Source organism: Caballeronia sp. GAWG1-1 (genome assembly GCF_023631465.1).
Lineage (GTDB): Bacteria > Pseudomonadota > Gammaproteobacteria > Burkholderiales > Burkholderiaceae > Caballeronia.
Window position 1 is genome coordinate 109,498 of the sequence record NZ_JALQDB010000008.1, and the last position, 57,671, is coordinate 167,168.

Here is a 57,671-nt window from a genome sequence, read left to right on the forward strand (position 1 = left end):
AATTTTATCGGCTCTTCAGCCCAATATCGTCGATGAGAACGTCGTGGCACTCGGAGGTGAGCGAGTACGCTTTCGCGAGCTCACGGGCGCGGCGCGCGACGCGCTTTACGACAGCGTTAAAGATCGCGCTGGAAACAGCGCATTTGAAGCGACGCTGATCGCCGCCACCGTGGTTGATGAAGGAGGTGAGCCGCTGTTCAGCGGAGACGACATTGAAGCGCTTCGTGCGGGGCGCAAGCCGCTCCTCGAAGAACTCGCGCAGATCGCGATGCGGCTGAACGGTCTCGGTAACCGCGCCCAGGAGGAAGCCACAAAAAACTGAAAGCCAGCCCGCGGAAACTGATGTGGATGCGCATTGCTATGGCATTGGGCATGTCGGTGCGGCGCGCCAAGCTCGAGGTGTTCAGTGCCGAATATTCGGATTGGGTGGCGCTGTTCGAACTCGAACCATGGGGCGGCCACATTGAAGATCTGCGGGCCGGCACACTTATGAGTCTGTTGTACAACATCCATCGTGGCAAGGAAGCACCGCTCGCGTCGGCGGCGGAGTTTACGCCTTGGTCTGGTTGGAGCCGCGAGCATTCAAAGCCTAGTGGGCGCAGCGCCGAGGAGATTGTGGCCGACACGTTTGGTGTCAATCTGGACGCAGCCAAACGCTCTGGCGCAAAGCGCCTCGTCGTGCGCAACGGGGAGGTGCTCGAGGGTGAGTAAAAACTATCGTGTTGAGAATCTTGAGGCGTTGACTGACATGTTCGCTAAGCTCGATGACGCGGTAAGTGAAAGCACGCTCCGCCAGGCGGCGGTGTGCGGCGCTCGCGTGATTCATGAAGAAGCGAAACGGCGCGCGCCAGTAGGCGATCGCATCGGCAAGCGTTTCGGCCGACCCCATTCGCCTGGATTCCTGCGAGACCATCTTCTTATTGCATACGATCAAGAGGAATCAGTGCCCGGCAAGCTTGCCTCCTACATCGTCACCTGGAGCGCGGACGCCTTTTATGGGCGTTTTGTGGAACTGGGCAAGCGAAACGCAGTGCCGTTGACGAAGCGCACAGTCGCGCGCGGCATTCACGACATCGAGTTTGGTAGTTCGCGAACGCCTGCGCAGCCGTTCATGCGTCCCGCGTTCGACGCCAAGAAGTCAGAGGCGGCTCGAAAGATGGCGGAGGTCGTTGAGCAGAAGTTGAAGGAGGCAGGCTGTGGCTAATGAGGTCGTCACTCGTATCAGCGCCGATGCGTCTGGTTTCGAAGCAGGCATGGAGCGAGTGAAACGCGCGAGCAAGGGTTTCGTCGCTGATCAACAAGCAAGCGCGCGAACCTTCGAGGCTTGTCAGAAAGACATGGCCGTGAGCAGCTCGGTGGTTGCGCGTGCGTTAGAAGAGGCGGCCAGTAACGGCGCTGCGGCGAGCGTGCGTCAGGTCAACGCTGCGGTGAAGGGCTTTCAAAAGGTGGCCGAGACCGCGGGCAAGACGCGTTTCGATTTAATGCGATTGAAGGCAGCAAACCTTGGCATTGCTGCGTCTGCGGAGCCATTGATTGCGAAGGCTGAAGCTGCCTCGCGCGCCATGCATCATCTGGGAGCCGGGTCGGCCGCCGCTCGGCGCGAATTGTTTGTGCTTGGGCACGAAGCCATGCAAGGCACTTGGAAGAATTTCATGGGCTCGCTCATGGTGCTCGGCGAGCGCATCGATGTCTTGCCGATGCTGTGTGGGCCGGCTGGCATCGCCTTAGGCGCCCTGGGTGCAAGCGCGTACGTTGCCTATCATGCCATTCACGCACTGAGCGAGCAGCAAGAGAAGCTCGATCATGCGATGGTTCTTTCTGGCAACTATGCAGCGCTCACCCAGGGCAAGTTACTGGTCTACTCCGACACCCTCTCGAGTCGTGTAGGTGTTTCGACGAACGACGCGCGCCAGGCGTTGATGAGTCTCGCGCAATCCGGGCGCGTCGCTGCGGCAGATCTCTTGCAAGTTGCCGAGGGTGTGGCGGCCTATGCAAAGGTCTCGGGGCACTCGACAGAGGACGTAGTGCGTCAATTCGAGCAGTCGTATGGACATGCTGCTCAAGCCGCGCGGAATTGGGCTGACACGCACCACGACCTGAGCCAGGCGCAGATCGAGCAGATCCGTACAGTCGAACAATCCGGCGACAAAGCGGGCGCATGGGCGCAGTTCGTACAAGCGGCGAGCCAACGCGCGCGAGAAGCCGTCGTGTCCGACAACAAGGCAATGACGGATAGCTACGAGACGCTTGGCCAACGGTGGGAGCGTTTTTGGCGGGGCGTCACAGGCAAGGTAGATGAGCTCGCGAAGTTGCAGGATGCGATTGCTTCCCAGCGAGGCATGCTGTATGACGCCGACGCTAATCCGTTCGGGACGAACACGGAGGCGATCGAAAGGGAGATCGCGGCGCTTGAGCGCCGCAAACATGCTCTGCTTGACCAAGCATCTAAAGCAGACTCGCACAAGAAGAGTGTCGACACGTTGGCATCCATGATGGCGCATCACGACGAAGAGATGAAGTCAGTGCGCTCGTGGAAGGAAAAGCTTGACGATGCGAACGCCAGCGCACGCGCAGCCAAAGATGCGATCCTGGGCGTCGCCAGAGCGGCCGGCAAGAGTCATCAGGAGCTTCGCGAGCTTGGGGCACGGCTCGATGCAGATCTGAAGAAGACGATTGCTCACAATGAGTCGCTCTACCATGCGCCAAAGGCCCAGGTCCGGGCGTCGCACACAGATGATGCCGCAAGGCGTTATCTCGACCGGCTTCGTGAGCAGGCTGCTGCGCTTCGGGCGCAGATGTCGACGACCGACAAGCTTAGCGACGCGCAAAAGGAGCTGGCGCGATTCAACGAGAAGATGGCCGCATTAAAGACGCACGCCGCGAATAGGGAAGAACAAAGTCTCGGGCACGCCCAATCAGCGATTCGATTACAGCTCGAGCGGAATATCGGCATGGAGAAAGAATTGAAGCTGCGCGAGGCGACAGCGAAGATCGCCGTGCAGGCGCTGCATGCGCGTGAGAGCCTGCGCGAGTACGGTGAGGAGCAAGCTGGCCGTTACGCGCGCGCGCTCATCGGGCGCGACGCGGATCCATTGCGCCGAGACGAGCAAGCTGATCTGAACGAAATCACGCGCAAGCACCAACGCGAGCTTGATGAGTTGCGAATGAGCGCAAGCTCAGAGGTATTAAACAGCGATGGGTATAGACGAGCGGTGGCTGATGTTCAAGCGAGTCTCGTCGAATCGATCGCGAACCATGACCGGTATTACGCGGAGCTCAGGGGTCGCCAAACCGATTGGCTCGAAGGTGCAAGCCGCGGCATGGCGGAGTTCTTCAAGGACACGCAAGCTCACGCGGAAACTGCACGCCACGCGGTGGTCAACGTCATGAGCCGGATGGAAGACGCGGTGACGAAGTTCGTGACAACGGGCAAGCTCGGTGTGAGAGAGTTTGTCGCCAGTGCGCTCGCCGATCTCTCGAAGCTTGCATTGCACCAGGCAATGGGTGGAATTATTGCAAGTCTCATAGATCGGTCACCGACCACAGAGGTGATTGCGCAGCTTCTGAAGCTACTGCCCCACCGCGCACAGGGCGGATCCATCTCCGGGCCGGGCACGGGCACAAGCGACAGCATTCCTGCGATGTTGTCCGACGGAGAGTACGTGGTGAACGCCGCCTCGGCACGTCAGCATCATGCGCTGCTCGAGGCAATCAATTCCAATCACTTGGCGCATTTCTCCTCGGGCGGCCTCGCGGGTGGGTCGAGCGCGGTCGCGGCACGATCGGAGGGCGCACAGGTTCACCTGGCTGTTCACCATCATGGAGGCTCGAGTCTAAGCGATCACGACCTTCGTGCGCTGCAGGAATGGGTGGGGGTGTTCTTCGACCAGAAGCTTGCGCGCAAGATGGGCGGCCAGGGCGGAGTCGGTTATTTGATGTCGCAGGGGTTGCTCGCGTGAGAGTCTCAGCTATGCATCGCACCTTTACCTGGTCACCTTCTGTTGATGCGGAGGGAACCACGCACATTCGAGTGCGCACGGTGCAGTTCGGCGACGGCTACAGCCAGGCGGTGGCCGACGGCGTGCGTAACGTCACGGAGTCGTGGCCGCTTCGGTTTGTTGGTGACGGGCAAGAAATCGGCGCAATCCGCGCGTTTCTCAATGCCACGCGCGGTACCGAAGCCTTTTACTGGACACCGCCATTAAGCACGCGTGGTCTGTTCAGGGTCGACGCTCAGCAGGGCGTGCAAACGCGCGCGCTCGCCGGCGATCTTTACGCATTGAGCGTGACATTCAAGGAGGTCTTTGACGCATGAGTGAAGTGATCAATGCGGCACGTGCGGACGTGCAGCGGCTGGAGCCGGGTGCGCTAATCAATTTATTCGAGCTCGATCTGACAAGCCGAGGCGGTGAAGTTCTGCGGTTTCACGCGCATCAGCACGGTGGCCTAATTAAATGGCAAGGGCAGCAGTATCACGCATTTCCCGTGCAGATTATGGGCTTTGGACGAACGGGTGACGCCGCACAACCCACGCCTACGCTGAGCGTCGCCAATCTCGACGGCGCGATTTCCAGACTATGCGAGCGATTTGCCGATCTCGTGGGCGCGCCGGTGCGGCGGCGCAGAACGCTTGCGCAGTATCTTGACGATAGCGCGCAAGCCGACCCGCATGCCGAGATGCCCGTCGAGGTGTGGCTAATTGAGCAAAAGACGCTTGAAACGGCGGCGGTGGTCGAATTCTCTTTGAGTTCACCCTTGGATCTGTCGGGGCGCAAACTGCCTGCACGCCAGATTATCAGTGCGGTGTGCCAATGGCAGTATCGCGGTGCTGAATGCGGGTACACGGGACCACCTTACTTCACGCGCAACAACATCGAGACGAAGAAGCCGGAAGAGGATATGTGCGGTGGGCGATTGTCGTGCTGCCGTGCGCGCTTCAAGAAAAACCCGCTGCCTTTTGGTGGCTTTCCGGCTGCAGGCGTGGATGGCGCGCTCACGCGCGGCGGATAAGTGATGCTTGCTGATCGGACGCGTGCGGCGATTCAGGAGCACGCGCTCGCGTGTTATCCGAACGAATCGTGCGGGCTAATCGTGAACGGCGATTACCTGCCGTGCGCCAATGTTTCAAATCTTCCGTCCGAGCACTTCTCCATTTCAGCGGCCGAGTACGCTTGCGCAGAAGACTTGGGATGCGCGCAGGCCATCGTTCATTCGCATCCTGATGCGAGTGCTCTGCCAAGCCTTGATGACCTGTTTGCATGTGGGACGTCAGGCGTTCCGGTGTGGCTCATCCAAAGCGTTGAACGCGGCGAGGGCGGCGCCGCTCAGGCAGGCCGCCTTCACCAATTTACGGCGCAAGCAATCGCTCAAGCGACTGCCACCGCGCCGCTCATCGGTGCGCGCTTCGTGCACGGCACACATGATTGTTATGGCGTCGTGCGACGTTATTACCGCGCAGCGCTCGACCTTGATCTGCCGGACTTCGAACGCTCCGGGAAGTGGTGGATCGATCCCGCCCGCTCGCTGTACCTGGACAACTACGAAGCGGCGGGCTTCGCGAACATTGAGCTCAGTGCAAGCTTGCATACGGGCGACGTCCTACTTATGGCGATTGCGAGCCGATACGGCGTGCCCAACCACGCCGCAGTCTATCTTGGGAACGACGAGATACTGCATCACCTTTGGGGTCAGCTCTCGCGACGTGAGCCGCTGCCCCGTTACCGCAAACACGTGACGCATGTGCTGCGTCACCGGGAGACGATTAATTGGAAGATGTAGTCCGCCCAATCAGGCTCTATGGGAGTCTGGGGGCCAAGTTCGGTCGCGACCACGCCTATGTCGTGCGTTCTCCTCGCGATGCCGTGCGAGCGCTCAGCACGATGGTTCCCGGATTCTGGCAGGAGCTCGTCAAAAGCGGTCAGCGGGGCGTGCGTTATGCGGTGTTCGTGGGCCAGCGCAATGTGGATAAGACGCAGCTCGATTGGCCCTCGGGTGGCGAGCCGATCCGCATCGCTCCGGTGATTGCGGGCAGTAAGGCCGGCGGGATATTCCAGACGATCGCAGGCGTGGCGCTTGCCGCCGCCGGGGCCGCCTCGATGTGGCTCATCCCGAGCAATAAATTCGGCATCGACATGATGCTCATGGGCGGCTCCTTGGCGCTGGGGGGAATTGCGCAGATGCTCTCGCCGCAGACGCCGACTCCGAGCCCGGTAAGTCAACACGGGATGCCAGGCATCCAGAACGTCGTCGCTCAAGGTGGTCCGGTGCCTTTGCTATACGGGCGCATGCGCGTTGGATCAACAGTGATCAGTGCGGACATCCAGGCCATCGATGCTCCGGCGCGTGCGGCCGAGCAGGACATTGCGCCGGTCGCGACGCAGACGTCAGGCGGCATTGAAGGGCAAGAGAAGACGGTTATCAACAGTCGCCTTTGCTGCACCATTGTCGATCTTATTTCGGAAGGAGAGATAGAGGGATTGGCCAACAACGTTGGACCATTTCCCGCTAAAGCTGTTCAGCGTCGCTCTGTGTATCTGGACGGCGTTCGAGTCGAAAATGACGACGGGAGCTTGAATTTCGAAGTTGAAAAATTTGATTTTGTCGAGGGGAAGGCTCAGCAGGACGCCATCAAGTGGGTCACGGCGGCCTCAAGTGAGGTGCAAGTGGGCGTCGAGCTTCAACGTCGTCTGGCCGACGCTTTTAAGGACGGAAAGAAAATCAAGGTCACGCAATTCACGCCCTGTAAGATCGAGGTCGCAGAGCCGGACGTGGATGAGGTGGATGTTACTGTCCAGGTGAATGATCTGTGGTGGGATTCGAATAAGGGGCACACCAACGCGACGATCAAACTTCAGTTTGCACCGTCGTACGATCCGGCACGCAAGAACGTTCCGGCACCCAAAGTTGAGACTAAAGAGATCACGGGGATCTGCCAGAGCTATAGCAAGACATTTACGTTTCCAGTAGAGCTGGTCGGAGGTGCGCGCTTTGTGCTGGAGATCTCGCGTGCGGACGAGATCGATCAAGATAAAAGTGTCGGCAAGAAGCACGGTACGGCACATGTAGTGAGCTACACAAAAAAGCGAACCGGCGAGTTCAAATATCCCGCTAGCGCAGTGGCGGCGATGCGCATCACCTCCGATAAATTCGACCGAATTCCAGTCCGCTCATACGACGTGAAGGGGTTGCTGGTTGAAGTACCGGACAACTACGATCCGGTCGGCCGCAAGTACGGCAAGGAGTGGACCGGGAAGTTTAAGCGCGCGTGGACAGACAATCCGGCATGGATCTTTCGAGATCTCCTTCTCAATGGCCGCTACGGCGCTGGTGCCTGGCTGCGGGATTCCCATGTCGATCGCTTCGCGTTATATGCGATTGCGAAGTACTGCGACGAGGAGGTTCCAAGTAGTGGCGGCGGCACAGAGCCGCGGTTCACCTGCAATTGCTACATCACGACACGTTCGCACGCGTTCGCCTTGTTGCAACAGCTTGCGAGCGTATTTCGCGGCATTGCCTACTGGAGCGCGGGCAGTGTGCTGACGTCGGCCGACATGCCGTGCGATCCGGCATATATTTACAACCCGAGCAATGTCGTGGAAGGGGTGTTCAAGTACACCGGGAGCGCGCTGAAGTCACGTTACACGGCGGTGATGGTCACATGGTGTGACCCGAACAACGGATTTCAGCGGGCCGTTGAAAGCGTCGAGGACCTTGATGGCATCGCTCTATACGGTTACAACACGGCAGAAATCACAGCGTTTGGCTGTACCAGCCGATCGCAGGCGCAACGGGCTGGGCATTGGCTTCTTGAGACCTCGCGCTTGGAGACCGACACCGTGACATTCGGTGTCGGTCTGGATGGAGCGCTTGCGCTTCCAGGACAGGTGATCGAGATTGCCGATCCGTTGCGCTCGCAGCGTTCGATAGGTGGGCGAATTAAGGCTGTGACGGATACAGGCCGTGTGATCCTGGACCGGGAGGTCGAGGCCCTTCCTGGGAGTTACCTTACGTTGATGATGCCGGATGCGAGCATTCATCGCGTGGGGATTGAGAGCGTACACGGTACCGAGGTAATGCCTAGCGGGCCGCTTCCAAAGACGCCTGTTCGGGGTGCGGCTTGGACGATTCAGCCGGCAGCCGAGGTACGGCAGTTGTATCGCGTGGTCGGTGTATCCGAATCGCATGACGGAACGTCTTTCACGATCACGGCGACGCGGCATGCGCCAGAAAAGTTCGCGCTCGTCGACAATGCGGCGGCGACTGACAAGACCGATCAAGCTTATGTGCCGATTGCCGCGCCAAGCGCCCTACGCCTTGAAGCATTCGCGGACTACGGTGCCAGAATGTCGGCCAAGATATCGTGGGGCGCGGTGGCCAGCGCCAAGCAGCATCTGATTGAATGGCATGAGTCGGGTCACGAAGTAAAGAAAGAGCGGCTTGCAAACACGAAGTGCGAGTGGGTCGTGCACGACTTAAAGCCCGGCAACTACACAGCGCGCGTTCAGGCCGAGGTGTGGGACGGTCGCTTGTCGGAGGTGGCTGAGGTGAGCCGGACGCTCAATGGATTGGTCTCAATCAAGGACCTGCGCCTGGGCCGTGATCGTAGAGCGTTGATAATCGACTGCGAGCTCGAAGGCGCAACCAACACACTGCAATGGCGTGTTGAGGTTCGCCTAGGTGAGACGGACAAGTTCGCTGACGCCAGGGGCAACCTATACGGCGAAATTGGCTCCGCACGGATGCGGGTAGCCGAGCGCCGTTCAGGATATTGCTGGGTCCGGGCGATCTATGCGATCCCCTCGCCATCTGGCGACTTCAATAGCCGTCATTCAAGCGCCTGGTTTCCGAGTGAAGCCGGGCCTGGCATGCGATACGAAAAGGATTGACGCGGATGCAAGCGAACGAGACCAAGTGGGGACTTCTACCTTGGAACAAAGGTTTCGACTATAAGAATCGCCGAACGGGCGAACTGGTCCTCACGCAAACCGACGATAAATTCCGAGATTCGCTGCGTGAGGCTGTTTCCAAAAAGCGTGATCTCAGCCATATCGACCTGGGTAAAACAACAATATTTAGTGGCGCTCCGCTATCAGATTCGCAGTTGCGCGCAGCGCGCCTGGCCGACGCAAATCTGGTGGGGGCGAATCTGGAACGAGCTACGATTGAACAAGCCGATATGCGCAGTGCCGATCTAGAGGAGGCAGTGCTCGTTGGCGCGCAATTGAGCGGTGCCGTTCTGTGCGGCGCTAATTTGGTCAATGCCAAGATGGCTGGGGCTGTATTGCGTGGCGCGGATTTGATGGGCGCTAACTTGTACGGAGCTGACTTGAAAGGGGCTGATTTGCGCGATTGCAACCTGAGCGGCGCGATGCTTGAGGGCGCGAACCTCGACGGCGCAATTCGCAGCGACACGTCATGGAAGCGTGGCACTGAGATCAAAAACCGTCATACCGGCGCGGTGATTCTAACCACGCAGAGCGACAACCTTGCTGACGATCTCAGTCAAGCCGCGAACAGGAATTTAAGTCACGCAGATCTTGGCGGCGAGCATCGGGGCAGTGCGCCGCTCGTGAATGTGAAGCTCGCGAACGCCTCGCTTTGCGATGTCGACTTCACTGGAGCAAAGCTCACATGCGCGGACCTGCGTGAGGCTGATTTGCGGGGTGCGATTCTTGTGCGAGCTGCGCTTGAGGGCGCGAATCTGAGTGGAGCATGTCTGCGCAGCGCGGATCTGTCCGATGCTGACTTGCGCGGAGCTGACCTAAGCGGCGCGGACCTGGATGGCGCGTGTCTTTACAAGGCAAATCTTCAGGGTGCCGATCTGGCAGGCACGAATTTGCGTGCTACGTGCTTCAACCGGATTTAGCGATAGCAAAGCTATCGCGTGTGATCGGTCGGCTGTCTGCTGTGTGGCGTGCAAGCTCAGAATTCGTACGCGTCACATTGTTCAAGGAGCACAACACGCTTAAAGTGATAGCGCTCCGCACGTATTGGTAACGGCGTTGCTCGTCCGAATGGACGGGCAATTGCGGAGTAGTTTGTGATCCTCGACCCTGAGGGCCATTTTCAAGCCCTCTTTAAGCCGCCTCGTGCGGCTTTTTTTTCGTCCATTCACGCGCGCCAGGAAGTGGCTAGCGCGATTGAGGAGCAATTAAGCCTCTGCGAAAGGATCGCACATCAAAGCACGCAGACGACACTTATGTGGTGATTAGTGGAGATGCAATGAAAGACGATGTAACCGCAAGCGCGGCAAAAGCGATGCCCGTCATTGGTGGAAACTTTTGGCTGTGGCTGAATAATCACGATATCAATTGGTGGGTAGCGGTGGCGACGCTTGCCTACATTGGCGCTAGTTTCGTGTTCGCCTGGAGAAAAGATCGGCGCGACCAACGCGCGCGCGAACGCGAGTCGGCTCACGCCTGATTCGCATAAATATGAACGGAGCCCCGCTTGCCATCGGCAGTCGGGGCTTTGTTGTTTCTGGAGATCATTGAATGGCAAACCTTGGGAGAGCAGCGCTCGCGGGCATAGCCGGCACCGTGGCCGCGACGACGCTGTATTGCATCGTGCCTCGCTTTGAAGGGGTTGTGCATCGCGGTTACCTCGATCCTGTGGGTATCGCGACGAAATGCAGCGGCGACACGCACAACGTCGTTGTCGGTCAGTCGTACAGTTCGGCCGAGTGCTGGGAGTCGTTGAACCGCCAACTCATGAAGCATGCCGATAATGTGCTTCGGTGTACGCCAGAATTGAAGGACCATCCGAATCAACTCGCAGCCGCGGTCAGCTTTGCCTACAACATAGGCGGCACAGCCTACTGCAAAAGCACAACCGCGAAACGATTCAATGAGCGTGACTGGAGGGGCGCTTGCCGGGCGATGAATGAATCAGACGACGGGCGCGCTCAATGGGTGAGTTCAAGAGGCCGGGTGCTTCCTGGCCTTGTAAAACGGCGCGCTGAGGAGCGTGCACTTTGTGAAAAGGAACTGTAAATGAGGAGTCTGAATCGAATCCGGTCGATAGTGCGCACGTTGCGGCGAGGCCTTCCAACGTCGAGGATGCCCAGACCTTCCGCCGATCGCTCCGGCGAGGCGCGCAGTATTGCTTTGATGATCATGCGCTGGCTCGGTCTTGCGTTCGTCAGCCTGTGCGTTGTATTAATAGCGTGCCTTATGGCACCCGTGCTACCGTTATTTGCCCTCGGTAGTAATACTTTGCCGCGTTGGTTGCGATGGTTCCAGACACCTGATAATTCCTTAGACGGCGACGAAAATTTTAAGAAAAACCTTGCCCCCTTTCCTGGGCCACAGCGGGGCTGGCGGCAGTATGTTAACCGGGTTGTTTGGCTGTGGCGCAATCCTTCTTACGGGTTCGACCTTGAAGTTCTTGGGTTCACCGCGACAGAAGACGCGACTCTGTCCACGTTCGGCACGCTGCCGATGAACGTTGCTCCGCCGCGTACGGGATGGTACTTCGCGGTGGCGGGAAATCTTGACGGTACAACCGCGTGGCAGTTTTATGCCGTAAAGCGTTGGGGAGCGTGGGCGTCGCGCGTGAACTTTGGCTGGAAGCTGTGGAGCGTACCTGGCAGGTGCCAGTTTGTAGTGACGATACAGCCTTACCTTTCGATATCGACGCAATAGCTGGCGCGTCGTACACAAAAGACGCGTGATGTAACCGCTGATTGCCGCGTCCGATCGGCGGATGCAGCTATCGCTTGAACTTCACTGACGCGAGCTTCTCTGTTGGAGCCCGTCAGTCGATATCGCATTGAAATTCTTAAGCGAGGAAAGGACTCGTGTCCTCAACTTTCAGCGACGTAACTCTCCGTCTGGTCTTTGGCGTCGTAATCGGTGCGACGGCGATGCACGCGTTCGACAACGCTCAACTCGTTCTCGAGCAGGCTGCGCATGCACGCGATAACGAAGCGAATGCGCAAAAGCTCAGTGCGGTATCTGATGTTGCGGCCAAGGCCGCAAGCGAATCGATCGCCGCGCATAACGCAGCGGCCGCGCAAATCGCAGCACTCGACAAACGTTTCTCTAAGGAGCTTGCATCTCATGAAGATGATAACGCCAAAAATCGCGATGCTGTTGCTGACGGCACTCGTCGGTTGCGCATCGCAATCGCGGACGCAGAACGCCGTAGCAGTGCCGCAAATTCAAGCAGTGCCGCCGGCGGCGTGGGCGATGGAACGCGTCGCTACGCCGAGTTATCACCAGCGGTTGGAACGGCTCTTTTCGGAATAGTTGACGATGCGGACAACGACGCACGTAGAAAAGCCGAATACCTCCAGCGATACATCTGCGCGCTTCAGAAACAGGGCGTGATCGCGGGCAGATGTTCCGATCGGAGCCGCGGGCGCGAGCTTCCAACGGGCGCTTCTTGATACGGCGAATATTCGACGTAATGATTTGGCGCGAGAAAATCAACGCATAGGCTTCGACGAACTTTCAGCGTCAGCAAAGCAATTACATGAATTGTTGGGAATACCTTTGTGTCAGACAAGGCTGAAATTCGTACGAGTCCAATTGTCCGCCAAGCAGAATATTCATAAAGTAGTATCCGCTTCGCGTCTGTATCAACAGCATGCCTGATCTGAACGGTCAAGCAATTGCGGAGCAGTTTGTGATCCCCGACCTTGAGGGCGAAGCAAGCCCTCCTTAAGCCGCCTTGGGCGGCTTTTTTTTGACCACTGGTTGAGTTCAAGCAAAGAGCGCGACCGGCGTGGTGGATATCCGACGAAGAACAGGCGAGCGTCGGAAGACCACGATGGATTACTTCTCACGGTAGAAAACTCGACGGTCTGGTGACGCGTTGGGCCACGGAGCGCCCGCTTTGCGAGTAAGCTTTTTGACGCAAGTGTGTGTATCTGCAATTCGAACTGACTTCATAAATCGGCGGCGACAGTTCGCCTAAGAGTTCTCTCAGTCCAAATCTGTGTGCTTTACCGGCATTGCATATTGGGCATGCGGGGGGCCTTTGCGGGTTTCTGGTTGAATAAGAACCAACTCGGTTCGTAAGCCGGCGGTTGTATTTTTTAGGCGCATTGACTCACCCGCATTTATGTAGGGCTTCGGTAGTACAACTATCCGTCTACTTGGAAGTAGCACAATGAATGGAGCCATCCTCACTGGGTAGTCGGTTGGATTCGTAATCGTCAAGGTGCTGCCTAACTCTTGAAATTGCAACTTGGTCCATGGTTCGATGTTTTGCCTCAACTCCGCTGGCCCAGAAAAAATCCTCATTGACGCTATTCCCGCGCTTGACCAGAGTGTGGAACTGATTAAGTTGGATGTTGTTTCGGAAAACCTTGCGCTTTTGCGGGGTGCAGGAGGTATGACGTTCGACGCCAACGCCTTAGCGTGGATAGCAAAAGGGTTAGAGTTACCGCACATGCTGCACTGCTCAAAGGAATGCTCTACATAGCCGGTATTATGGCCGGGCCCATGCCCGAGAATCAGCCACGCCAAGATGGTCGTTATGAGATCGTGGGTTGTCATGCCTATATTGTTGCGAGTTAAAGGAACTAAGCTACGCGATGAAGGCGATAACATCAATCAGACGCTTCTCGGACTTGTCATTGAAATGTCCGAGAGCGCCAATACGTCATCGAGGACTGCAGCCCGTTAATGTCGAACTGTCGGATGGAATGCTGAGAAGGCTTTGTATAGCCCAGCCCCAAGGCTCTAAAATCGTCATATCTCTCAGCGTTGCAGCAGACTTCTTATGGGAGCCGTCGGCCTGCTGTCGGCGTCATTGGCGTTGAAACCGGTGCGCATTCCGGGCTATCACTAGAAGTGGAGCAACTGGTTGCAAAATGGGAAATGACGCCGAGTATAGCGCTCGCGCGACAGTTAGATAGTTGCAACGCTATGTCTGCGCGCTACAGCAGGAACAGAGTATCGTCGGCGACAGCAAAGACTCCTTTCCCTCGAAGTGACGATTGTTCTGCCTTTGCTAGACCACGGTATCTACGTCAAAAGGGACTGTTGGGCAGGAAAGTATTGACTCTCACCAAAACCTGTTTGCGGAGGGCTCCATGCTGCGTGGAATCACCCCTCAAGACGCCCAATCATTTTGCGAAAAAATTCAAAGTTGATCGCTTCACTGCGCGCGATCTGTACAGGTGTCACTCCCGCGCCGTGTCCTCCTTCATCCACTTCTCGATACCAAACGTTGCTGTGCCCTTGCGCCTGCATCTTTGCCACCATCTTACGCGCATGAGCCGGATGCACGCGGTCATCGCTCGTCGATGACGTGAAGAGTGCCGGCGGATATATGACATCAGCTTTCACATTTTGATAGGGCGAATAGGACAACAAATTGCTGAGGTCGTCATTTTTATTGGGATCCCCATATTCGTCAATCCACAATGCGCCTTGCAGTAGCAAGTGAAAACGCGCCATGTCGAGTACTGGCATTTCCGACAGCACAGCACCGAAAAGATCGGGTCGCTGCACCATGCATGCCGCCACCAGTAGGCCGCCGTTACTGGCACCGCGAATCGCAAGCTGCTTCGGCGACGTGACATTCGAGTGAATCAGCTCCTGCGCGACCGCAATGAAATCGTCGAATGCCACTTGTCGGTTCTTGCGCAACGCCGCCTGATGCCAGGCTGGTCCAAACTCGCCGCCGCCGCGAATGTTGGCGACCGCATACAAGCCGCCGCGCTCAAGCCACGCGATGCCTGTCGTCGCATCGTACTGCGGATCGAGTGCTATTTCGAAGCCGCCGTAGCCATAAAGCAGGCAAGGGCGGGCAGCGGTGTATGTTTCCACATTGTGGCCGATCAGCCAGTATGGGATGCGTTCGCCGTCCGGCGCAATAGCATGATGGCGCACGGCTGACATTCCGTTCGCGTTGAACTGGGCGGGCGACTGCGCTAGCAGTTGGCAGGGCGCGTTGTTGGCGACGTCGGCATGGTAGAGCGTAGGAGGTGTCAAAAAATGTTCGACTTGAATTAAGACCGTATCGTCCCGCTTGCCGTCGACTGCGCGCACGGACATCTGACCCGCTTCTGGTATGGAAAAATCGCGCCATTCCCACGAAGCGTTGCAGTCGACTGGCGGGCGCATCAACGTTATGTGCGGCCTACCATTGTCCTTTTGGGAGACGACGAGCCAATGTTTTGTATGATCGATTCCGGCGAGCACTCTGCGATCGGACGGTACGAATAGCTCTGTAAAGTCTTGCCCTCCGGCAAGGAAAGTGTCTCGGAGGATGACGAGCAGCGAACCTGCATCATGGCGCTTCCCGTTAACGGTCCATTGTTTGCGCAGCGTGACGATAAGCCAGCGGTTCCAATGATCAATTTCAGCGTGTGCCGGCAGGTCATATTGCCTCCAGCAACCTGTTGTTTCGTCAAGCCAATAGTGCAGCGTTTCGTAGAACGTCAAGTTGCGAAATGCAAAACGCAACTTCGCAGCCGGGTCATAGAAGGCAACCGCAACCATATCGCTTTTTGCGCCCTCAAACGCGACGGGTGCATCGGCGAGACGCGTACCGCGGGTCCAGAGACGCGATTGTCGCGGTAAGCCTGAAGTTGTGACCGCGTCTTCTGCGTCATCGAGGCTGTCATCCCAACTTACGTAGACAGCGTCGCAACTGATCCATGAAATGAAATGTTTCCCGACGTTGGGAATATTGAAGCCGTCATCTATGAAACGATTTGCTTCAACATCGAATTCGCGTACTACGCACGCGTCGGACCCGCCACGAGAGAACTTGATCAAGGCGCGGTTGTGGTCGGGGTGCAATAAAGTGTAGCTAGCCAGCGTCCAATGGATGTCTTCTATATCGGACACGTTCAGGTCAATCGCGCCAACATCCAAAACTGTTTCCCAAACCGGTTCACCAGCAAGCCATGCATGCCAGGCAGTGCGTCTTAAGATACCTAGGGGATACTCATTGTCTTGCCAGGTGTTGTATGCCCAGTCGCCATGACGCGTACACATCACAATCCGGTCCTGCGACGTATATGCCCGTTCGAGGCGCGTCGCGAGTGCGAGGGTGTCTGCTGGCTCGCCGAACGTCACCTCGGTTCGACATGTTTGGGCGTCAACCCAAGCCTGCGCGCAAAGACTATTTAGCGATTCGAGCCCCATGAAAGCGTCGGGATCGTTTGATTTGGGCCAAAGTAGGCCGTCGCAGTGCCGTGATCTATAAGTCATCAATGAGAAAATTAAAAACTGCTCTAGAAAAGAATCGGCGATTCAAACGCAGCTTCAACATAAGAAGGCGTCACAGTGCTCTGGTTATCGCTGCCGCGCGGCTGGTCCGCCTACTTCAACCCCGGTTACGGTAAGGCCCAAAGTTTGTCTTGGATTAACACCACAGGGTTATTCAAATGGTCCATGCCATGAGCGTTCGATTGCAGTCCACGGACGCAGATGCAGATCAAGCGAAGAGGTCGTGATCCCAGTCGGAGTCTCGATGGTGATACCGATTGCGGATGGTGTCATGCCTGACGCCACTCCGCGGCAGAGCTGCCATGACTGTGGCGCGATGTAGCGCTGCGAAAGCACAAACGTTTGGCCGAAAGGGACTAAGGTGACTAGCGGAGAAAGAAAGACGATATGCGCGCTACGATTCTCAATGATTACGTCGCCATATTTGTTTATCGATGCCGAGAGCAACTCGCATGGGTCGTCTTCAAACTTTAGTGCCGTTGGTCGAACAATTAAAGGAATGGATGTCTCTGCTTCCTGCGTGGCAGCGTTGGGATAGGATTGGAACCATTCAAAACGGGCTCGGTACAATTGTTCTGTCTCTGCTTCGCCCGTGAGGAGAACGTAGTCGATAGTTCCACACTCCCCGCTTTCTAAACTCATCATAAGGGGCATTACCATGATCGATGTCGCTTGCGTCTCCGGGAACCGGTGAACTGACGGTAACACTACAATGCGAGACCTGCCTACGTTTTGAACCGCTAGTTTTGTTTGCTTCGCGTCCGTATCGACCGTTATCACACGCGCACCGATGGCTAGCGAATCAAATAGCGAGCTTTTCTCACACTCGTGGTTCAAATCGGTGCTTCTACAAGCTGGCTCTATTCTCACCTTGTCCAGAAGGCGCTTCTTCCCGCGTTGCAATTTCGTGATTATCGATCGTGGTTTGTCGGTGAACGATTGGGTCGGCATCTTATTTTCTCCCTCGTGTGTTTTCCTGTTAAGCATCTGATACCCAGTTTTGCGCGTCTGATTAGTTTGGCCTGAACTTCGGACATAGACAATCGGACCTTTCGTATTCGCATCTCGAATGTGTCCGACCCGAATCGAAGCCTGAGTTCAGTATGGGTGCAGTTTCGCAACGGCGCGTCATCGTGCCGTGCGCCATATTCGTACGAGTCAGATTGAGGGCGGCCGACAGTTCATCTAATCTGACTGCCCTTTGTCCGTCCGGTGATCCGCTATCTTCTGCGGCGTACCTTCACGTTCCATGAGTTGGCTAAAAATGTGTATAAAAGTTATTTCTGCTGAAAGCCACCCGCTAACCGCGCTCGGAGTTAAAACTCTTATCCAGCGTTATGAAGGGATGGATTTGGTGGCAGCCGTTCGAAGAAGCGATGAACTTTCGAATGTGGCGTCAGCGCACGATTTTCACGTCGTGGTAACAGATCAAGAGGCGGCTTGTGAGGCGGCCGGAAAGTCGTTCAGACCGTTGCTAAAAATAATCCTTGAAGACCATCCAGCGGTCGGCGTGGTTCTACATTCTTGTGTCCGCAATCTGGCTTATGTATCGACTTTAGCGCAGCTTGGTGTACATGCGATACTTGATAAAGAAGACATAATCGAGTTTCTACCAGTCGCTATTCTGGCTGCTCACGCGAAGGCTACTTATGTTTCCCCAAAACTTGCAGGTTTTAACATCGCCCAAAGCTCGACTGCTGATGTCAGGCCGTTGTCTCGGTGCGAGATAAATGTGTTGAAATCGGTCTTGGCCGGATTGTCTGTGAAGGAGATATCGTTGACGCTCTACCGGTCAAAGCAAACAGTGAGCACACACAAGAAAAATGCGATGCGAAAGCTTCAAATCAATTCAGACGCCGAGTTATTCCGAGCCTTTTCTGAGCAAGATTTCGCGATTGTTGAGTCCGGGCTTCGTTATATCACTAGTGGTCCGCAATGCAAAGGGTAAGCGGATTGTTTAATGTTAGCCGATATAGGCAATCGATCATCCCAGCTATTTTGTTTTGCGTTGCTTTCGGGCTGTTGGGCTGTACAGATCTGCACGAGCACGGCTATGCAGGCTCTATCCCGAACTCAGATGCATCGCCCACAAATCCTGGGCCAGAGCTGCTTCTTTATCGAGCTGAAGATCTTTCAGGGCGGGTCCAAAGTTTTTTGGCTGACGGCTACGTCGTTGTAGCCGTGGCGGCTTTCGTCACAAGTGACGAAGGTAAGGAAAGGGAGAAAGCAGTACAGTTTGGAACGGACAACAACGCCGACGTTGTGATTACGTGGGACGTGCCTGCCAAGGAGTCCAGCATGAATATACCCTCCGGCCTGCCACCGCGGTTTTGTCGATTCGCGGGCAGCCAATGTGGTTCTAACAGCGTTGTTCGAGCGAACCGCGCGCACGTATATGTCGCAATGGCTAAACGGCCTAATGCCGATACAGCCTAACGAACTGAGTTCCTTAAGTCGGCGGACCGTCAATTGCAAACGATGCCGTGCGGGAATGGCGCGTGTATGACTGAAGCGCAGTGAGAGTATCGGTGGGGGTCCTCCGGTCGCCCATCGATTAGGCGGCCGTGTCGATTTTGAGGCGGCCCTTTCTTGCGATGTTGGCGACGCTTAGATTTGTGTACCGCTTCAGGTTACGCCAGTCCTTATGGCCGGTGACTGCCGCAACTTCAGGAATTTCCCAGCCTGCTTCAAAAAGAGCGCTGGTGGCTTCATGTCGCAGATCGTGCAGGCGGAGGTCGACGATTCCTTTTGCATCGCAGGCTTGCTTGAAGTACTTGCTCGCAGTGCCTTTGTTGAAACGAAAAATAAATTCGTTTTTATGCGGCGGTAGGGAAGGATCAGCGGCCTGCTTGCGTGCGTAATCTTCTGGGACCGGATAGCGCGGTTGTCTTGCAATGACTTCGAACGAGTCGCCGATAAGCGGAACCCACTCGTTGTTGCCGACCTTCTGCCTCGGATGCTTTCGGTCTCGAACTAGCGCCAGATGTTTCTCCTCGTCAATGTCGTCCCAGCGTAGCGAGAACAGTTCCCCGCGTCGGAAGGCACACTGCATGGCCACGCGCAGTAGGTCGGGCATTGCCTGCTCACGTTCCGGGTGTTCCGCAAACCAAGCGAAGATCTTTTCAATTTCTTCTTTCGAAGGGCGGCGTTCTCGCTTTTTACCTGGTCCTATTAGATGCATGTGGTGAAGAGCGGGCCGCGCGGTGGCAACTGCATCGGGGAGAACAATGTCCAGCAGTGAAGCAGTGTGGCGCATTACGGTGCCGAGCTTCGATAGATCCATGTCGATCGTGTAGGCGCCAGCGCCGCCCGTTTTGCGCGCTTGGGCAAATTTGACAATACGCTGCGTGTTCAGCTCCGCCGCTAAGCCACCTCCAAACGCATCTTCCAGCCGTTGCAGAATGTAATGTTCATTCGACTTAAGCTTGATTGGGTGGCCGGACGCAGCGCGTGCCTCGCGATATTTGTCAATCAGGTGTCCGACAGTGACGGCGCGAGCGTCGGCGGCGTTTTGTCCCTTGTCGATCGCTGTTTCCTGCTCGCGTGCCCAAGCTTGTGCCGCGCCTTTCGTTTTGAATGTCTTTGTTATACTCTGCCCGCGACGGCGCACCTGGGCGCGCCAGCGGCTACCAACTTGCAAAATAGAAGCCATCTGTGATCTCCATAGTTGTAGCAGTGCCAGATCAGTCGTTAGCCCAAAAAGTGGGTTTTGTAGCAAAAGTGTAGCAAAGATAGTTTTAAACGAGGTCTCATTGCGTGTCACGGTGCTTCATTTAGGAAGAAGCTCGAACGGCCGGAAACGCAAGCTGGATAAGGCTTAAGGACTGATTATCTTGAGTCCGAGTCGTCCCCTCGGAATGGTCTCTCTCCCCGTAGTTCAATGGATAGAACGAGTGCCTCCTAAGCGCTAGATGCAGGTTCGATTCCTGCCGGGGGGACCATCCTAGGTGCCGACATCACCTAAGAAAACCCCATCGCCCTCTCAAAAACGCCAATCGGCAGGGCGCGCTCATGAGCGGCAAGCGCCCGTCGAATGGATACGCCTCGGCTCGGGCGTCTTGCATCCTGTCGCAAAGCGCGGCCACCTCATGGATTCCCCAGTCCTCGTGTGCGGGACGTCAGTCATTGGTTAACGCACCCATTTGATGTGTCCACTACGGCTTGAGTCGATCAAGTCTGCCGAGACGCTGCGCCACCTACGACGAACCCCAAAGCGCGTTCGCAACCACGCCGGAATCGTTGCAAGCGCTTGGGATAGAGTTCAAGCCGACGCTGTAGCCAGCACGCATATCCAACATTGCCCCTGAGCGTCTTCCGCCATGAGATGCGCCCGTCGACTAAGCGTGCCTCAATCAAATCGATCTTCATCGCCTGTTTAATTTTTTCCTTCCAGTGCCGTTAATCCAGAAAGTTCGCGCTTAGGGAAAAGGTTAAGTGATCGTCGAATTCGATCCATGAGACAACTTCGTTCCAACCTGCCATCAGCGCATATCGCCGCAACTTCTACTGGCGGGTGACAATGCATAACAATCCGGTGAAATTCTCCTTTACTCCGGCCGATCAGGAAGCGCTGGAGAGAAGCCTCGGGCGGATCGCCTTCGCGCCCGACGGCAGCATCCTTCGTGTCAACGAGCGCTTCCTGGAGCTCTTCGACTACAAGGGCTGGGAGCTCGTCGGACGCAATCGCAGCATCTTCAGGCCGCTCGCGACAGGCGCCACCGCGCCGGACGAGATCGATACGGTCTTCGCAACCGCCAAAGCCTTCTTCGGCGAGATGCAGCAATTGAAGCGCGATGGCACGTCCTTCTGGACCGAGGTTTCCTGCATACCGGTCGCAGCCGAAGACGGCGCGGTCGGCGAGACCGTCATGCTGGTGCGCGACGTCACTGACCGCATGATGTCGGCCGCCGACGTCGCCGGCCAGATCGCCGCCATCAACACTTCGCAGGCCGTCATCCATTTCGCGATGGACGGCACCATTCTTCATGCCAACGAGAAGTTTCTGGAGGCCACCGGCTACCGGCTCGATGAACTCGTCGGCAAGCATCATCGAATGTTCGTCGCCGCCGACGAGGCCAGGGACCCGTCCTATGCCGCCTTCTGGGAACGGTTGCGGCAGGGTTTGCACGCTTCCGGCGAATATCGGCGATTCCGCAAGGACGAAAAGGCCGTCTGGCTTCGGGCAACCTACAATCCGATCCTCGACCTCGAAGGACGTCCGTTCAAGATCGTCAAATATGCGGTCGACGTCACGTCGGAGAAGAAGCAGAACGCCGATTTCGAAGGCCAGATCGCCGCCATCGACAAGTCGCAATGCATGGTGACCTTTTCGCCCGACGGCACCATTCTCGACGCCAACCGCAACTTCCTGGAAGCGGTCGGCTACACGATGGAGGAGCTCGAAGGCCGTCACCACCGCATGTTCGTCGATCCCGCTTACGCGCACAGTCTCGACTACGAGATCTTCTGGAGCGATCTGGCCGCCGGCCGTCATCGCAGCGGCGAGTTCCGGCGGATCGGCCGCGACAAGCGCGAAATCTGGCTGCAGGCAATCTACAGCCCGGTGCTCGACCAGGACGGGCGGCCCTTCAAGATTGTCAAATACGCGACGGTGGTCACGCGTGAAAAGCTTCGCCAGGCGGACCACCAAGGCCAGATCGCCGCGATCCACAAGTCGCAGAGTGTCGTCGCCTTCAATGTCGACGGCACGATCCTCGACGCCAACGACAACTTCCTGGACCTGACGGGCTATCGGCTGTCCCAGGTCATCGGTCGCCATCATTCGATGTTCGTCTCGGCCGAGGAGCGCGAAAGCGAAGCTTATGGGAAGTTCTGGCAGACGCTCGCCGCGGGTGAGTATCAGGCAGGCGAGTTCAAGCGGCTCGGCCGCGATGGCCGCGAGATCTGGCTGCAGGCTTCCTATAATCCGATCCTCGACATGAACGGGCGTACCTTCAAGGTCGTCAAGAACGCCGTCGACGTCACCGGGCAAAAGCTGCGACAAGGTGATTACGAAGGACAGATCGCCGCGATCAACAAGTCGCAAAGCGTCGTCTCGTTCGACATGGACGGCAATGTGCTCGAGGCGAACGACAACTTTCTTACCCTGATGGGCTACGCGCTCCCGGAAGTCGTCGGCCGGCACCATCGCATGTTCGTCGACAAGGAAACCGTCGCGCATGCCGATTACGCACGCTTCTGGAGCGATCTGCGCGCGGGCAAGTTCCTGTCCTCGAAGTTCAAACGCATCGCCGCGAACGGGGCGGAAGTGTGGATTCAGGCGTCCTACAATCCGATCTACGACCTGAACGGCAAGCCCTTCAAGATCGTCAAGATCGCCGCCGACATCACCGCCGACGTCTCGCTCGCCGCCGATCTCTCGCGCGCCCAGAAAGAAGTCCAGCACGATCCGGCGACGGGCCTTCCGAATCGGCTCGGCCTGCGCAAGTTCATGCGTCAGGTGCTTTCGGCGACCGACAGCGAGCTCGCGCTCTTCTATCTCGATCTCGATCACTTCAAGCCGATCAACGACACGTTCGGCCATGAAGTCGGCGATCTCGTCCTGCGCACCGTTGCCGCCCGTCTGACGGGCGAGTTGACAGAAGGGCAGCTCGTGGCGCGGATCGGAGGAGACGAGTTTGTCGTCGCGGCCACGAATCTCACGCGGCCGCAGATCGTCGAACTCGCGGAGCGCCTCATCGAGTCCGTGTCGCAGCCGATCGCTCATGGCGAGCGGTGGCTGGAGGTCGGTCTTTCGATCGGTATCGCGCTGACGCCGCAAGACACGCTGGAGGAAGACGAGCTTTTCCGCTTCGCCGACGTTGCGCTCTATCGTTCCAAGGGCAAGCAGCGTGGCACCTTCACCTTCTACGCCGAGGATGCGGAAACCTCCGCCGAGACCGAGCGGCATCTGGCGCACGACATGCTGATCGCGATCAAGGCGCGTGAGTTCGATCTTGCCTGCAGCGTGCGTGTTTCTGCAAACGACGCAATCGCCGTCGAGATTCAGCCGTGGTGGAACCACCCGACGCTCGGCCGCCTCGGCACCGAAACCTACCTGCGCGTCGCCGAACAAAGCGGTCTCGTCGTTCCTCTCGGCGACTGGATCTTGCGCGAGGCCTGCAAACTCGCCACGGACTTGCCCGAGATTACCGTTTGCGTGCCGGTCTATCCGAAGCAGCTCCTGACCAGCGACTTCGCCCAGACGCTGACGCTGGCGCTGCGAGAGAGCGGCGTGGACGCGAGCCGCCTCGAACTGCGGCTCGAACGCGGCACGGCGCGCGTCAACACGGAAAGCCTTCGCTCCGATGTCGCAAAGCTCAGGGCGATGGGTCTCGAAGTCGTCGCCGATAGCGTGCTCGCCGGCGAAAACGCGCTTTCGAATCGCGCCTACTGGAGCATGGACCGGGTGATGGTCGACGCGCGCCTCGGCGCCATTCTCAAGAGACAGGCTCATCCGCTCGCAACCGAGATTGCCGAGATCGAAGCTCGCGACGCCAAGGCGAACATTTCCGGCAAACGCTGCTTCGAGATCGACGCCAAGGCGGCGCTACACAGCTTCGTGGTGCTCGATACGATCAAACCGGGCGAGCTCACGGCCGCGCTTCGCGAGACGAGTAAGAGCGCGGAGGATGCGCAGGCCGAAGACGACGGGATGATCGCGAACAAAGAGAACGTCGCGTGAGAGTCGGTTCTACCGATCTTCGTTGTCGTTGAGCGGAGCCAGCGCCGGGCGCTTCGTTCTCCAACTTCGCCAAAACTTCGTGTGACGGCGCAGACGTGTGGGTGGCGCTTCATCGGCGCGACCCGTGCCCCGATAATGGACGATGGCCGAATCCGCCAGTCGCTTCAAGTCGCTCGGTTCGAACTCGCCGATATTGCGAAGCCGCGCCGGACGCGGATAACGCGGGTTGACGTCCATCCATCGGTAGAGCGCCGGAACGATGCGCGACATGCTGCCCGCGCTCGCGGCCTTTCGAAGCGCCCGCCACGCGGCGAACTCGCCTTCCGCGCGTGCTTTGCGCCACGCCGCCCACTGGCGCCAGCCGCGCTCGATCAGTACACGCATGCGCGGATAAAACCAGATCGCGAGCGCCATCGCCGCCAGGGCGACACACGCATACATGACGTCTCTCTCATCGAGGTAGATCACCGTATGCCGCGCCAGGCCGCCCGGAATGTCCCAAAGCGGCCGTTCGCTCGCTGCATGCGCGCGAAAGCTAAGCGCCGGAAGATGAATCTTTTCGCGCGCGCGAGTGGTCGTGTTCCACCATTCGATATCGATTGCTGGCAGCGTGTACGTTCCCGGACGCTCGACGAGATACGCGACCGTATCCGTGCGCTCGCCCGCGACGAATCCCGAACGGTCCTGCGTGATATTGCGGGTTACCGGCGGCTTCGAATAACGGCGCAATCCGGCGATGTCCGCAAAAGCGAGCGGTGGAATAAGCATCGACTCGGTGCCTTCCGCGCGCTCCGTGACGGCACGCGTCAAGGTGCCGCCGACTTCCAGCTTGCCGTCCGAAGGTTCGATTCTTTGCGTCACGGTAAGCTTTGGCGTGGGGAAAAACGACGCCATGTCTTCGGCCCCCGCCGGCACGCTTGCGACCAACTCCAGCCGGGGCGTCGTAAGCGTGACCGGTCCGTCGCCGCCGCCGGGATGCAGCGTGATGGCGAACGGCGGCACATCGAAAGTGCCCGCCGCGCGCGGCACGATTCGATAGACGCGCCGTACCCCGAACCAGCGCACGCCGTCCATGGTCTCCGAAAGGTTCTGCGCACTCTCGTCAGGCAACGTGACGAACGCATCGTGCACGTCGAACAGCGGCCAGTCCGGCGCGGCCGTGAACCATGTGGTCGTGAGCGCATCGACGACGAGTTGCGCCGCGCTGCCCGCCACCACCTTGCCAGCCGGTTCGAGATGCGCGCGCAACATGGTTCGGGGCGCATCGTCCGCGTGAGCGATCGAAAACACGTTCGAGAGAATGACGAACCCTATCGCGAGGAGCAATCGCATCACGGACTCGCTCCCGCTTCCTGTTCGAAGCGCTGATGCAAAAACGCCGCGGGCGATGTATTCAGATTACGCATCCACGTTTCCTCCGATGGACGCTGTTGCTCGACCAGCACGCGCTGGCCGCCTTTGATCTTCTTCTTGTCCGTCTCGACCTGATCGGGCTTCTGCGTGGTCGATTCGTCACTCTGCTCGTCGTCCTCGATGAGCATCTGTACCAGCTTCCGATTTGCACGCGCCTCCGCGAACCCCGCGCGATGCGCAATCGCGGCGTCGTAAGCCTTCATCGCGCCCGCGTAATCTTTCATCCGCGCGAGCGTGTTGCCGACATAGAACAACGCGTCCGGCGTGTCGAGTCGGGTGAACGTATCGAGTGCGCCGGCAAAGTCGCCGGCAAGATACTGTGCGCGGCCTTTCCACACGGGATCGTCGAAACGCGCGGCGGCACGCTTGTAGTCGCCATGTTCGAAGCTGTAGCGACCCTGCTGATCATGCGTTGCGAAGAGATCGAGCCACTCGAACGACGCGGCCTGCGCCTGCCTGGGAAAGTAAGCCATTGAAAGCGCAACCAGTATCATCGGCAGCCACTTCACCGTCCAGCCGCGCCTGAAGCAATACAAGGCGATGACGAGAATCGGCGCGAGCAGCCAGTAGCCCGATTCCCTCCAGCGCGGCACGATCTTCGAATCTTGCGCCGCTTCGAGATACACCTGCGCACGGTGCTGCACCCATTGCACGTCGTCATCGTCCGCGCGCATGCTTGCAAGCGGAATCGAAGCCGCTTGCGTGACTTTGCGGATGGCGGTTGCATCGAACGTGCCGGTGAGAGGGCGGTCCGCTTCGTCAGTCGCGATTTCGCCGTTCGCTCCACGGATCGCGCCGCCGCGTTCCGTGCCGACCGCGAGCCAAAGCAACTGGTGGCGCGATTCTTTCGCCATCCGAACGAAATCATCCGTATGGCTTTCATCGAAACCGTCGCTCATGAAGACGATCGTACCCGCTGCGTCGTCGGCCTTCTGCAAGACACGCTCCGCAAGCGCCAGGCCCGCAGCGGCGTTCTTGCCGTCATGCGGCATCAATTCGGGCGCGAGCGCAGGCACATAAAGCCCGAGCAAGGCGGGATCTTCCGTGGGCGGCACGACGAGATGCGCGCTCGCCGCGAACACCAGCAGCCCGGTGCGCGCGCCTTTGCGCGCTGCCGCGAGATCGAGCACCTTTTGCCTTGCGCGTTCGATACGGCTTGGCGCGACATCGGTTGCATCCATCGAACGCGCCAGTTCGAGGACGATCATGAGCGGCGCCTTGTCCTGATCGAAGGGCGGACGTTCCTGTTGCCACGTCGGCCCCGCGACGGCAATGGCGGATAAGGCGATCAGCGCGGCCAACGAATGGATCGGCTGCAAACCACGCTTCGCACGCTCGCCGACGATCAGATGCTCCAGCAAATGCGGCGCGATGATGTTGCGCCAGCGTGAACGCACATCGTTACGACGCAACCACGCAAACGGTAATAGCACGGCTGGAATGAGCAGCAAGAGCCATAACGGGCGCAGGAAGTGAAAAGCCGTCAGATCGATAGCCATATCAAGCTCCGATCTCCCCGGGCACGCGACGCGGCGCGCGCAAGAACGCAACGAGACAGGCAATGCCGTGATACAGCGTGAAGAGCGACACCGCGAGCGCGAGCGCCAGCCAGTAGAACTCCCGGCGCGGCCTGTACACCTCGCGCGTGATTTTTTCCGGCGTCATCTTGTCGATCTGCGCGTACACGGACGCGATGTCTTCCGCGCGGCCCATCGCATGGAACGACGTCCCGCCAGTCGTCCGGGCAATGCGCGTCAGTGCGTCGAGATCGACCTTGTCCTCGCCTTCGGTCTGCGGATCGCCGATGCCGATGGTGTGCACCACGATGCCGTGATGCTTCGCAATCTGCGCGGCCTGCGTGGGCGCGATGGCGCTTGCGGTGTCGTTGCCATCGGTGAGCAGAATCAGCACCTTTTCCTGCGCGGGCGTGTTTTCCATGAGTCTGACCGCCAGCCCGATCGCGTCGCCGATAGCCGTGCGCGGTCCCGCCATGCCAATGCGCATGGCGTCGAGCAGCATCAGCACGCTGTCGTGATCGAGCGTGAGCGGCGCTTGCGGATAAGCACCGTCGCCGAACACGATCAGGCCGATGCGGTCGCCCTTGCGCTTCGCAATGAAATCGGCGACTACGCGCTTGACCGCGCTCAGGCGATCGAGCCGTTCGCCGGTCGCGCCATCGATGAAATCGCGCTCGCTCATCGATTGCGACAGGTCGATCGCAAGCAGCAAGTCACGCGCGGGTAACTCGTGCGTGACGGGCGGTTCGAGGAACACCGGCCGCGCCGCCGCAATCAGCAGCAAAATCCAGAGCACGGGCATGAGCAAGCGCTGCAGCCAGTTGCGGCGCAGACGCACGCCGCCGGGCGCGGGTTTCTCGCCGGCAGCATGGGCCATTTCCTGAAAGAACGGCATGCGCACGGCCGTCGATGTCGTGCGATATGCGGGCGCCAGCCACCACACGAAGAGGGGCAAGGGCAGCAGCGCGAACATCCACACGTACTCAAACTTCCACATGATGATGCTCGATCCAGTCGCGCGCCGCGTGAACGAGACGGTCGGCGTCCTGTCGCGTGATGGCGGCGAGTCGCGCTTGCGGCGCATATGTCGCGGTGAAAAGCAGCGCGCCGCTCGCATCGTCGAAGTGACCGTGCGTGGCGCGCAGAAATGCAAGCCAGGTTGCGCCGCTGAGCGAGGCCACTTGCCCGCGCGGCGCGGCGGCAAGCGCGGTACGTTTGATGAGCGGCGCGATCTCGGCAAGCGCGGCCGCACGGCTTGCTTCGTCGGCAAGCTTCGCTTCGATGCGCGCCAGTTCGGCAAGCGCCTCGCGCCGGTAGCGGCTCCTTTCATGCCGACGCCAGGCGAACCATCCGGCGAGCGCCGCCAACGCCGCGAGCAAGACAAGCACGAAAAGCCAGCCGATGGTCCGCGGCATATACGACACGGGCTCGGGCAACGGTAACTCGCGCAGCGCCTGCAACGCGGCGGGCGTGTCGGCGGGCATGAGCGGCGTGCTCATAGGCCGCCTTGCGCCGCGCGACGCACGCGCTCGCCGAATAAGCGCCGCACCTGATCGACGACCGGTTCGGCGGTCGATAACGCCATCAACGGCACGCCGCTCGTGCGCAATAGCTCCGCAATCGCTGCCGCGCGGCCCTTGAAGAGGCTGGCGAGCGGCGCACGCACGCGTTCGTTTTCCATGCGCAGCTCCACTTGCAAGCGTCCTTCGCTCACCACCAGCGCGCGATGCTCGGGCATGCCTTGCCAGAGAGGATCGAAGACGAGCGCCGCGATCACGTCGTTATGCGCGGCAATCTGCCGGAGCAGCCGGCGCGTGCGTTCATCGGCGCCTGCAAAGTCGCTCATGATGCACACCAGAAAGTCGTGCGATGCGATCTGCAACACGCCTTCGAGCGCCGCATTGAGTTGCGCGTAATTCGTTCGCGCGAGACTCTCGGCATGCAACGACGCGTTCATCCGCGCGATGGCGCCGAACAGCAAGTCGATGCGCGCGCGACTTCGCAACGGACGCACGCGGACCACTTCTTCGTCGCCGAACACGACGCCGCCCACGCGATCCCCAGCGGCAAACGCCATCCACACGGCGAGCGCCGCCGCTTCGGCCGCGACCACGGACTTGAGCGCACGGCTCGATCCGAAGAACATGTTCATGCGCTGATCGACGATGACCAGAAGCGGCCGATCGCGCTCCTCGGTATAGACCCGCACATGCGGCTTGCCCGTGCGCAGGCTCACGCGCCAGTCGAGATGGCGTATGTCGTCGCCGGGCAAATAGCCGCGCAGTTCCTCGAAATTCAGGCCGCGTCCGCGCATGCGCGACGCTTGCCGTCCCGACAAGATGCTCGTTACGGGCGCGGGCGCGACGAAGCTCAAACCCCGCGCGCGGCCTTCGAGCCCGGCGAGATGCGCGGCATCGACATAAACGCTGCCGATGGCCGAAGCGGGCGGGCCATGAACGTCTGCTGCGTCGTGCGGCATCGCGGGTTCCCTCCGGCTCAAGCTGGCACGGCCACTTTTTCCACTAGCCGGTCGATCACGTGGTCGGCGCCGACCTTGTCGGCGGTCGCATCGTAGGACAGCAACAAACGATGCCGCAGCACCGGATGGATGACCGCGCGCACGTCGTCTGGCGTGACGAAATCGCGCTCGTCGAGCCATGCATGCACGCGGCTCGCCCGATCCAGTCCGATCGCGCCGCGCGGGCTCGCTCCGACTTCGATCCATTTGCCGAGGTCGGCATCGAGCGCGCCGCCATGACGCGTCGCGTTGACAATCGATACGATGTATTCGTCGATGGCCGGCGCCACCGCGACGCGCCGGACGGCCTCGCGCGCGGCGAACACATCTTCCTGCGTCAGCGTTTCCATGGCGGCCGGCGCGCCCTCGCTTTCGCGACGCAGCAAGCGCAGCATGTCCGCCTCGCTCCGGGGCGACGCATAACCGATCAGCACCTTCATGAGAAAACGGTCCATCTGCGCTTCCGGCAGGGGATAAGTGCCTTCCTGTTCGATGGGATTCTGCGTCGCCATCACGAGGAAGAGTTCGGGCAGCGGGTACGTCTTGCCGGAGATTGAAATTTGCCGCTCTTCCATGGCTTCGAGCAGCGCGGATTGAACCTTGGCGGGCGCGCGGTTGATTTCGTCCGCGAGAATCAGATTGCCGAAGATGGGACCCGGCTGGAACGAGAGCGTGCGTTCGTTGCCCGATTGCAGAAGCGTCTCGCCGCCCGTGATATCCGAGGGCAGCAGATCGGGCGTGAACTGGATGCGCTTCATCGTGGCGGCCAGACGCGCCGCGATGGCCTTGACGGTACGTGTCTTTGCGAGACCCGGAAGGCTCTCGAGCAGCACGTGCCCATCCGCGAAAAGCGCAATGAGAATCTGGCGCACGACGGCCTCCTGGCCGATCACCGCTTGCCCGATGCTCGTCTCGAATCGCCGGATGAGGTCTTGCATGGCTCGCTCGCTAAGAGTGCAACGCGCACGCGTTGCTGATGCGATGATCCCGAAGCTGTCTGAACACGTGCTGCACAAGTTACTAAAGCAAGGCGGTTTCGTCAAAGCCGTGTCGGCCCTTTCGCAAGGATGCCTACCGTTTGCGGCATCGCTCGAAAAAAAGATTGCTAACATTTATTCGTTCGTATATTGGTGGCTCCATTGTGTTGGCTCCCATGCGACACGGTCGGGGTGACGGCAATGGCGAACATACCGGTGAATCACAACGCGGCCGGGCGAAGCTCGGAATTCAACGCAAGGCGCATGGCGCTGTGGGCCGTGCTCGTGCTGCTATGTCCGGCGCTCGTCGGATTCGCGGTGAGCCGCGCGCTGCGCGAGCCCGCCAGGCCGACGGTCCATGCCGTCCTCGGCGACGGCGTGAGCGGCCCGAAAGGCATGGCGTGGATACCCGGCGGCGAATTCCAGATGGGCAGCGACAGCAAGCGCGCGCAAGCCAACGAACGTCCGGCGCATACGGTGCGCGTTCACGGTTTCTGGATGGACGAGCATCACGTGACGAACGCCGAATTCGGCGCGTTCGTGGCGGCCACGCACTACATCACCACCGCTGAAAAGAAACCCGACTGGGAGACGCTCCGGGTGCAGTTGCCACCCGGCACGGCGCGTCCGCCGGACAGTGCGCTCACGCCGGGCGCAATGGTGTTCGTCGGCACACGGGAACAGGTGTCTCTGCAAGACTATTCGCGCTGGTGGCGCTTCGTGCCGGGCGCGGACTGGCGGCATCCCTCGGGGCCGTCGAGCAATATCGATGGCAAGGACGATCATCCCGTCGTGCAGGTCTCCTACGAAGACGCCGAGGCCTATGCCAAATGGGCGGGCAAGCGCCTGCCCACCGAAGCCGAATGGGAATTCGCCGCGCGCGGCGGGCTCGATCAGGCGACCTATTCCTGGGGCAACCAGTTCGCACCCGACGGCAAGCAAATGGCCAACGTCTGGCAAGGCCAGGAAAAGCAGCCGTTCCCCGTCGTCAACGCGAAAGCGGGCGGCGCGGCCGGGACGAGCCGCGTGGGGAGTTTTCCGGCCAACGGCTACGGACTCTCCGACATGACCGGCAACGCGTGGCAATGGGTAGCCGACTGGTACCGGGCCGATCAGTTCAGGCGCGAGGCATCGATAGGCGGGGTGGTCAACGAGCCCGCGGGCCCGGCCAGTTCATGGGACCCGGCCGATCCCGGCGTTCCCGTGGAAGCGCCCAAACGCGTTACGCGCGGCGGTTCGTTTCTGTGCAACGAAGACTACTGCCTGAGCTATCGGCCAAGCGCGCGGCGCGGCACCGACCCCTACAACAGCATGTCGCACCTCGGTTTCAGACTCGTGGTGGATAAGGACGTCTGGCAAGCGGCGCATGGCGCATCGCCGGCGAATCCGACTCGGACCGCCGCTCGCTGAACGCATCGGCGCGGCAACACATTGCTTTTGCGAAAGGAGAGTCGAGTGCGGCGGGGACTTCGACACATTCTTGCTGGCGTGCGGGCCGCGCTGCTGACTGCCGCGTTCGCGGTGCTCCTGGCGGGCTGCGCGCGCTCCGGCAACGACGCGTCCGCGCAGGCCAGCGCCGGCGTGAGCGCCAGCACCGCGCAGATGGCGCAAGGCGTTCTGCCGTCGTGGCGCGGCGGCCGCGCTCGGCAAGCGCTCATCGACTTCGTGCAAACCGTCACGCGCGAAGGATCGCCAACCTATTTGCCGCCCGCGCGACGTATCGCCGTGTTCGATAACGACGGTACGTTGTGGAGCGAACAACCTATCTATTTTCAGTTTGCCTTCATGCTCGATGAAGTGAAGGCGGCCGCGCCGAACCATCCGGAATGGCGTGGCGACCCGGCGTTCAAGGCGTTGGCATCGGGCGACAAGGCCGCGCTCGCGGGCCAGCAAAAAGCATTGCTGAAACTGCTCGCGGTGGCGAACAGCGGCATGACGGTCGATGAATACGACAGCGCCATTCGCGCGTGGCTCGCAACATCGAAGCATCCGACGCTCGGGCGTCCGTACACCGCGCTCGTCTATCAGCCGCAACTCGAACTGCTCGACTATTTGCGGGCGAATGGCTTCAAGACTTTCATCGTGTCCGGAGGAACGATCGAATTCATGCGCGTGTTCGCCGAACAGGTCTACGGCATTCCGCCCGAACAGGTGATCGGGTCGAGCCAGCTCGTGAAGTACGTCGTGCGCGACGGCAAGCCCGCACTCGTGCGCGAACCGAAGCTCGATTTCGTCGATGACGGTCCCGGCAAGCCCGTCGGCATCTACCGGAACATCGGCAGGAAGCCCGTGCTCGCGTTCGGCAACTCGGACGGCGACTTGCAGATGCTGCAATACACGGCCGCGCAGGACGGGCCGCATCTCGAACTGATCGTGCATCACGACGACGCGGCGCGCGAATTCGCCTACGACCGCCAGTCGAAGATCGGCAAGCTCGACCGCGCATGGGACGAGGCGCTCGCGCGCGGGTGGATCGTCGTGAGCATGAAGAACGACTGGAAGGCGGTTTATCCGGCAAGCGCGCCATGACGGGCGACGCGCGAAAGACGTATGGCGCTCAAGGAGAATCACAATGACCAAGCCGCAACTCCGACGCTTCCGCTATATCACCGGCGCGCTCGCCGCGCTCGCCGCGATCTGCGTGCTGATCGTCCCGCCGATCGTCTCGACCGCGCAGACGCCGAACGCGGCGAAGCCCGCAAAACCCGCGCCGGCTCCCGCGCCCGCCGCCGCGCAGAACAATAATCAGAATGGGAAGAAGCCCAACATTCTCGTGATCTTCGGCGACGATATCGGGCAGACCAATATCAGCGCATATAGCAAAGGCGTGGTTGGCTACGAAACGCCGAACATCGATCGCATAGCCAACGAGGGCATGCTTTTCACCGACTACTACGCGGAGAACAGCTGCACGGCGGGCCGTTCGACCTTCATCACGGGCGAAGTCACCTTGCGCACGGGGCTGTCGAAAGTGGGCATTCCCGGCGCGGACGTCGGCCTGCAGGCGCAGAACATCACCATTGCCGAGGCGCTCAAGCCGCTCGGCTATGCGACCGGCCAGTTCGGCAAGAACCATCTCGGCGACCGCGATCAGTACTTGCCCACCAAGCACGGCTTCGACGAGTTCTTCGGCAACCTGTATCACCTGAACGCCGAGGAAGAACCGGAGCGTCCTTATTATCCGAAGAACGACACGGCGTGGGTCAAGGCGAACGCGCCGCGCGGCGTGATCCATTCGTTCGCGGATGGCCGCGTGCAGGACACGGGTCCGCTCAACACCAAACGCATGGAGACGATCGACGACGAAACGACGAGCGCCGCCATCGACTTCATGCAGCGCCAGAACAAGGCCAACAAGCCTTTCTTCGTGTGGATGAACACGACGCGCATGCATTTGTTCACGCACGTGCGGCCATCCATGCTCGGTCAAAGCGGCATGCCGGGCAACGAATACGCCGACGGCATGATCGAGCATGACAACGACGTCGGCAAGCTGCTCAAGGCGCTCGACGACATGAAGATCGCGGACAACACCATCGTCGTCTATACGACGGACAATGGGCCGAACCAGTTCTCATGGCCGGATGCCGCCACCACGCCTTTCCGCAGCGAGAAAAACACCAACTGGGAAGGCGCGTTCCGGGTGCCCGCGATCATCCGCTGGCCCGGCAAGATCAAGCCGGGGACGGTTTCGCGGCAGATGATCTCGGGCCTCGACTGGTTCCCGACGCTGGTCGCCGCGGCGGGCGACAACGGCATTGCCGACCGCTTGCTCAAGGGCGCGGCGATCGGCGGCAAGAACTTCAAGGTGCATCTGGACGGCTATAACTTCGTGCCGTATCTCACAGGCCAGACGAAGGACGCGCCACGTCACGAGTTCTTTTACTTCAACGACGATGGCCTGCTCGTCGCGATGCGCCAGGACGACTGGAAGGTGGTCTTCTGCGAGCAGCGCCAGCCGGGCGGCTATGAAGTGTGGGCGAACCCGTTCACGTGTCTGCGCGTGCCGAAAATCTTCAATCTGCGCATGGACCCTTACGAGCGCGCCGATATCGTCTCCGACCAGTATTACGACTGGACCACGAAGAACGTGTATATCGCGCAATACGCCGTCTCGAAGGTCGCGCCGTTCCTCGCGACGTTCAAGCAATATCCGCCCGCTCAACGGCCCAGCAGCTTCAGTATCGACCAGATGACCGACAACTTGATGAAGAGCATCGAAAGCGCGGGCAAGTGATCCGGGAGCCGAGAGACGATGACAGATCTGAGCGCCGCGATCAAATCCGCCCGGACCAAGGCAAGCCGCCGCGCACCGGCCAGCGCCGATGCGCATCACGCGAGCACCATGCGTCTCGCGTGGCCTGCGTTGCTGTTGTTTGCATCGGGCGGCGCGGCGCTGATCTACCAGGTGTTGTGGGTGCGGCAACTCACGCTCGTGGTCGGCATCGAAGTGCAGGCCGTGACCGTTGCGATCAGTGCGTTCTTTGCGGGACTCGCGCTCGGCGGATGGCTCTTCGGCAAGCTCGCCGACCGGAGCATGCGGCCGTGGTTGCTGTACGCGGGACTGGAACTCGCCGTGCTTGGCCTCGGTCCGGGCGCGACGCACGCGCTGGCGCACTCGGCCGCGCTCTTCGCGACGCTGCAAGAGCGCGCCGGGCCGCTTGCGTGGTTCTTGCCTTTCGCGCTGGTCGGCGCGCCTGCCATCGCGATGGGCGGCACTTTGCCCGTCCTCATGCGTGCAACCGGCGCGTCGCGGCAAGACATCGGTAGCGCGGGCGGGCGGTTGTACGCGGCCAATACCGCGGGCGCCATCGCTGGCGCGTTGCTGCCGGTGTTCGTGCTGATTCCTTTGCTAGGCGTGCAGGGCAGCGCCTATGCGGCCGCGCTTCTCAACGCCTGCGCCGCGATCGGTGCAATGTTGCTCATGCGCCGCGCCGCCGTGCAGAACGGTTCGCTCGATGACCCCGCCGCGCGCGCCAGCGCCGCTTCCTCCGGCTCGCGCATCGCCATTGCGCTCTATGCCGTCGCGGGTGGCATCGCGCTCGGCTACGAGGTGATCTGGTCGCAGGCCATCGGGCAATTCGTCAGCACGCGCAGCTTCGCTTTTTCCATCGTGCTCGCCACGTATTTGCTCGGTCTTGCGCTCGGCAGCGCGATCGCGGCGCGCCATGCCCAACGGATACGCGACCCGTGGAGCGCATTCGGCGTGCTGATCGCGTCGGCGGGTCTGGCCGCGTTCGCGGGCGTCGCATGCGTGGGCGACTGGCTTTCGCTCGCCCAGGGTCACGCAGCCGACTTCGGCCTGAGCGTGACGGGCAACATGCTCGCGTCGATGAGCGCGGGCTTTGCCGTCGCCGCATGCGTGATCGTGCTCGTGCCGACGATCTTGCTCGGCGCGGCGTTCCCTTTCGCGCTCGCCATGGCCGCCGATGGGGACACGGCGCACGGAAGCGGCATCGCAAGCCGGGTAGGGCGCGTCGTCGCGATGAATACCGCGGGCGGCATCGGCGGGACGCTGTTTGCGGGTTTCGTGCTGATTCCGTCGCTCGGTCTGATCCGCTCGCTCGGCTTGCTTGCGGTCGCGGCGAGTCTGATCGGCTTGTCGGCGGCACTGAGCGCGCGTTCCGCACAAAAGGCCGGCATCTGGGCGAGCGCGGGCATTGCGGCGATCTCGGTTGCCGTCGCGATCGTCGTGCCGTCCGACCGGCTTGGCGTGCTGCTCGCCAAGGCGCATCACGGCAGCCTTGCCTATTACGAGGAAAGCTCGGGCGGGACGGTCGCCGTGCTCGAACAAGGCCCTGAGGCGCAACGGTTCCGCCGTCTCTACATTCAAGGTGTCTCGAACTCGGGCGACGCCATGACGTCGCTGCGCTACATGCGTCTGCAAGCGCTGCTGCCGCTCATCGTGCATGCCGGTGCGCCGCGTTCCGCGCTCGTCATCGGACTCGGCACGGGTATCACGGCGGGCGCGCTGCTCGCGTGGCCGGGCCTCGAAAAACGGGTGGTCGCCGAATTGTTGCCGGCGGTCGTGCGCGCGTCGCCGGCCTTCGCGGGCAATTACGACGTGAGCGCCGATCCGCGCATCGAACTTCGAGCCGGAGATGGCAGGCGCGAACTGCTGTCGCGCGATGAACGCTACGACCTCGTGACGCTCGAACCGCCGCCGCCATCGGCGGCGGGCGTGGTGAACCTGTATTCGACTCAGTTCTACCGGCTCGCGGCGGCGCGGTTGAACGAGCGCGGTATCGTCGCGCAATGGTTGCCAATCGCGACGCAAAACGAGCAGGAAACGCGCTCGCTCATCCACAGCTTCATGCAGGTGTTTCCGCATGCCGCGCTCTTCACGACCGAGTTCCACGAGATGATGCTGATCGGCTCCAGGCAGCCGTTGACGCTCGACGTGCCGCGCATTCGCGAGCGCTTGGCACAGCCCGACGTAGCGCGCGCGTTGAACGAGGTGGGCATCGGCTCGGCGGAAGCGCTTCTTGCAACTTATGTCGCGGACCGCCCCGCACTTGCCTACTATGCCGCCGATGCCCGCCCCGTCACCGACGACGATCCGCGCATCGAATACGCGCCGTGGGTCGAGCCGACGGATTTTCCGGCGACGCTGACGCGCTTGCTGGCGTTGCAGAACGAACCGCCGCTCGCAAACGGCGACGCCGGATTCACCGAAGCGCTGCACAGCGAGCGCGACACACTGCATGCGTTTTACCGGGCGGGACTCGATGCGTATCGTGGCGACCGCAACGCATGGGCGGGGGAAATTCGCGCGGTGCTGAGCGCCGACCAGGCGAACCCGTATTACCGCTGGGTGCTCGGCGCGCACGACTGAGCGCCGCATCTTGCTTGCGTGAAATCGTTGTTTTTTCTAAAGGCGATGAACCGGCATGACGTTACCGACACACCACCTCATGCATGCTTTCCGAGTCCATTGGCATCGCCTCGCCGTGGCGCTTTTCGTGGTCGGCGTCTGCCTGCTGCCTTTATCCTCGCGTGCGACCGAGGGCGCGTTGGGGCGGCCCGTTGCGGGCATGAGCGTGCTGTCCGGAATCGGCATTGTTCCGCCAGAGCCGCTGACGCTGGTGAGTCTGCAGCAAATTTATATCGATGGTTCCATCAGCGGCAATCGTCAGGTCCCGATTGCCGGCAAGACCTCGCTCGGGATCGACGGGCAAGTCGCCTTCACGCTCGCGACGGTGCTCAAGGTATGGGGCGGCTTTGCGGGATGGGACTTCGCGTCGGGAATCACGGTTCCGTACGTATGGACCGAAGTGACGGCATCGTTTTCGGCGGGGCGTTTCGGAACGACGAGCAGCGACCGCGCGTCGAATCTGTTCGACCTCTACTTCACGCCTATCGTGGCCGGGTATCACGTTTCCCAGACGGCGCATATCGCGCTCAGCTTCAATTTCTGGGCGCCCACCGGTCACTACGATGCGAACGCGCTCGCCAATCCCAGCCTGAATAACTGGACCTTCGTCCCGCAGGTCGCGTTCACCCAGTTGATGCCGAAATACGGGCTCGAATTCGACGTCGTGGCCGGTCTCCAGTTCTATACGCGAAACACCGCAACCGATTATCAGAACGCGCCATTGTTCACGCTGGATGCAATGGGACTGAAGAAGTTCTCGAACGGCCTGGGGGTTGGCCTCGTGCTCGGAACGGTTCAGCAGTTGGGCAACGACTCGGGACCGCTCGCGGACAGGCTGAACGGCTTTCGGGGGCACGACTTTTCGATGGGTCCGATCCTCACCTACGACACCAAGATCGACGGCAAGCGCCCGTTGTCGGCGAGCTTGCGATGGGTACCGTCGATTGCAAGCACGAACCGGTTGAAGAGCACGGCGAGCGTGATGGCGACCATGTCCGTCGCTTTCTAGGCCGCGGCCGCCCTTCGATCGACGAGTCGAAACGCTGCGTCCCCGGCGTTTTTTCAACTGCACCGCGCCTGCTTTCTGGTCGATAATGCGGCGAACCGTTGCGCCGCCGCGCCCACGACCCATGCGCTCATGACTGAAGTCGAATCCGCCGTCCTCGTTTTCGCGTTGCTGCTCGCAAGCACCGGCTTGGGCGCGATCGTCCGGCCGTTGCTGCCCGAGGAGCACAAGGCGCAGGAGACCGTGCAACTCGTGCAACTGCTGGTCGGCATGCTGGTGACCTTCGCGGCGCTCGTGCTCGGCTTGCTGACGGCATCCGCGAAAACGGTCTTCGATACCACCAACACCGACTTGCGCAGTTACGCGACATCGATCATCGAACTCGATCACACCATGCGCGATTACGGCGCCGACCTTGAGCGCGCACGTGCGCTCTTGCGCTCGTACACCGCTGCGGCGATCGCCAGCACCTGGCCCGACGAAGCGCCGCCCGTGGGCGATTATCCGGCGGTCGGCACATCGCTTGGCGGAGCCGACAATCTCGCGAGCCGCACGCTCGGCGAATTGCTCAATCGTGGCCAGCATGAAGTGCGCGTGCTCGCACCGGGCGATGCCTACCACCAGCGCCTCGCCGACGAATGCGCGACGCGCTTCGAAGACCTCATCGCGCTGCGCTGGAAGCTCGTCGAGGAAGCGCATGGGTCGATCTCCTATCCGTTCGACCGGATTCTCGTGGGCTGGCTGCTCATCATCTTTCTCTGCTTCGGGCTGATCGCGCCGCGCAACGCGCTGTCGCTCGTGACGATCACGCTGGGCGCGCTGTCGATCGCCTCGGCGGTGCTCGTGATCCTCGACCTCGACACGCCGTTCTCCGGTCCGATCATGGTGCACAGCCAACCAATGCGCGACGCGCTGGCTTATCAGAGCCGCTAATCTCCGGTTACGCTGACGCGTGCTTCGTCGCGCTCGCCGACGAGAAGCGCTAATCTCCTGTTACGCTGAGCGGCGCTTCGTCGCGCTCCATCACTCGTTCGCCTACAGAGCCGCTCATGTCCAGTTACGCTGATCCACGCATCGTCGCGCTCTACGACGCGCTCAATCCCGCCGCCGCCGATACCGCGTTTTATCTCGCGCTAGCCGAATCGGCGGGACATATCGTCGATCTGGGCTGCGGCACGGGCTTGCTCGCCTGCGAATTGGCGATGCGTGGCTACAAGGTCACGGGCATCGATCCTTCCGCGCCGATGTTGCGCGTTGCGCGCGCGTGTGCGCATGCGCACGGCGAGCGCGTGACGTGGATCGAAGGCGACGCTTCCGCCTTGCCGTTCGTCGCCCCTGCCGATCTCTTGTTGATGACGGGTCACGTCGCGCAAGTCTTTCTCGACGACGCTACCTTTCTCGCCACGCTCGTGGCCGCGCGCCGGGCGGTGCGTCGTGGCGGACGCATCGCCTTCGAAAGCCGCAATCCCAATGCGCGCGCGTGGGAGCGATGGACGCCGGAGCATTCGCGACGTCGCGTGAGCGGGCCGGATGGACGCGGCGTCGAAGTGTGGCAGGAACTTCACGAGACCCCCGATCCGCTAATCAGCGCACGCGCGGCCTTCACGACGCACTATCGTTTCGACGATGGCGAGACGCTATCCGCAAAGAGCGAGTTGCGCTTTCGCTCGCGCGATGAGTTGGCGCGCCTGCTCAATGACGCGGGTTTTGCGCAGATCGATTGGTATGGAAACTGGGATTGTGCGCCGGTGACGGACGAGAGTCCCGAGTTGATCGCCGTGGCGTCGTGATCGCTCGGACGCGAGCGCGCCACGTTGGCGTGGCGAGTAGCCACGACAACTTCACGACACGCGGTGTATCCTTGGTCGCGGCCTCGGCGCGAAGGCTCGCGCAATCGGCCGGTTTATCGACAAGGAGAACACGATGCTTAAGAAAACGCTCTCGAAAGCGCTATTGCCCGGCGCATTCGCGCTCTCGATGCTCGCTGGCGCGGCACATGCGCAATCGTCGCGCGTCTACTTCGCGGAGCCGAAAGACGGCGCCACCGTCACGAGCCCCGTGCATGTGACGTTCGGCGTGGACGGCATGAAGATCGCGCCAGCCGGCACGATGACGGAAGGCACCGGACATCACCATCTGCTCATCGACAGCGGTCCCTTGCCCAAGGGCACCGTGATTCCCGCGAACGATACCTCGCTGCACTTCGGTAAAGGCCAGACGGAAGCCGATGTGAAGCTGCCGCCGGGCGATCACACGCTCACCATGCAGTTCGGCGACGGCCAGCACAAGTCGTATGGGCCGGAGATGAGTTCCACTATCAAGGTTCATGTGAAGTAACGTGAGGGCGGCGGGGGCAGCGGCGATTCCTTGCGGAATGGCCGAGGCTGCCGTCGCGATTCTTTCGTACCTACCGGCACGCCGCATCCGCATCCAGCCGACGATTGCATCGGCCGCATCGACGTCCCATGCGTTTCGGACCAGCCACGCCGCCGCGCCCTCGTCCATACGGCCAGGGCCTTCGCCGACGACCGCGCGCGCACGCCGCGTTTCCGACTCGCCATCCTCGTCCATTCAGCCAGCGCCCCAACCCTCGGGCCTAACATCGGTACAATGGCCGCTTCCCCGGTATCGCACTGTTCGCATCCATCCCCATGTCGCTTTATTCCATTACGGACGCGCAGCTCGCGTTCGGTCACGTCGCATTGCTCGATCACGCGGATTTTTCGCTCGAAGCGGGTGAACGCGTCGGTCTGATCGGCCGCAACGGCGCGGGCAAGTCGTCGCTACTCAAGATCGTGGCGGGGCTTGCCGCGCCCGACGACGGTCTCGTCACGCGTCAGAACGAACTCTCCACGGTCTATGTGCCGCAGGAACCCGAATTCGATCTCGACGCCACCGTGTTCGATGTCGTCGCCTCCGGCCTGACCGAAGCACGCGCGCTCCTCGACGAATACGACGCCGTCGCCCACGAACTCGCGGATACCCCCGAAGGCGCGCAGCACGACGCCTTGCTCTCGCGCATGAACGCGCTGCAATCGGCGCTCGATTTGCGCGATGCCTGGAACTGGCGCAATCGCGTCGCGACCACGCTCGCGCAGATCGGTCTCAACGGCGACGCGCGTTCGGGCGCGCTGTCCGGCGGCATGAAAAAGCGTGTCGCCCTGGCCCGCGCGCTCGTCGTGCAGCCCGACGTGCTCTTGCTCGACGAACCGACCAACCATCTCGACTTCGACGGCATCCGCTGGCTGGAAGACCTGCTCGTGACACTGCGCACTGGGCTGCTTTTCATCACGCACGATCGCGCGTTTCTGGATCGCGTGGCTACACGCATCGTCGAACTGGATCGCGGGCGGCTCTTGTCGTATCCCGGCAACTTCAGCGCGTACCAGACGAGAAAGGCGCAGCAACTCGAAGTCGAACAGGTGGAAGCGGCGAAGTTCGACAAACTGCTCGCGCAGGAAGAAGTGTGGATTCGCAAGGGCGTGGAAGCACGCCGCACGCGCAGTGTCGGACGCATTGCGCGGCTCGTCGAGATGCGCAACGAACGCGCCAAACGCCGCAACGTGCAAGGCAACGTCAAGCTGGATGTCGGGCAGGGCGAGAAATCCGGCAAGATCGTCTCCGAACTGACCGATGTAACCAAACGCTTTGGCGGGCGCACCGTCGTCGATGCCTTCACGGCCACCGTCATGCGCGGCGACAAGATCGGGTTCGTCGGGCCGAACGGCGCGGGCAAGACGACGCTGCTCAAGCTGATTCTCGGCGAATTGCAGCCCGACGAAGGGCGCGTGCGTACCGGCACGAACATTCAGGCGGCGTATTTCGATCAGATGCGCGCACAGCTCGATCTCGACAAATCGCTCGCCGACACCATCAGCCCCGGCAGCGAATGGGTCGAAGTGAACGGCGTGAAGAAGCACGTGATGAGCTATCTCGGCGACTTCCTGTTCGCACCGGAACGCGCGCGCTCGCCGGTGCGCTCGCTGTCGGGCGGCGAGCGCAATCGGCTGCTGCTTGCGCGGCTCTTTGCGCGGCCCGCCAACGTGCTTGTGCTGGATGAGCCGACCAACGACCTCGACATTCCCACGCTCGAACTGCTCGAAGAACTGCTCGCGGAATACGACGGCACCGTGCTGCTCGTGAGTCACGACCGCGCTTTTCTCGACAACGTGGTGACGTCCGTGTTCGCCGCGGAAGGCGGCGGCAAGTGGCGCGAGTATGTCGGCGGCTTCTCGGACTGGCAGATTCAGCGCGAACGTTCGGAGCGTATCGCCGAGGAAGCCGCGCGTCAGAGCGCGAAGGAAGCGACGAAGGACGACGCGCCGAAGGAAAGCGCGGCCGGCCGCAACGCGCAACGCAGCGTCAAGATGTCGTTCAAGGAACAGCGCGAGCTGGAAGCGCTGCCGGTGCGCATCGCGGAACTGGAAGAGGAGCAAAAGCGCATCGGCGCTCAGTTGGAAGACGGTTCGATCTTCGCGAAGGACGCCAAGGAAGGCGCGCGTCTTTCGGAGCGGCACGCAGCGATCGACGAGGAACTCATGGTTGCGCTCGAGCGCTGGGAAGAGCTCGAAGCCAAGCGCAAGTAACACACGCATTTCAGCATGCCTGGCCGCGACCGCGCGAAATCGGCGCGGTCAGGGCTGGCCTTTTATTCGTCCGATGTGGGCGGCGCGGACGAAAACCGCTATTCTCCTAGCGCGGCCAAGGATCGGCGGGCGGGGCGAGCGCTCCGCACGAGCACATCCGGCCAGGCAGATAACGTTTCGAGCAATCGATCAAGCATTCGCCGGCACTTCGGGCGCATGTCGTGGCATTCCCGCGAGCACGCACGATGCCGGGTCAACGTTCAACTATGACCACGAAAAAATCCAGCGCGGCCGAGTCAGGCACGCAACACCGCGCAGCGCAACGAGAGCGCGCGATGAGCGCGAAAGCGGCCGGCTACAGCGAAGCATCGATCAAGGTTCTCAAGGGGCTCGAGCCGGTCAAGCAGCGGCCCGGCATGTACACGCGCACCGAGAACCCGCTGCATATCATTCAGGAAGTCATCGACAACGCGTCCGACGAGGCGCTCGGCGGCTACGGCAAGCAGATCACCGTCACGCTTCATACGGACAACTCCGTGTCCGTCGAGGACGACGGCCGTGGCATTCCGTTCGGCCTGCATCCGGAAGAAGGCGTGCCGGTGGTCGAAATCGTGTTCACGCGCTTGCACGCGGGCGGCAAGTTCGACAAGGCCGCGGGCGGCGCCTACACGTTTTCCGGCGGGCTGCACGGCGTGGGCGTTTCGGTCACGAACGCGCTTGCCACGCGCCTCGAAGTCACGGTCTGGCGCGACAACAAGATCGCGCAACTGGCGTTCGCCAATGGCGACGTCATCGAGCAACTCGTCACGCGCCCCGGCGACCGGGGCGCGAAAAAGACGGGCACGCGCGTGCGCGCATGGCCCAATCCCAAGTACTTCGATTCCCCGAATTTCCCGCTCGGCGAACTGCAGCGCCTGTTGCGTTCTAAAGCCGTCTTGCTGCCGGGCGTGGAAGTGGCGCTCGTCATCGAGAAAACGGGCGAACGGCAATCGTGGCGATACGAAGACGGTTTGCGCGGCTATCTGCTCGAAGGCATGGGCGGCAGCGACTTGCTGATCCCGCTTTTCGAAGGCGAACGTTTCGCGGAAAGCTCGCGTTCCAGCGAGGAAACCTTCGCCGAAGGCGAGGGCGCGTCGTGGGTCGTCGCGTGGAGCGAGGAAGGGCCGCTTCTGCGTGAGTCCTACGTCAATCTGATCCCGACGCCCGCGGGCGGCACGCACGAATCCGGCCTGCGCGACGGGCTCTTTCAGGCGGTTAAAAGTTTCGTCGAGCTTCATAACCTTCAGCCGAAGGGCGTGAAACTTCTCGCCGAGGACGTGTTCGCGCGCGTGTCGTTCGTGCTCTCCGCGAAAGTGCTCGATCCGCAGTTCCAAGGCCAGATCAAGGAACGCCTGAACAGTCGCGATGCCGTGAAACTCGTTTCGTCGTTCTCGCGTCCGGCGCTCGAATTGTGGCTCAACCAGCACGTGGAATACGGCAAGAAGCTCGCGGAACTGGTGATTCGCCAGGCGCAGGCGCGTACACGTGCCGGGCAGAAGGTCGAGAAGCGCAAGAGTTCGGGCGTCGCGGTGCTGCCGGGCAAGCTGACGGATTGCGAATCGACGGATATCGCGCGTAACGAACTCTTTCTCGTCGAGGGCGATTCGGCGGGCGGCTCCGCGAAAATGGGCCGCGACAAGGAGTTCCAGGCAATCCTGCCCTTGCGCGGCAAGGTGTTGAACACGTGGGAAACGGAACGCGACCGGCTCTTCGCGAACAACGAAGTGCATGACATCGCCGTGGCGATCGGCGTCGATCCGCATAGTCCGGACGACAAGATCGACCTGTCGAATCTGCGCTACGGCAAGATCTGCATTCTCTCGGACGCGGACGTCGACGGCTCGCACATTCAGGTGCTCTTGCTCACGCTTTTCTTCAAGCACTTCCCGCAATTGATCGAACGCGGTCACGTGCATGTGGCGCGTCCGCCGCTCTTTCGTGTCGATGCCCCTGCGCGCGGCAAGAAGCCCGCGCAGAAACTCTACGCGCTCGACGAAGGCGAACTCGAAGCCATCCTCGACAAGCTGCGCAAGGATGGCGTGCGCGAAACCGCATGGACCATCAGCCGCTTCAAGGGCCTCGGCGAAATGAGCGCGGAACAGCTCTGGGACACGACCATGAACCCCGACACGCGCCGTTTGCTGCCGGTCGGCCTGGGCGATCTCGGCTTCGATCTCACCGTCTCGCGCATGACCATGCTGATGGGCAAGGGCGAAGCCGCGTCGCGCAGAAGCTGGCTCGAAGAGAAGGGCAACGAAGTGGAAGCGGACATCTGAGGCTCGCAATTTGGCCCAAAGCGCCCGCATGCAACGCGCCCTGAACGCATAACAACGGATATTCGATGGGAATCACAGACGATCTCTTCGCCGATCAGCAAGCAGCACCGGAAGGCGAACAACTCACACTCGGCGATTACGCCGAACGCGCTTATCTCGACTACGCGGTGAGCGTGGTCAAGGGCCGCGCGCTGCCCGACGTGTGCGACGGGCAAAAGCCCGTGCAGCGCCGCATCCTCTACGCGATGAGCGAGATGGGGCTCGCCTCGGGCGCGAAGCCGGTGAAGTCGGCGCGCGTGGTCGGCGACGTGCTCGGCAAGTATCACCCACACGGCGACCAGTCCGCCTACGACGCGCTCGTGCGTCTCGCGCAGGACTTTTCGATGCGCTATCCGCTCATCGACGGTCAGGGCAATTTCGGCTCGCGCGACGGCGATGGCGCGGCAGCCATGCGCTACACCGAAGCGCGTCTCACGCCCATTGCGCGCCTTTTGCTCGATGAAATCGATCAGGGCACCGTCGATTTCATGCCGAACTACGACGGTTCGTTCGAAGAGCCGAAGCTCTTGCCCGCGCGTCTGCCGTTCTTGTTGCTCAATGGCGCATCGGGCATTGCGGTGGGTCTCGCGACCGAGATTCCCTCGCACAATCTACGCGAAGTGGCGCAGGCCGCCGTCGCGATGATCCGCGACCCGAAACTCGGCCATGCCGGCGTGATGGAAAAGCTGAACGGCCCGGACTTTCCGGGCGGCGGGCAGATCATCTCGAGTCACGCGGAAATCTCGACGGCCTACGAGACCGGACGCGGCAGCCTTAAAGTGCGCGCCCGCTGGAAGATCGAGGAACTCGCGCGCGGTCAGTGGCAACTCGTCATTACCGAATTGCCGCCGAGCACGTCCGGACAGAAGGTTCTCGAAGAAATCGAGGAGCTCACCAACCCGAAGATCAAGCTCGGCAAGAAGACGCTCACGCCCGACCAGTTGCAGACCAAGCAGACACTGCTCGGCTTGCTCGACACCGTGCGCGACGAGTCCGGCAAAGACGCGCCCGTGCGGCTCGTATTCGAGCCGAAGTCGAGCCGTATCGACCAGACCGAATTCGTGCATTCGCTGCTCGCGCATACGAGCCTCGAATCGAACGCGGCGATCAACCTGGTGATGGTCGGCGCGGATGGCCGGCCGCGGCAAAAGGGCATCGTCGAAATCTTGCACGAGTGGGTCGGCTTCCGCTTCGTGACGGTGACGCGCCGCACGCAGCATCGGCTGAACAAGGTGAACGACCGCATCCATATTCTCGAAGGGCGGATGATCGTCTTCCTGAATATCGACGAGGTCATTCGCATCATCCGCGAGGCGGACGAGCCGAAGCAGGCGCTGATCCAGCGCTTCAACCTGTCGGACCGGCAGGCGGAAGACATCCTCGAAATCCGCTTGCGTCAGTTGGCGCGGCTCGAAGCGATCAAGATCGAGCAGGAGCTGGCCGACCTCGGCACCGAGAAGACGAAGCTCGAAGATTTGCTCAATAGCGATGCCGCGATGAAGCGTCTGCTCATCAAGGAAATCGAGTCGGACGCGAAGCAATATGGCGACGATCGCCGCACGCTGATTCAGCAGGAAAAGCGCGCGACCTTCGAAGTGCGCGTGGTCGACGAACCGGTGACGGTGGTCGTCTCGCAGCGTGGCTGGGTGCGCGCGCTGAAAGGCCACGGACTCGATCCGGCGGGCTTCACCTTCAAGGCGGGCGACAGTCTTTACGCGGTGTTCCAGGCGCGCACGCCGGACACGCTCATCGCTTGGGGCAGCAACGGGCGCGTGTATTCCGTGGCGGTCGCGTTGCTGCCGGGCGGCCGTGGCGACGGCGTGCCGGTCACGTCGCTGATCGAACTGGAGTCGGGCTCGCACTTGCTGCATTACTTCGCGGCGACGGCGGAGCAGCCGTTGCTGCTGGCATCGAGCAATGGCTTTGGCTTCATGGCGAAGCTCGGCGACATGGTGAGCCGCAACAAGGCGGGCAAGGCGTTCATGACGATCGACGAAGGCGCATTGCCGCTTGCGCCGATGCCGGTCGTGCCGGGCGCGAACTATGTCGCGTGTTTATCTAGCACGGGGCGACTGCTCGTGTTCGGCATGGACGAGATGAAGACGCTCTCGGGCGGCGGACGCGGCGTGATTCTGATGGCGCTCGATCCGAAGGAAACCTTGCGTCAGGCGCTTGCCATCGATGCACGCGGCGTGGTGATGATCGGCACCGGACGCGGCGGCAAGCCGAAGGACGAGAAGCTGTCGGGCTCGCAGTTGCAATTGCATCTGGGCAAGCGGGCGAGAAAGGGCAGGACGCCGGATGGGACGTTGAAGGTCGCGGAGTTGAGGCCGGTGTTCGAGTGAGGGCGATTGCGGGTCCGTCGCGATGCCGGTTTGCTTCCGGCATCGCGCTCTACAAGACCGACCGGAATCTCGCGAGAGATTTACAAGTAGTGACGAGCCCCTGCTTCGACAGGATGTCGAGATAACGGTCCACGTCGAGCAAAGGGTTCCTTAGCTGTCTGCGTTGACGTTGGGCCGCGAGCACCACGGCGGCTTCGTCGAGATCGAAAAGATTGTCGACGAACACATCGGGGTGCTGCGCCTCGACGTCGTAGGTCGACAAGACTTCGTTTGGAAAATCGCGCTCGTTGAACGTGACGATAACGCTCGCGCCGCAGCGAATTGCCGCCGCCAGCACATGGCGGTCGTTGGGATCGGGAAGGTCGAGCGCGTCGATGAGTTCGTCATAGTGGGTGACGAGTGCGTCTGGAATGGCGGCATCCATCAGGGCGGCCGTGCGGTCCACTTGTCGTGCCGACAAGTCGGGACGGTTACGCAAGAGATTGCGCTTCCATTCGTCGTGTATTCGCGCGCTCCATCGCGCTCTGAAAAGCCCGGACAAACCCAGCCACATCAGAAAGTCTCGCAACGGCGCCGGGTACAACACGCACGCATCATAAATAACCGTAAAGCGGGAACTCCTCATTCGTAACCCATTCCTAGTTCTTGTGCCTGTCGGGTTAATGCTTCCATGGCCTGCTCGCTTTCTTGATCGCGCTCGGCTTTGTAGCGCATGAGGTCCGTGAAGCGCACGCGGCGATGCTTCCCGGTCTTGCGAAACGGCAACGCATTGGATTCGAGCAATTTGACGAGATGCGGTCTGGAAACATTGAGCAGATCGGCGGCCTCTTGCGTGGTCAGTTCGGCGTGAACCGGGACCACTCTTACAGCGTTGCCGTCCGCGAGTTCGGCGAGGATATCGACGAGCAGCCGAAGCGCCGAAGTTGGCAATTCAACTTGATGCGCCTTTTCATGGTCATCGTAGATTTGAATGCGTTGAGTCTGAAATCCGGTCGAGAGATAGGCGGCAAGCGTGCGCTGTCCTTCGCCCGCCACCTGTACTTCGCGTTCGACCGGCAGCGTCGTCTCGGATATGGCTGGATGGGTCATGGCTGTTCTCATGTACGTTCGGCAGGCTTTCCATTTTATTCGAAATAAACGAAAATCGCAGCAAACAAAAACGGCTACACATCGCGTCACTCGCGGCACCTTCCTCCCGAACCTAATCACCCGATAATCAAAAGACCCATGACCCACGCCATCGAAGCCGCCCTTTTCCTGCATCTGCTCGGTGTCGCCATATGGATAGGCGGGATGGTCTTCGCGCATTTCTGCCTGCGCCCGGCGCTCGGCGATCTCACGCCGCAATTGCGCCTGCCGCTCTGGGAAGCCGTGTTCGCACGCTTCTTCAACTGGGTCGCGGGGTCGGTGCTCGTGATTCTGCTCACGGGCGGCTTCCTGCTGTGGCAGTTCGGCGGTGGTCACGCGGCGTGGCCGCTGCACGCCATGGCGGGGCTCGGCATCGTGATGATGCTGATCTTCGGGCACATCCGCTTCGGCGTGTTTCCGCGCATCCGTCGCGCGGTGCAGGCGCAGAACTGGCCCGATGGCGCGCGCGCCGTGGGCACGGTGCGGCGCCTCGTCGTGATCAACCTGGTATTGGGCGTGGTGACGATCGGTACTGCCGTCTTGTCGCGCGGCTTTTGAGTCTCAAACGCCGCGTTCGTCGCTCAGCGCGGGACTCGGCGGCTCTTGACCCGCATGGCCCGCATCTTTCTCCGAGCGTGGCATGACCCCTCGTGTCAAGCCGCATACGCCAAAGCGGTCGAGCAGCGCCTGCACGCCATCCGCCGGTACAGGCCGCGAGAACAGGAAGCCTTGCGCTTCCACCGGACCGAGCGCCGCGAGCCACACGATCTGCTCTTCGCGTTCCGTGCCTTCCACGACCACCGTCAGGCCGAGCGAACGCGCGAGATTCACGATGGCCGACACCATCACGCACACGCTGCGGTCTTCGGGAATCGCCTGGATGAAGGAGCGATCAACCTTCAAGGTATCCACCGAAAAACGGTTCAGATACGACAGCGACGAATAGCCCGTGCCGAAGTCGTCCAGCGCGATACGCACGCCAAGACGCTTCAACGCCATGATCTTTTCCTGCACGAGCTCGGGGTATTCAACCATCACGGTTTCGGTGATCTCGAGTTCGAGCTTGTCCGACGGAATGCCGCTCGCCTCGATGGATCGCGCCACCGTCTCAAGCAAGTCTCCCCGCCAGAATTGCACGGCCGATATGTTCACCGCGAGCGACAAGCCGGTGTAGCCCTCGCGCTGCCATTGCGCGAGCTGCATGCAGGCCGTGTGAACCACGAAGTCACCCACCGCGACGATCAAGCCGGTCGACTCCGCAACCGGAATGAATTCGTTGGCGGGAATCAGCCCATGCTGCGGATGATTCCAGCGCACGAGCGCCTCGAAACCCGTAATGCAGCGCCGCGCCAGATCGATCTTCGGCTGATATACGAGAAAGAGCTGCTGCTCCGTCAACGCGACGCGCAACTGCTGCTCCCACTTCATCAGATGATCCGCGCGATGCGACAACTGCGGCGAATAGAACTGATAGCAGTTCTTGCCCGCGTCCTTCGCGCTGTACATCGCGAGATCGGCCTTCTTCAGCAGATCGATCTCGCTTTCGTTCGATACCGAAAAGAGCGCAATGCCGATGCTCGCGTGCAGCACGAACGCACTGCCGCGCACATCGAACGGCGTGGCGAACATGGTCGAGATGTCGTCGGCGAGCGTGATCGCGCGCTGCTCCACTTCCTCGCCCTTGACGACCACCACGAACTCGTCGCCGCCGATACGCGACAGCGTGCCGCTTTGTCCGACGGTTTCGGCGAGACGCGACGCCGTCATCTGCAGGACGATATCGCCCGCGTTGTGGCCGAGCGTGTCGTTGACGGTCTTGAAGTTGTCGAGGTCGATGAAGAGCAGCGCAAGCCGTCCGATGTTCTCGGTGTGCGCCACGTCCTGCCGCAGCCCGCGCAGAGTCGAATAGCGATTACGCAAGCCTGTCAGCAAATCGTATTCGACGAGATGCGTCATCTCGCGCTCGCGCCCGAGCAGCTTGCCGATGAGACCAGTGGCGACCGCGAAGAAGCCCAGCATCGCGAGCGAGATGAAGCCCGCCATCAGCAGATACACGTTGCGCGTGTGATTGAAGTCGACGAGTTCCTCGCGCTCCGAAAGGCCGACGAGCACGCCGAGCGGATAGCCGTCGATATGCCGGTAAGACACGATGCGCCTCACGCCGTCGATTGGATCGACGTAGATGCCCGACGCGTGCTCCGACGTCGGATACACGCCGCTCGCGCTGAACTCGCCGTGGACGGGGCCGCTCGCGTTGCGCGCGCCACTGCCCTTGGCCACGGCGTTCGGCGCGTGTGCGTCGGAGGCCGCAGACGAAGCGCCAGAGGCGCCGGATACGCCAGCTACGCCAGAAGTGCCCGCTCCGCCGCCCGTACTGCGCGCGAGCACCGAGCCGTTGTCGGACACGACCGCGATCACGCCTTCATGCCCGATGGACGCGACGTTATAGAAATCGCTCGTGAAGTACGCGGGGTCTTCCGAAACGACGACCACGCCCGCGAACGAGCCATCGGAATGATTCAACCGCCGCGTGATCTGCAGCGTCCAGATGCCGGAGACGCGTCCGCGCACGGGCCGGCTGATATAGAGCAGGTCGTCGTTGGAGTGGACGTGAACCTTGAAGTGCTCGCGATCCGACAAGTCGATGGGCTTCGGATGCGGATCGGCCGTCGTGGCGATGAGCGCGCCGTGTTCGTCGATGAGCGAGACTTGCACGAGCGTGTCGCTCTGCACGACGCCTTTGTCCACGGTCGCGATGAGATCGAACTCGCTGGGCGACTTCTCGTATTCGTACTTGACGAAGCGCGTGATCTGATCGACCTGATGGATCGCCTTGATCGTGTGCTGTTCGAGCGCGGAGGAGAGGATGGCGGCGGACGCCATGGATTCGTGCGTGGTGGATTCACGTTCCACCGAGAGCCGCGTGAAGATCACGGCCCACAACGACACCAGCACCAGTGTGCCGAGCACGGGAATGAGCAACAGTGCGCGCCGCCGCCGCGCGCCCGGTGTCGCGGAGCGCGCGTCGCTGGCCTTGATGCGCGAGCGCTTCATGGAAGGCGTGGGCCCGCGAGGGCATGCAACGCTTCGGCTGACGAAGAGCACGAGAGGTTGCAAGCTGCCGAGCGCGCGATGTGTATGAAGCGGACCATGTCTTCTTGCGTTGAGGCGAAACGAGCCACTATACCGCGCGAGTTGGGCGACCACGCTTCGAACGACGATGCATGGCGAATCTGGCGCCATGCGCTTCGCGTGAGAAGCGTTCGGCGCCCGGCGGTTACTTGAAGCCGTGCGGCAACTGAAGCAACTACAACACGGATTTGACGATGAGGGTGCGACTTATCTGACAGCATACGTTTGCGCCGAAGCGCAAGCGGCTGAATACGACACGAATCGCGCTCGAGCTTTTGTGGTCCCCGATTGTTCAGATATTAGCGAACAGACCCGAGTTCGGAAAGGGGCGTCGCCAAGGGGTATACGCGTGGCACGACTTGCCGATGAACCGGCGTCCCGCAAGCAAAATGTGCCATCGAATATCGTAACGAAATGGCTGCCGATGCCTGCCGACGAATCGTTTCGGCAGGCGCGAATGCATCGGCGAGGCGCTTTCGCCGCGCATGCGTCTTCAGCCGTTCTTGGCAAGCATGCAAACAAAAAACCCGGCGCCTGATGACGCCGGGTTCTTGCGACCGTGCGGTGCGAAGGCGAAAGCGTCAGGCTACTTCGGCGATCAGTTCGATTTCCACACATGCGCCAAGCGGAATCTGCGCCACGCCGAATGCCGAACGCGCGTGCTTGCCGGCATCGCCGAAAATATCCGCGATGAGTTCGGACGCGCCGTTGGTGACGAGATGCTGCTCGGTGAAGTCTGGCGTCGAATTGACGAGGCTCATTACCTTGACGATACGGCGCACGCGGTTAAGGTCGCCCACATGCGCGTGCAGCGTCGCGATCAGGTCGATGGCCACGTTGCGCGCGGCGGCCTTGCCTTCTTCGGTGGAAAGCGTGTCGCCGAGCTTGCCCGTATAAACCTTGCCGTCTTTCTTGGCAATGTGTCCCGACAGATAAACCGTGTTGCCGCTCTGCGCGCTCATCACGTAGGCGGCGGCGGGCGCGCCCGCGGTGGGCAGGTCGATACCGAGTTCCTTCAGCTTGTCGTAAACGTTGGATGCCATCGATGACTCCTGGAGTGAGTTGAAGCGCGACGCCAATGAAGCGCCGCGCGTGGATCAGACGCTCGCGCGCAGCAGTGCGCCGAGCCTGGCGACGCCTTCGTCGATCTTCGCGGGCGGCACCGTCACGAACGAAAGACGCAGCGTGTTGTGCTCGGCGTCGTTGGCGAAGAACGGACCGCCCGGCACGAACGCCACGTTCTCCGCGATGGACTGTTCGAGCAGCTTCATCGAATCGATATGCTTCGGCAGCTTCACCCACACGAACATGCCGCCTTCGGGCCGGTTCCATTCGACACCGGCGGGCATGTGACGTTCGAGCGCGTCGAGCATGGCCTGACACTGGTCGCGATACAGCGCGCGGATGGTCGGCACATGTCGATCGAGAAAGCCGTCCTTGATGACTTCATGAACGATACGTTGCGTGAGACTCGGCGTATGCAGATCGGTTGCCTGCTTGGCCTGCACGAGTTTGAAGTGCAGGTCCTCGGGCGCGATGATGTAGCCCACACGCAGACCCGGCGCCAGCACTTTCGAGAACGAGCCCAGATGGACGATGTGATCGGGCGCCATCGAGAGCAGCGTGGGCAGCGGAGCGCCGGCGTAATCGAGCGCGCCGTAGGGGTCGTCCTCGATGATCGGAAACGCGGCGCTTTGCGCGAACGCGGCGAGCGCGCGGCGGCGTTCCAGCGGCAGACGGCGACCCGTCGGATTCTGGAAATTCGGCTGTGCGTAGAGCAGGCGCGCATCGGCGGTGAGCGCAGCGCTCAGTCCTTCGGGGATGAGGCCGGCCTCGTCCGTCGGCATCTGCACGTAATGCGGCTCGAACATCGAAAAGGACTGCAGCGCGCCGAGATAAGTCGGCGTTTCGACGAGCACGCGGCTGCCGGGATCGACGAGCGTCTTGCCAAGCAGATCGAGCGCTTGCTGCGAGCCCGTCGTGATGAGCACCTGCGTCGGACGAATGGTCACGCCGTCTTTCGAATAACGCGCCGCGATCCATTCGCGCAGCGGCATGTAGCCTTCGGTCGCGCTGTACTGAAGCGCGGCGGCGGGCTGATCGCGCAAGATGCGTTCGGACGCGACGCGCATTTCCTCGACGGGAAACGTCTGCGGCGAGGGCAGGCCGCCCGCGAAGGAAATGACTTCGGGCCGCTCCGTGACTTTGAGGATTTCACGAATCGCCGAGCTGGTGAGCTTGCGGGCGCGTTCGGAAAGTTGCCACGGCGTGGCGCGCAGATCGGCTTGATTCATGGAATGTCTCGCTTGGGGTTTCCGGGGTTGACTACAACTGGCTGAAGCTGGTCCTGAATCCGGCGGCAAAGTGCACGGCCGCCTGAAATGTCGATTATCGCCCAAGCGAACTTGCGTGCACGGTCTCGGGCTTTCGGCCTGGGTGCTTATCTTGCGCTGTTCGGGCTTGCCGCCGCAACGTGCAGCGGCGCCGCGCGCACCGCCGTCTTGCGCCCGAGCACGACTGTCACGATGACAGCGGTCGCGTAGAGCCACGTCGTCGCGCTTACCTGTTCGCCGAAGAAGAGCGCGGAGAATGCCATCGTGAAAAAAATCTGCAGTAATTGCACTTGTCCGACGCGCGCGATGCCGCCCATCGCGAGACCCGCGTACCACGCGAAAAAGCCGATGAACTGCGAGAAGAGCGTCACGTAACCGAACGCGAGCCACGTGCGTAAAGCGAGCGGCTCGGGATGAGCCGCGTGATGCGCCCACGCGAGCCAGCCGACCGGCAGCACGAGGAAGGGCGCCGATAGCACGAGCGCCCAGCAGATCACCTGCCATCCGCCCATCTGTCTGGCGAGCCGCGCGCCTTCCGCATAGCCGAGCGCGCCGATGCCGACCGCGACGAGCATTAGAAGGTCGCCTGCCTGCAAGCCGCCGCCGCCCGTCTGCAAGGCGAACGCGATGACGATCGCGCTGCCCGCGATAGCGCTCACCCAGAAGAGTTTCGATGGCCGCTCGTGCGAGAGCCACGCGGCGTAGATCGCGACGCACAGCGGCTGCAAGCCATTGACCACGGCGCCGTGCGACGCGGGGACGGTTTTCATCGCCCAGGCGGAAAACACCGGAAACGCGACGATCACGCCAAGAGACACGACCGCGAGGCTCTTGATCTGCGGCCAGGACGGCCGCTTTTCGCGGCGCCATGCAAGCAGCAAGGCGGCGGGCAGCGCGGCGACGAGCGCGCGCCCGAGCCCGTTCAGAAGCGGATGCACTTCCTGCACGACGATGCGCGTCATCGGCAGCGTGAGGCTGAAGATGACGACGCCGATCAGGCCGAGCAACATGCCTTCGGTTTCGCGGGTTCTCATTGTTCCATGTCTCCTTTGGGGCGGGCTCTTGGGCTCGCTGGTTAGTCGTCGTTGTCGTCGGTCGGTGCGGCGTCGGCATCGACCGTGGCTTGCTCATTCGTCTCGGCTTGCAGTTCGCGCGGATCGCTTTGCATGCTGGATGCACCGCCTTCTTCGGCAGACGAATCGCCATCCGACGCAACCGCCGCAGCCTTGTCTCGCACACGCCTTCGCTTGCCTGCCGCCTGCCGCGCCTGCTCGTTCGCAAGCCGCGCCGCCTCCACCGATTCCGCCGATTCGCCGAGCGTCACCATCGAGCCATCTGGCAGCTCGAAACGCGCGACGAGAGCGGGCGCGCCACGCGTTGGCTCGACTTGCATCAGATGCGCCGCGCCGAGCCATTCGAGCTGTTGCGCCACCGCATCCGCGTTCGGATGAAACCCCGTGAGCGATGCCAGCGCAATGCCCGTTTGCGGCAACGTATCGCTCGGATGACGCGGCGTATCCCATTGGATCAGCGCGGGCAGCACGCCATCGCCCACGCCCTGCCACGCGGGGAACGCGCCGTCGTCCGGCACCGTCAGCCCCCACGTATTGCCGGAGCGCGACATTGCCACCACGGGCGCGATGCGTTCCGGATACTGCTCCTGCCAGCGCACGAGCGACTTCGGCCGATCCACCCGAAGCACCCAGTGCACGAGCTGCGGACCGTCTTCGAGGCGACGCTGCAATGCCGGGTCGTCGAGCGCGAAGAGGCGCGGGCGCGATGTGGCGGGCGAAGGCGCGTCCGGATCGATTGCGATCACTTCGATATAAGCGCCGCCCCACAGGCTCAAGAGCCGGTTGTGCGTGCGCATGAGCGGATGCGCGCCACCGGGCGCGGTCTCCACGCCGAACTTCGCGGCGATGAATTGCGCGCCCTCGGCAAGCGTGCGCGCGGCGATCACGAGATGGTCGAGTTTCAGCGGATGAGCGGTCATGGCACAAGCCCGAAGCGTCAATACAGGGGCCGATAGCATAACCGCTCGCCCGCGCCGCCCGAAGCGCACGGTTACGGAAAGGATGCGCCATCCAGTGCAGCCCGAATGCAGAATGTAGCTGCTGCCACCAGAACAGTAACGGTACAATCGGCGGAATACTGTTCTGTACAGTTTTGAGCATATTGAACACTTTGCCTGAACCGCACATCCGCCACGGAGGCCCGCATGTCCGTCCCGCTCGATCAGATTCCCGCTCCACACGACGCCGCGCAGCTAACGCTCGTCGATCAGCTCGTGCAGTGGGGACGCCGCCGCATCGACGAACGGGTGTTCCGGCCGGGCATGCGCATGCCGTCCATCCGCAAGTTGGCAGTCGATAAAGGCGTGTCGCGCTTCACCGTGGTCGAGGCTTATGAGCGGCTCGTCGCGCACGGCTATCTCGATTCGCGGCGCGGGTCGGGCTTTTACGTGCGCGACCGTATCGTGGCCGCCGCGAGCCCGGCGCCGGAGCAGGCGCCCGTGCAGAACGCAATCGACGTGGTCTGGCTTCTGCGCAACATGCTGCACAGTTCGAGCCCCGAGAAAGGGCCGGGGCTCGGCTATCTGCCGAACCGGTGGCTCGACGGCGAGCTCATCACCAACGCGCTGCGCTCGATGAGCCGCATGTCCGGCGCGCAGATGCTCGGCATGGGCACGCCGCATGGTTTTCTGCCGCTGCGGCTGCAGTTGCAGACGCGTCTCGCGGAACTGGAGATCGGCGCGACCGAGCAGCAGATCGTAATGGTGTCGGGCATCACGCAGGCCATCGACCTGATTTCGCGCCTTTACGTCAAGCCGGGCGATGCGGTGATCGTCGGCGATCCCGCGTGGTTCCAGATGTTCGGCCGCTTCGCATCGCAGGGCGCGCGGCTCGTCGGCATGCCGTACACGCCGGATGGGCCCGATCTCGACGCGCTCGAGTCGCTCGTCGCGACCTGGCGGCCGAAGATGCTGATCATCAACTCGGTGCTGCAGAACCCGACCGGCACGTCGCTCACGGCGGCGCAGGCGTTCCGCATACTGCAACTCGCGCAGCAGTACGACTTCATGGTCATCGAGGACGATATCTACGGCGATCTGTGTGCGCCTTCGTATCCGGCAACGCGGCTTGCATCGCTCGATCAACTCAAGCGCGTAATTTTTCTCGGCAGCTTTTCGAAGACGCTCGCCGCGAATCTGCGCGTGGGCTATGTCGCGGCATCGGCGGAAGTGGCGAAGGCGCTCGCCGATCAGAAGATGCTCGTCGGCATGACGACACCCGAACTCAACGAACGCGTGCTTTACAAGGTGTTGACCGAAGGGCATTACCGGCGGCACGTCGAACGGCTGCGCGGGCGGCTCGACGCCGTGCGTGACAAGACCGCTCGCATGCTGGACAAGACCGGTCTGAAGCTGTTCACGACGCCATCGGCCGGCATGTTTCTTTGGGCCGACACGGGTGTCGATTCGGAAAGTCTCGCGGCGGCGGGGCACGAAGCTGGCTTTTTATTGACGCCGGGCAGCCTGTTTTCGCCGAATCAGTCGCCGACTACGTGGATGCGCTTCAACATCGCCAACTGCGGCGATCCGGCGTTGCCGGAGT

Annotated in this window: 43 protein-coding genes, 1 tRNA gene and 1 pseudogene (2 of these 45 only partly in view); 29 read left to right on the forward strand and 16 right to left on the reverse strand. The window is 61.1% G+C overall.

Going from position 1 to position 57,671, the window contains the following annotated elements; genetic code table 11:
• From NCT03_RS04660 to NCT03_RS04715, 13 genes are all read left to right on the forward strand, one after another.
• Positions 1–322: the 3' portion of a hypothetical protein gene (locus NCT03_RS04660; RefSeq protein WP_250464089.1), read on the forward strand. 14 nt of this gene lie to the left of the window's left edge; the window shows 322 of its 336 coding nt (coding positions 15–336); the start codon falls outside the window, past its left edge; it ends in the stop codon at positions 320–322.
• Between the two features lie 20 nt (positions 323–342).
• The gene (locus NCT03_RS04665) at positions 343–711 is read left to right on the forward strand and encodes a phage tail assembly protein T (protein WP_250464091.1); all 369 of its coding nucleotides are present in this window, start codon (positions 343–345) and stop codon (positions 709–711) included.
• A complete protein-coding gene (locus NCT03_RS04670) occupies positions 704–1,204 on the forward strand; it encodes an HK97-gp10 family putative phage morphogenesis protein (protein ID WP_250464093.1) in 501 nt (166 codons plus the stop codon). Before NCT03_RS04665 ends, NCT03_RS04670 begins: the two co-directional genes overlap by 8 nt.
• Positions 1,197–3,959 carry a phage tail length tape measure family protein gene (locus NCT03_RS04675; RefSeq protein ID WP_250492059.1) on the forward strand — a complete coding sequence of 921 codons (2,763 nt, stop codon included), beginning with the start codon at positions 1,197–1,199 and terminating at the stop codon, positions 3,957–3,959. Before NCT03_RS04670 ends, NCT03_RS04675 begins: the two co-directional genes overlap by 8 nt.
• 11 nt (positions 3,960–3,970) lie before the next feature.
• Positions 3,971–4,315: a phage tail protein gene (locus NCT03_RS04680; protein ID WP_250492060.1), complete on the forward strand. Its 345-nt coding sequence runs from the start codon at positions 3,971–3,973 to the stop codon at positions 4,313–4,315.
• Positions 4,312–5,010 (forward strand): phage minor tail protein L, encoded by a 699-nt coding sequence (locus NCT03_RS04685; protein ID WP_250492061.1) that lies wholly within the window; start codon positions 4,312–4,314, stop codon positions 5,008–5,010. The genes NCT03_RS04680 and NCT03_RS04685 overlap by 4 nt, the downstream gene beginning before the upstream one ends.
• A gap of 3 nt (positions 5,011–5,013) precedes the next feature.
• Entirely contained in the window at positions 5,014–5,778 is a 765-nt protein-coding gene (locus tag NCT03_RS04690; RefSeq protein WP_250464101.1) for a C40 family peptidase, read from the forward strand.
• A complete protein-coding gene (locus NCT03_RS04695; RefSeq protein ID WP_250464103.1) occupies positions 5,766–8,885 on the forward strand; it encodes a phage tail protein in 3,120 nt (1,039 codons plus the stop codon). The genes NCT03_RS04690 and NCT03_RS04695 overlap by 13 nt, the downstream gene beginning before the upstream one ends.
• A 5-nt stretch (positions 8,886–8,890) precedes the next feature.
• The gene (locus tag NCT03_RS04700; RefSeq protein WP_250464105.1) at positions 8,891–9,865 is read left to right on the forward strand and encodes a pentapeptide repeat-containing protein; all 975 of its coding nucleotides are present in this window, start codon (positions 8,891–8,893) and stop codon (positions 9,863–9,865) included.
• 356 nt (positions 9,866–10,221) lie between these two features.
• A complete protein-coding gene (locus NCT03_RS04705) occupies positions 10,222–10,422 on the forward strand; it encodes a hypothetical protein (RefSeq protein ID WP_250464107.1) in 201 nt (66 codons plus the stop codon).
• A 71-nt stretch (positions 10,423–10,493) separates the two neighbouring features.
• Positions 10,494–10,991, forward strand: a complete 498-nt coding sequence (locus NCT03_RS04710; RefSeq protein ID WP_250492062.1) for a lysozyme — start codon at positions 10,494–10,496, stop codon at positions 10,989–10,991.
• A gap of 123 nt (positions 10,992–11,114) precedes the next feature.
• Entirely contained in the window at positions 11,115–11,642 is a 528-nt protein-coding gene (locus NCT03_RS34360) for a DUF7338 family protein (protein WP_502800352.1), read from the forward strand.
• A gap of 155 nt (positions 11,643–11,797) precedes the next feature.
• Positions 11,798–12,388 carry a lysis system i-spanin subunit Rz gene (locus NCT03_RS04715; protein ID WP_250492063.1) on the forward strand — a complete coding sequence of 197 codons (591 nt, stop codon included), beginning with the start codon at positions 11,798–11,800 and terminating at the stop codon, positions 12,386–12,388.
• 1,666 nt (positions 12,389–14,054) lie between these two features.
• Here NCT03_RS04715 and NCT03_RS04720 read toward each other — a convergent pair.
• On the reverse strand, positions 14,055–16,106 hold the full coding sequence (locus NCT03_RS04720) for a prolyl oligopeptidase family serine peptidase (RefSeq protein ID WP_350029999.1): 2,052 nt from the start codon (positions 16,104–16,106) through the stop codon (positions 14,055–14,057).
• A 234-nt stretch (positions 16,107–16,340) separates the two neighbouring features.
• Positions 16,341–17,141 (reverse strand): hypothetical protein, encoded by an 801-nt coding sequence (locus tag NCT03_RS04725; protein ID WP_250464114.1) that lies wholly within the window; start codon positions 17,139–17,141, stop codon positions 16,341–16,343.
• Positions 17,142–17,439: 298 nt separating this feature from the next.
• On the opposite strand from NCT03_RS04725, the gene NCT03_RS04730 reads away from it, so the two are divergent.
• Entirely contained in the window at positions 17,440–18,138 is a 699-nt protein-coding gene (locus NCT03_RS04730; protein ID WP_250464116.1) for a LuxR C-terminal-related transcriptional regulator, read from the forward strand.
• A gap of 606 nt (positions 18,139–18,744) precedes the next feature.
• Here NCT03_RS04730 and NCT03_RS04735 read toward each other — a convergent pair.
• Complete coding sequence (locus tag NCT03_RS04735) at positions 18,745–19,842, reverse strand: site-specific integrase (RefSeq protein ID WP_250464118.1); 1,098 nt, start codon at positions 19,840–19,842, stop codon at positions 18,745–18,747.
• 214 nt (positions 19,843–20,056) lie between these two features.
• Between NCT03_RS04735 and NCT03_RS04740 the strand changes: the two genes are divergently transcribed.
• Positions 20,057–20,131: transfer RNA gene (locus NCT03_RS04740), tRNA-Arg, on the forward strand.
• A 578-nt stretch (positions 20,132–20,709) separates the two neighbouring features.
• Positions 20,710–23,874 (forward strand): PAS domain S-box protein, encoded by a 3,165-nt coding sequence (locus NCT03_RS04745; protein WP_250492064.1) that lies wholly within the window; start codon positions 20,710–20,712, stop codon positions 23,872–23,874.
• A gap of 9 nt (positions 23,875–23,883) precedes the next feature.
• Here NCT03_RS04745 and NCT03_RS04750 read toward each other — a convergent pair whose 3' ends face one another.
• Genes NCT03_RS04750 through NCT03_RS04775 form a run of 6 tightly spaced genes read right to left on the reverse strand, consistent with a single transcriptional unit; the run spans position 23,884 to position 30,260 of the window.
• The gene (locus NCT03_RS04750; protein ID WP_250492172.1) at positions 23,884–25,206 is read right to left on the reverse strand and encodes a hypothetical protein; all 1,323 of its coding nucleotides are present in this window, start codon (positions 25,204–25,206) and stop codon (positions 23,884–23,886) included.
• The gene (locus tag NCT03_RS04755) at positions 25,206–26,786 is read right to left on the reverse strand and encodes a vWA domain-containing protein (RefSeq protein WP_250492065.1); all 1,581 of its coding nucleotides are present in this window, start codon (positions 26,784–26,786) and stop codon (positions 25,206–25,208) included. Before NCT03_RS04755 ends, NCT03_RS04750 begins: the two co-directional genes overlap by 1 nt.
• Position 26,787: 1 nt before the next feature.
• A complete protein-coding gene (locus NCT03_RS04760; protein WP_250492066.1) occupies positions 26,788–27,801 on the reverse strand; it encodes a vWA domain-containing protein in 1,014 nt (337 codons plus the stop codon).
• Complete coding sequence (locus tag NCT03_RS04765) at positions 27,788–28,303, reverse strand: DUF4381 domain-containing protein (protein WP_250492067.1); 516 nt, start codon at positions 28,301–28,303, stop codon at positions 27,788–27,790. The genes NCT03_RS04760 and NCT03_RS04765 overlap by 14 nt, the downstream gene beginning before the upstream one ends.
• Complete coding sequence (locus tag NCT03_RS04770; RefSeq protein WP_250492068.1) at positions 28,300–29,283, reverse strand: DUF58 domain-containing protein; 984 nt, start codon at positions 29,281–29,283, stop codon at positions 28,300–28,302. The genes NCT03_RS04765 and NCT03_RS04770 overlap by 4 nt, the downstream gene beginning before the upstream one ends.
• A gap of 17 nt (positions 29,284–29,300) precedes the next feature.
• Positions 29,301–30,260 (reverse strand): AAA family ATPase, encoded by a 960-nt coding sequence (locus NCT03_RS04775; RefSeq protein WP_250492069.1) that lies wholly within the window; start codon positions 30,258–30,260, stop codon positions 29,301–29,303.
• 303 nt (positions 30,261–30,563) lie between these two features.
• Here NCT03_RS04775 and NCT03_RS04780 point away from each other — a divergent pair, with 303 nt between their 5' ends.
• The 11 genes from NCT03_RS04780 (at position 30,564) to parC (ending at position 47,464) form a co-directional block, all read left to right on the forward strand.
• On the forward strand, positions 30,564–31,709 hold the full coding sequence (locus tag NCT03_RS04780) for a formylglycine-generating enzyme family protein (RefSeq protein ID WP_250492173.1): 1,146 nt from the start codon (positions 30,564–30,566) through the stop codon (positions 31,707–31,709).
• A 45-nt stretch (positions 31,710–31,754) separates the two neighbouring features.
• Positions 31,755–32,828, forward strand: coding sequence for an HAD family hydrolase (locus tag NCT03_RS04785; RefSeq protein ID WP_250492070.1), 1,074 nt, complete (start codon positions 31,755–31,757; stop codon positions 32,826–32,828).
• 43 nt (positions 32,829–32,871) lie between these two features.
• The gene (locus tag NCT03_RS04790) at positions 32,872–34,536 is read left to right on the forward strand and encodes an arylsulfatase (protein ID WP_244827481.1); all 1,665 of its coding nucleotides are present in this window, start codon (positions 32,872–32,874) and stop codon (positions 34,534–34,536) included.
• 18 nt (positions 34,537–34,554) lie between these two features.
• Entirely contained in the window at positions 34,555–37,134 is a 2,580-nt protein-coding gene (locus NCT03_RS04795) for a fused MFS/spermidine synthase (protein ID WP_250492071.1), read from the forward strand.
• Positions 37,135–37,213: 79 nt separating this feature from the next.
• Positions 37,214–38,182 (forward strand): SphA family protein, encoded by a 969-nt coding sequence (locus NCT03_RS04800; protein WP_250492072.1) that lies wholly within the window; start codon positions 37,214–37,216, stop codon positions 38,180–38,182.
• A 129-nt stretch (positions 38,183–38,311) separates the two neighbouring features.
• The gene (locus NCT03_RS04805) at positions 38,312–39,112 is read left to right on the forward strand and encodes a bestrophin-like domain (RefSeq protein ID WP_250492073.1); all 801 of its coding nucleotides are present in this window, start codon (positions 38,312–38,314) and stop codon (positions 39,110–39,112) included.
• Positions 39,113–39,228: 116 nt separating this feature from the next.
• On the forward strand, positions 39,229–39,969 hold the full coding sequence (locus NCT03_RS04810; protein WP_250492074.1) for a class I SAM-dependent methyltransferase: 741 nt from the start codon (positions 39,229–39,231) through the stop codon (positions 39,967–39,969).
• A gap of 133 nt (positions 39,970–40,102) precedes the next feature.
• A complete protein-coding gene (locus NCT03_RS04815; RefSeq protein WP_502800349.1) occupies positions 40,103–40,516 on the forward strand; it encodes a DUF4399 domain-containing protein in 414 nt (137 codons plus the stop codon).
• A 314-nt stretch (positions 40,517–40,830) separates the two neighbouring features.
• Positions 40,831–42,765, forward strand: a complete 1,935-nt coding sequence (locus tag NCT03_RS04820; protein ID WP_250492075.1) for an ATP-binding cassette domain-containing protein — start codon at positions 40,831–40,833, stop codon at positions 42,763–42,765.
• A gap of 335 nt (positions 42,766–43,100) precedes the next feature.
• Positions 43,101–45,080 (forward strand): DNA topoisomerase IV subunit B, encoded by a 1,980-nt coding sequence (locus tag NCT03_RS04825; protein ID WP_244827487.1) that lies wholly within the window; start codon positions 43,101–43,103, stop codon positions 45,078–45,080.
• Positions 45,081–45,145: 65 nt separating this feature from the next.
• Positions 45,146–47,464 carry a DNA topoisomerase IV subunit A gene (parC, locus tag NCT03_RS04830; protein WP_250492076.1) on the forward strand — a complete coding sequence of 773 codons (2,319 nt, stop codon included), beginning with the start codon at positions 45,146–45,148 and terminating at the stop codon, positions 47,462–47,464.
• Between the two features lie 49 nt (positions 47,465–47,513).
• On the opposite strand, the gene NCT03_RS04835 is transcribed toward parC, so the two are convergent.
• Positions 47,514–48,089 (reverse strand): PIN domain-containing protein, encoded by a 576-nt coding sequence (locus tag NCT03_RS04835; RefSeq protein ID WP_250492077.1) that lies wholly within the window; start codon positions 48,087–48,089, stop codon positions 47,514–47,516.
• On the reverse strand, positions 48,086–48,553 hold the full coding sequence (locus NCT03_RS04840) for a helix-turn-helix domain-containing protein (RefSeq protein ID WP_250492078.1): 468 nt from the start codon (positions 48,551–48,553) through the stop codon (positions 48,086–48,088). The genes NCT03_RS04835 and NCT03_RS04840 overlap by 4 nt, the downstream gene beginning before the upstream one ends.
• A gap of 138 nt (positions 48,554–48,691) precedes the next feature.
• Between NCT03_RS04840 and NCT03_RS04845 the strand changes: the two genes are divergently transcribed.
• Positions 48,692–49,150 carry a CopD family protein gene (locus NCT03_RS04845; protein WP_244827489.1) on the forward strand — a complete coding sequence of 153 codons (459 nt, stop codon included), beginning with the start codon at positions 48,692–48,694 and terminating at the stop codon, positions 49,148–49,150.
• A gap of 3 nt (positions 49,151–49,153) precedes the next feature.
• Here the strand turns inward: NCT03_RS04845 and NCT03_RS04850 are convergent, their stop codons facing one another.
• From NCT03_RS04850 to NCT03_RS04870, 5 genes and pseudogenes are all read right to left on the reverse strand, one after another.
• Positions 49,154–51,646 (reverse strand): bifunctional diguanylate cyclase/phosphodiesterase, encoded by a 2,493-nt coding sequence (locus NCT03_RS04850; RefSeq protein WP_250492079.1) that lies wholly within the window; start codon positions 51,644–51,646, stop codon positions 49,154–49,156.
• Positions 51,647–52,305: 659 nt separating this feature from the next.
• Complete coding sequence (locus tag NCT03_RS04855) at positions 52,306–52,767, reverse strand: RidA family protein (RefSeq protein ID WP_244827491.1); 462 nt, start codon at positions 52,765–52,767, stop codon at positions 52,306–52,308.
• Positions 52,768–52,821: 54 nt separating this feature from the next.
• Positions 52,822–54,018 carry an aminotransferase-like domain-containing protein gene (locus NCT03_RS04860; RefSeq protein ID WP_250492080.1) on the reverse strand — a complete coding sequence of 399 codons (1,197 nt, stop codon included), beginning with the start codon at positions 54,016–54,018 and terminating at the stop codon, positions 52,822–52,824.
• Between the two features lie 146 nt (positions 54,019–54,164).
• Positions 54,165–55,091 carry a DMT family transporter gene (locus tag NCT03_RS04865; protein ID WP_250492081.1) on the reverse strand — a complete coding sequence of 309 codons (927 nt, stop codon included), beginning with the start codon at positions 55,089–55,091 and terminating at the stop codon, positions 54,165–54,167.
• 296 nt (positions 55,092–55,387) lie between these two features.
• A pseudogene (locus tag NCT03_RS04870) lies at positions 55,388–56,050 on the reverse strand (VOC family protein); the annotation flags it as partial.
• A gap of 225 nt (positions 56,051–56,275) precedes the next feature.
• Here NCT03_RS04870 and NCT03_RS04875 point away from each other — a divergent pair.
• Positions 56,276–57,671, forward strand: the 5' portion of a protein-coding gene (locus tag NCT03_RS04875; protein WP_250492082.1) for an aminotransferase-like domain-containing protein. Its footprint extends 44 nt past the window's final position; the window shows 1,396 of its 1,440 coding nt (coding positions 1–1,396); the start codon lies at positions 56,276–56,278; the stop codon falls past the right edge of the window.

What these genes read in the sequence shown, in the direction of transcription:
- NCT03_RS04720 (WP_350029999.1), bottom strand. Translation starts at nt 16,106, where the DNA reads ATGGGGCTCGAATCGCTAAATAGTCTTTGCGCGCAGGCTTGGGTTGAC.
- NCT03_RS04800 (WP_250492072.1), top strand. Translation starts at nt 37,214, where the DNA reads ATGCATGCTTTCCGAGTCCATTGGCATCGCCTCGCCGTGGCGCTTTTC.
- NCT03_RS04665 (WP_250464091.1), top strand. Translation starts at nt 343, where the DNA reads ATGTGGATGCGCATTGCTATGGCATTGGGCATGTCGGTGCGGCGCGCC.
- NCT03_RS04835 (WP_250492077.1), bottom strand. Translation starts at nt 48,089, where the DNA reads ATGAGGAGTTCCCGCTTTACGGTTATTTATGATGCGTGCGTGTTGTAC.
- parC (WP_250492076.1), top strand. Translation starts at nt 45,146, where the DNA reads ATGGGAATCACAGACGATCTCTTCGCCGATCAGCAAGCAGCACCGGAA.
- NCT03_RS04745 (WP_250492064.1), top strand. Translation starts at nt 20,710, where the DNA reads ATGCATAACAATCCGGTGAAATTCTCCTTTACTCCGGCCGATCAGGAA.
- NCT03_RS04845 (WP_244827489.1), top strand. Translation starts at nt 48,692, where the DNA reads ATGACCCACGCCATCGAAGCCGCCCTTTTCCTGCATCTGCTCGGTGTC.
- NCT03_RS04680 (WP_250492060.1), top strand. Translation starts at nt 3,971, where the DNA reads ATGCATCGCACCTTTACCTGGTCACCTTCTGTTGATGCGGAGGGAACC.
- NCT03_RS34360 (WP_502800352.1), top strand. Translation starts at nt 11,115, where the DNA reads ATGCGCTGGCTCGGTCTTGCGTTCGTCAGCCTGTGCGTTGTATTAATA.
- NCT03_RS04700 (WP_250464105.1), top strand. Translation starts at nt 8,891, where the DNA reads ATGCAAGCGAACGAGACCAAGTGGGGACTTCTACCTTGGAACAAAGGT.
- NCT03_RS04820 (WP_250492075.1), top strand. Translation starts at nt 40,831, where the DNA reads ATGTCGCTTTATTCCATTACGGACGCGCAGCTCGCGTTCGGTCACGTC.
- NCT03_RS04810 (WP_250492074.1), top strand. Translation starts at nt 39,229, where the DNA reads ATGTCCAGTTACGCTGATCCACGCATCGTCGCGCTCTACGACGCGCTC.
- NCT03_RS04865 (WP_250492081.1), bottom strand. Translation starts at nt 55,091, where the DNA reads ATGAGAACCCGCGAAACCGAAGGCATGTTGCTCGGCCTGATCGGCGTC.
- NCT03_RS04840 (WP_250492078.1), bottom strand. Translation starts at nt 48,553, where the DNA reads ATGACCCATCCAGCCATATCCGAGACGACGCTGCCGGTCGAACGCGAA.
- NCT03_RS04805 (WP_250492073.1), top strand. Translation starts at nt 38,312, where the DNA reads ATGACTGAAGTCGAATCCGCCGTCCTCGTTTTCGCGTTGCTGCTCGCA.
- NCT03_RS04690 (WP_250464101.1), top strand. Translation starts at nt 5,014, where the DNA reads ATGCTTGCTGATCGGACGCGTGCGGCGATTCAGGAGCACGCGCTCGCG.
- NCT03_RS04710 (WP_250492062.1), top strand. Translation starts at nt 10,494, where the DNA reads ATGGCAAACCTTGGGAGAGCAGCGCTCGCGGGCATAGCCGGCACCGTG.
- NCT03_RS04725 (WP_250464114.1), bottom strand. Translation starts at nt 17,141, where the DNA reads ATGCCGACCCAATCGTTCACCGACAAACCACGATCGATAATCACGAAA.
- NCT03_RS04790 (WP_244827481.1), top strand. Translation starts at nt 32,872, where the DNA reads ATGACCAAGCCGCAACTCCGACGCTTCCGCTATATCACCGGCGCGCTC.
- NCT03_RS04775 (WP_250492069.1), bottom strand. Translation starts at nt 30,260, where the DNA reads ATGCAAGACCTCATCCGGCGATTCGAGACGAGCATCGGGCAAGCGGTG.
- NCT03_RS04795 (WP_250492071.1), top strand. Translation starts at nt 34,555, where the DNA reads ATGACAGATCTGAGCGCCGCGATCAAATCCGCCCGGACCAAGGCAAGC.
- NCT03_RS04685 (WP_250492061.1), top strand. Translation starts at nt 4,312, where the DNA reads ATGAGTGAAGTGATCAATGCGGCACGTGCGGACGTGCAGCGGCTGGAG.
- NCT03_RS04705 (WP_250464107.1), top strand. Translation starts at nt 10,222, where the DNA reads ATGAAAGACGATGTAACCGCAAGCGCGGCAAAAGCGATGCCCGTCATT.
- NCT03_RS04730 (WP_250464116.1), top strand. Translation starts at nt 17,440, where the DNA reads ATGAGTTGGCTAAAAATGTGTATAAAAGTTATTTCTGCTGAAAGCCAC.
- NCT03_RS04780 (WP_250492173.1), top strand. Translation starts at nt 30,564, where the DNA reads ATGGCGCTGTGGGCCGTGCTCGTGCTGCTATGTCCGGCGCTCGTCGGA.
- NCT03_RS04860 (WP_250492080.1), bottom strand. Translation starts at nt 54,018, where the DNA reads ATGAATCAAGCCGATCTGCGCGCCACGCCGTGGCAACTTTCCGAACGC.
- NCT03_RS04765 (WP_250492067.1), bottom strand. Translation starts at nt 28,303, where the DNA reads ATGAGCACGCCGCTCATGCCCGCCGACACGCCCGCCGCGTTGCAGGCG.
- NCT03_RS04815 (WP_502800349.1), top strand. Translation starts at nt 40,103, where the DNA reads ATGCTTAAGAAAACGCTCTCGAAAGCGCTATTGCCCGGCGCATTCGCG.
- NCT03_RS04770 (WP_250492068.1), bottom strand. Translation starts at nt 29,283, where the DNA reads ATGCCGCACGACGCAGCAGACGTTCATGGCCCGCCCGCTTCGGCCATC.
- NCT03_RS04760 (WP_250492066.1), bottom strand. Translation starts at nt 27,801, where the DNA reads ATGTGGAAGTTTGAGTACGTGTGGATGTTCGCGCTGCTGCCCTTGCCC.
- NCT03_RS04735 (WP_250464118.1), bottom strand. Translation starts at nt 19,842, where the DNA reads ATGGCTTCTATTTTGCAAGTTGGTAGCCGCTGGCGCGCCCAGGTGCGC.
- NCT03_RS04855 (WP_244827491.1), bottom strand. Translation starts at nt 52,767, where the DNA reads ATGGCATCCAACGTTTACGACAAGCTGAAGGAACTCGGTATCGACCTG.
- NCT03_RS04850 (WP_250492079.1), bottom strand. Translation starts at nt 51,646, where the DNA reads ATGAAGCGCTCGCGCATCAAGGCCAGCGACGCGCGCTCCGCGACACCG.
- NCT03_RS04825 (WP_244827487.1), top strand. Translation starts at nt 43,101, where the DNA reads ATGAGCGCGAAAGCGGCCGGCTACAGCGAAGCATCGATCAAGGTTCTC.
- NCT03_RS04755 (WP_250492065.1), bottom strand. Translation starts at nt 26,786, where the DNA reads ATGGCTATCGATCTGACGGCTTTTCACTTCCTGCGCCCGTTATGGCTC.
- NCT03_RS04750 (WP_250492172.1), bottom strand. Translation starts at nt 25,206, where the DNA reads ATGCGATTGCTCCTCGCGATAGGGTTCGTCATTCTCTCGAACGTGTTT.